Source organism: Sciscionella sediminilitoris, assembly GCF_000737195.2.
In the GTDB taxonomy this organism is placed as follows: Bacteria; Actinomycetota; Actinomycetes; order Mycobacteriales; family Pseudonocardiaceae; genus Sciscionella; species Sciscionella sediminilitoris.
In genome coordinates, this window is record NZ_JALM01000064.1 from 1 (window position 1) to 54,788 (window position 54,788).

Below are 54,788 nucleotides of genomic sequence, written 5' to 3' on the forward strand. Positions count from 1 at the left end.
GCGCGATTAGCTCAGCGGGAGAGCACTGCCTTCACACGGCAGGGGTCACTGGTTCGATCCCAGTATCGCGCACCAGCTGGTAATCGAAGCCCTGTTCCTCTTCACGAGGAGCAGGGCTTCGGTCATGTACGGGCCACCTTGCGGTCGACGATGCGGGCTGGTGACGCGATGGCCTCCGCGATCGGCCCGTGCACCGGGACACCGCTCGCCCTGCTGATGTTTCCGTTGTCGTCGAGCGATTCCCCGATACCGGTATTCGCGGAACCGTTGCCGATGCCGGTCGCGGTGGCCGGCGCGATCGTCAGTCCACTGGCGGCACACCGCATCCGCGGCAACGGGCCGCGACAGCCAGCGGCGTGTTCGCGGTGCTGATCACCGGAACGAGTCTCGTCGCCCGCGCCCGGTAACCGCTATCCGGCGGACCGGGCGCGTTCGAGGGAACGCAGCAGCGTCGCGCTCTCCTGTTCGGTCAGTGCCTGCAACGGTGCCCTCGGCACACCGGCGTCGAGCCCGGTGAGCCGCAGCCCTTCCTTGACCGAGGGCGGCAGTCCGCGACTCACGATCAGATCGAGCAGCTCCCGGATGTCGGCGAAGATGGCGGCGGCACGCTCCTCGCCACCGAGCACCGCTCGGTGGAATTCCTTGATCTGTTCGGGAATCAGGCACGGCGCTGCGGTGCACCATCCGGCCGCACCGGCGTGGAAGGCTTGCAGCGCAAGCGGATTGCTCCCGTTGAAGAACTGCAGGGTGCCCTCGCTGAGCTCACGTAGCCGGTGCATGCGCGCGATATCGCCAGTGGATTCCTTGACCATCGTGATGTTGGCAACCTCGCGCACCAGTTCCCACAACAACTCCGGCGCCATGTCGACACCGGCCGTCGCCGGGTTGTTGTACACCATGACCGGGATTTCCACGGCAGCCGCAACGGTTTCCAGGTGCTTCCGGATTTCCCGATCCGTCAGCTTCCAGTACGAGACGGGCAGCACCATGATGGCCGAGGCACCGAGAGCTTCGGCGGCCCGGGCACGGCGCACGGTTCCGTGGGTGGTGACATCGGAGACCCCGGCCACGGTCGGCAGGGCACCGCGCAGATGCGCGATCGTGGCACTCGCGACCTCGATCCATTCCGCGAAATCGAGGTAGGCCGATTCCCCCGTGCTGCCGAGCGGGGCGATCGCATCGGCCCCGCCGGAGACGAGCCGATCGAGCACTCGCCGCAGCTTCGGGTGAGCGATCGTGCCGTCCGCGGCGAACGGTGTCACGGGATAGGCGACGATACCGGAAATGGTCATACGGCTGCTCCTGGCGAAAAAGGGTCGGTGACTAGATGACATCCGGGTGTCCGCGCAGCGCGCGGCGCGCGTAGTACTGGAAATTCGCCCGGCTGCGCCGTGGTGACAGCGTCCAGTCGTGCGCTTCCCGCGCCAGCCTCGGCGGCAGCGGCTTGATCTCCCCCGCCCCCATGGCCAGCAGCTGCAGCCGCGCGCCGCGTTCGATCAGGTGCGCGAGCGAACAGGCCTCTTCGATGCTCTCGCCGACAACGAGCTGACCGTGGTGCGCCAGCAGGATCGCGCGTTTGTCGCCGAGTGCCGCGGAGATGATCTCCCCTTCCTCGTTGCCGACCGGAACACCGGGCCAGTCCGGAAGGAACGCGCAATCGTCGTAGAGCGGCGCGATGTCCATCTGGGACACTTGCAGCGGTACTTCGAGCATCGAGAGCGCCGCGGCGTGCAGTGGATGCGTGTGCACGATGCACCGCACATCCGGGCGGGCGCGGTAGATCCAGCTGTGGAACCGGTTGGCGGGATTGGCCATGCCCGATCCCTCGAGCACGGTGAGGTCCTCGTCGACCAGCAGCAGGTTCTCGCTGGTGATCTCGTCGAACCCGAGGCCGAGGCGCTGGGTCAGAAAGGTTCCCGGGGTTTCACCGCGAACCGAGATCTGCCCGGCCAGCCCCGAATCGTGACCGGCGTCGGACAACGCCCGGCAGGTCAGTGCGATCTTCTCCCGATCGGTCCACTCCTGGGACTCGAGCTCGGTCCGCATCGCGTTGTCCGCGGTCTCCATCAGCTCCTGTTTGCCCAGACCCATGCTCGTCATCGCCGGACTCCTCTCTCGCAGGGTGATCCCTACCGTAGGACACAAGTTTCCTATTGGCAACTAGTGTCTTTTGTGAGGTCAACAGGCGATGCAGTACCGTTCGGAAGCCGAGGCAGGCGGGAGGACGACACGATGACGGCGGCGATCCGCGTACACCGGCTCGAGAGCGGGATGACACTCGACCAGCTCGCCGCGGCGGCCGGGGTCACCAAGAGCTACCTGTCGAAGATCGAGCGCGGGATCAGTTCCCCCTCGATCGCGATCGCGATGCGCATCGCCGAAGCCTTACAGGTCGACGCGGCGGAGATCTTCGCCGCGCCCGAGGAGAGCACCGAGGCGATGGTGGTCGAGCGCGGCGAGGGCCGGACCACCGTGCCCGCCACGGCCGGCGCACCGGTCTATTCGGCGATCGCCGCCTCGCTTCCCGGTAAGCACATGCATCCGTTCCGGGTGCACCCCACCGAGGATGAGGACGGCCCGCTCGTCCAGCACGCGGGGCAGGAGTTCCTCTACGTCGTCACCGGCACGGTCGAGGTCACGGTGGACGGCGAGACCAGCAGGCTCGGTCCCGGGGACACCGCGTATTTCGACGCGACCCGGCGGCACCGGCTGCGTTCGCTCTCCCCCGGCGCGGAGCGTGCCTCGGTGCTGCTGGTCACCACGATCGACCGGCACCCACCGGACTAGACGGCCGCGGTTCAGGTGCGCGCGCCGAGGGTCCGGGAGATCGCCAGTGCGGCGGTGCGCACGGCGGGGGTCATCCGGCGCAGATCGAGCCGCCCGGAGAGTCCGGAAACGGAGATGGCGCCCGCGACGGTCTGGTCGGTGTTGAGAATGGGACTGGCCGCGCACACGATCCCGGCCCCGGATTCCTCGTAGTCGTTGGCGACGCCGTTGGCTCGTGCGGTACGCAGCTGCCTGGTGAGCATGGCGGGATCGGTGATGGTGCGTTCGGCGACCCGGCGCAGTCCCCGATGCAGCACCTCGTCGAGCACCTGCTGCGGGGAGAACGCGAGCATCGCCTTGCCCACTCCGGTGGCGTGCGCGGGAAGCCGGCCACCGGTGCGCGAGGGAAGCGGGGGCGCGTCGGGATTGTGGAAGATCTCGAGATAGACGACATCGGTGCCGTCGAGCACGGCGAGGTGCACGGTCTGCCGGGTGGCGGCACGCAGATCGGCCATGTACGGCAGCGCGGCCTCGCGAAGACCGAGCTTGCGCGGCACCCGCTCGCCGAGTTCGAACAGCCGCAGGCCGAGGGTGAACCGGACACCGGAACGCTCGAGCACACCGTGTTCGAGCAGGGTTCCGGCCATCCGGTGCACCGTCGACTTGGCGAGTCCGGTCCGCCGCGCGAGCTCGGAGACGCTCAGCACCCGGTCGGTGTCGAAAGCGCTCAGAATGAGCATCATGCGGTCGATGACCGCGTTCGGCGGCTCGGTCATGCGGCGATGGTACGTGCCGCCGCTACGCCGAGCCCGCCTTGACATCCGAGGACTGGGCAGCGAGCTGGATGGCGATGTCGATGATCATGTCCTCCTGGCCGCCGACATAGCCGTGCTCGCCGACCTTGCGCAGGATCTCGTGGCTGGGCACCCCGTAGCGCGCGGCGGCCCGTTCGGCGTGCAGCAGGAAGCTGGAGTACACCCCGGAATGCCCTTGCACGATGGAACTGCGATCGGCCCACGGCAACCGGGTGATGAACGGCAGCGCCACATCCGCGGCGGCGCCGAGGGTCTCGGTCAGGTTGAGCCCGGTGTCCACGCCCATCCGGTCGAACGCGGCCACCAGCACCTCGGTCGGCGAGTTTCCCGCGCCCGCGCCGAGCGCGCACAGGGTGCCGTCGATCTGGCGCGCTCCCGCCTGGTAGGCGGCCAGCGAATTGGCCACCCCGAGCGAGAGGTTCTGGTGCCCGTGCAGGCCGACCTGCGCGTCCTCGCCCAGTTCGGCGACCAGTGCTTCCACCCGGGCCCGCGCGTCGTCGGGAAGCAGCGCGCCCGCCGAGTCGACCACGTACACGCACTGGCATCCGGCATCGGCCATGATGCGCGCCTGCTTGGCGAGCTCTTCCGGGCCGATCCGGTGCGAGAGCATCAGGAAACCGACCGTCTCCATGCCGAGATCGCGTGCCGCGCCGAAGTGCTGGATCGACACATCGGCCTCGGTGCAGTGCGTGGCGATCCGCGCGACCCGAGCGCCGATATCGTGCGCCTGCTTCAGATCGGTGATGGTGCCGACCCCGGGAAGCAACAGTACCGCGATCCGCGCGCGGGTGGCCTCCTCGGCGGCGGCCCGGATCAGGGTGAGCTCATCGGTTCCGGAGAAGCCGTAGTTGAAGCTGGACCCGCCGAGCCCGTCGCCGTGGGTGACCTCGATGACCTGGACCCCGGCGCGATCGAGCACGCCGACCACATCCCGGACCTGCTGCTCGGTGAACTGGTGCGCCATGGCATGGCTGCCGTCGCGCAGGGTGGTGTCGGTGATCCGGAGATCGGTCATGCCACGCCCTCCTTGCTGATGATGTGCTCGGCGAGCAGTTCCCCGGTGCGCGCGGCCGCCGCGGTCATGATGTCCAGGTTGCCCGCCCATTCCGGCAGATAATCGCCGTTCCCGCGCACCTCGAGGAACACCGCGACCCGTGCCTTGCCGCCCCAGTCGGCGCGCGGCTCGTCGAACTGCGGGTCCGCCTTGAGCCGGTAACCGGGCACATAACGGCGCACCTCCTCGATCATCCGGTGGATCGAGTCGGTGATGGCATCGGTGTCCGCGTCCGGATCGATCGCGCAGAACACGGTGTCCCGCATGATCATCGGCGGGTCGACCGGGTTGAGCACGATGATCGCCTTGCCCTTGTCCGCCCCGCCGACGGTCTCGATACCGTTCGCGGTCGTCTCGGTGAACTCGTCGATGTTCGCGCGCGTTCCCGGACCGGCCGAGCGCGAGGCGATCGAGGCGACGATCTCGGCGTAGGAAACCGGGGTGACCCGGGAAACCGCGTGCACCATGGGAATCGTGGCCTGCCCGCCGCAGGTGATCATGTTGACGTTCGGCGCTTCGAGGTGCTGACCGAGATTGACCGGCGGGCAGGCGAACGGCCCGACCGCGGCCGGGGTGAGGTCCACGGCCCGGATTCCCGCGTCGGCGTAGCGCACGGCGTTGGCCGCGTGCGCCCGCGCCGAGGTCGACTCGAACACCAGATCAGGCAGTTCCGCCTGGGACAGCAGCCAGTCGACCCCCTCGGCCGAGGCCTCGATGCCGAGTTCCCGCGCGCGGGCGAGTCCATCGGATTCCGGGTCGACCCCGACCATCGCGGACACCTCGACCAGTTCGCTGCGCCGGAGTTTGGCGAGCAGGTCGGTGCCGATGTTGCCGGGACCGACGATCGCCGCTTTCGCCTTCGTCATACGTCCTCCTGTTTGCCGAATACCGCCGTGACACTGCCGAGCCCGGCGAACTCCGCGGTCACCGATTCGCCGGGAGCGACCGGATGCGCGGCGGTGAGCGAGCCGGGGAGCACCACGTGCCCCTCGGCCAAGGTGATGCCGAGTGGCCCGACGGTGTTCGCCAGCCACACCAAGGAATTCAGCGGTGAACCGAGCACGGCCGCGCCCGCTCCGGTGTCGATGACCTCGCCGCCCTTGCGCAGCACGCAGCCGGTCAGCCGGATGTCCACATCGGACGGATCGAGGAACCTGCTGCCCAGCACCAGGCCACCGGAGGAGGCGTTGTCCGCGATCGTGTCCGGAAGGGCGATCCGCCAGTCCTTGATCCGCGAATCGATGATCTCCAGCGCGGGAACCACATAGCGCACCGCGGCCGCCGCCTCCGCCGCGGTGACCCCGGGACCGCGCAGCGGCGCACCGAGCACGAAGCCGATCTCCGGTTCCACCTTGGGCTGCAGGTAGCGCGCCGCGTCGATCGGCAGACCCTCGAGGTGGAACATCGATTCCATCAGGTGCCCGTAGTCCGGCTGGTTCACGCCGAGCTGGCGCTGCATCGCCGCCGAACTCAGGCCGACCTTGTGCCCGCGCACCACATCGCCCTCGGCCACCCACTGGCGTACCTGTTCGAGCTGGATCCGGTACGAGTCGGTGACCTCGAGCCCGGGATATCGCTGGATGAGCGGGTCGATCGGTCCCTCGCGGTAGGCGGCGAGCAGTTCCCGCGCCACAGCCTGCCGCTGCTGTTCCTGCATGCAACACCTCGTCTCTTCGCTGGCCCCGACGCTAGGCGCGGTGCCGGAACGGGACAAGGGGCGTGTGCCACTGAGTGGGACACTTCAGCGGTCGTAGATCCGCTGGGCGTTCTCCGCGCCGATCATCCGCGCCACCCGGAGCGCGTCCGCGCGCGACCAGGAACCCTCGGTGACGAACCCGCCGAGCACCCGGCGCATCGCCCGCCGCCACAGCAAGGCACCCAGATAGTGCAGCTCCGCGGGCCCGAACGCGTCCGAGGAGAACAGCAGCTTGCCGAACGGGGCCAGTTCGAGCGATTCGGCGAGCACGGTCGCGGCGCGCGCACCGAGATGGGTCAGCGCGAGCCCGGTGTCCAGGTACACGTGCGGATAGACCTGGGCGAGAAATCCCGCGTTGCGGTGGAAGGGATAACAGTGCAGCAGCACCACATCCACCCGGTACCGCTCGATCCGCTCCAGCCAGTCGGTCAGCAACGCCGGATCACAGCGTCGCAGCCGCAGGTCCGGATCGCCGAACCCGGTGTGCAGTTGCAGCGGAAGGCCCCGCTCGACCCCGCACCACAGCAGAAAGCGCAGCAGCACCGGATCCGCGAGGCGCGCCGTGCCGCCGTTGTCCCGGGCGCGCAACCAGTTCCCGGCCGCGCGCACCACCTCGTGCCCGGCGGGTGGATCGGGGTCGAAGGCGAGCCCGTGCCGGTAGGCGATGATGCTCTTGAGTCCGGCCGCGGCGGCGCTGCGTTCGGCGAGCAGTTCCGGGAACCGGCGGGCGAAGGCCGCGGCCCCGATCCCGTCCGCGGCCAATCCTTCGGCGAAGCTCTCCAACCGCAGGATCTCCCCCGCCCGCGCTCCGCTGGCCGCGGCCATCGCGGACGGCCCGAGCACCGGAGCACCGAGGATCCCGGTGTCCACCAGGAACCGGCCGATCCCGCTCGCGGTGAGCAGTCGCCGGTTGACCTCCTCGGTACCGAGCGCGGCGCGGCGGGCGCAGTACGGCCCCGGCCCGGTGTGCGGCTCGAGCCCGAGCACCGGGGCACACCACCGGCGCACCGCGAACCCGAGCTGCGAGTCGAACCGGCTCGTGCCGACCGCGGCCGGCCGGTCGGACTCGGTGAGGAAGGACTCGAACCCGGACCGATCCGCCGGTTCCGCGAGCGCCCCGTGTACGTGGTGGTCCACCAGGCGTAGTTCCTCGATCTCCGCGAGTGCCAAAGCCTCCACACCGGCCTCCACGATGACCTCCCTTTCGCGTACCCGGCCACGGTAGCGCCGTAAACTCCCGCCGAGCAGTGATCGGCAGACGGGAGCAGGGCCAGTGACCGAACGGGAAGTGCTCACCTGGGAGCGATTCGGTGTCGCAACACGTGAGCTGGCGACGATGGTCGCCGAGGACGGGTTCCGGCCCGATCTGATACTCGCCATCGCACGCGGTGGACTGTTCGCCGCGGGAGCGCTCGGTTACGACCTCGAGGTGAAGAACCTGCACGTGATGAACGTGGAGTTCTACACCGGCGTGGACAAGCGCCTGGACATGCCGGTGATGCTGCCACCGGTGCCGAACGCGGTCGATCTGACGAGCAAGCGGGTGCTCGTGGCCGATGACGTCGCGGACACCGGGGCCACCCTGAAGCTGGTGCGCGATTTCTGCGCCGAGCACGTCCTCGAGGTGCGCTGCGCCGTGGTCTACGAGAAGCCGCGCTCCTCGGTGCAGTGCGAGTACGTCTGGCACCGCACCGATCGCTGGATCGATTTTCCCTGGTCGAGCCAGCCTCCGGTGGTCCCCCGCGACTGAGCAGGTTCTCGCGTTCGGCCCGGTTTCGGTACAGGATGGAGGCCCTGGACAACAAAGGAGTCGCGCATGGCCGAGGTACCGACGGGATTCGACTATGTGGTCATCGGGGCCGGTTCGGCGGGCTCGGCGCTCGCGGCACGGCTGAGCGAGGACGAGAACCGCAGTGTGCTGCTGCTCGAGGCCGGGCCGTCCGACAAGGTGATGGCGGTCCGCACCCCGGCGGCGTTCGCGAACCTCTTCGAGACCGACCGGGACTGGAACTACCGCACCGTTGCGCAGCCCGAGCTGGCCGGCCGCCGGATCTACTGGCCGCGCGGCAAGATGCTCGGCGGTTCCTCCTCGATGAACGCGATGATGTGGGTGCGCGGGTTCGCCGCCGACTACGAGGAGTGGGGTGAGCTGGCCGGGGCTCCGTGGTCCGCGGCCAAGGCGCTGGAGCTGTTCACCCGCATCGAGGACACCGAGGCACCCGATGGCGGGCACCAGGGCCGCGGCGGTCCGATGGCGGTCGGCAGGCAGCGCTCCCCGCGCGCGATGACCGGGCAGTACCTCGCGGCGTGCGAGAAGTTCGGGCTGCCCCGCGCGATGGCGGTCAACGGCCCGCACGAGGCCGGGTTCACCGAGACCATGGTCAGCCAGCGCGCCGGCCGCCGGTGGAGCACCGTCGACGGCTATCTGCGCCCGGCTGCCCGGCGCCCCAATCTGACCGTGCTCACCGGCGCCCACACCCTGCGCATCGCGGTCGACGGCGGCCGGGCGCGCGGGGTGGAGTACCTGCACCGGGGGCGGCACCGCACCGTGACCGCGGGCACCGAGATCATCCTGTGCGGCGGGGCGATCAACTCGCCGCAGCTGCTGATGCTCTCCGGGATCGGCCCCGCCGAACAGTTGCGCGCGCACGGTATCCCGGTCGTGGTGGACAGTGCCGAGGTCGGCGCGAACCTGCGCGATCACCTCGCCGCTCCCCTGGTGCTCGGCGCCCGCGAGGGTTCGCTGTATCCGGCGACCAAACCACCGGCACTGCTCGAATACCTGTTGCGCCACACCGGAATGCTCACCTCGAACATCGGTGAGGCCTACGGTTTCGTCAGCAGTGACCCGTTGCTCGGCGCCCCCGATCTGGAGCTGATCTTCGTCCCGGTTCCGTTCCTTGCCGAGGGCCTGGAAGCACCGCAGAGCCACGGCCTCACCACCGGACCGGTACTGCTGCGCCCGGACAGCACCGGAACGGTCACCCTCGAATCGGCCGATCCGCTGCGGGCGCCGCTGGTGGATCCGCGCTACCTCAGCGATCCGGCAGGCCACGACCTCGCGCGGCTGCGGTACGGACTGGAGCTCACCGAGGAACTCCTGGGAACCGAACCGCTCGCCGGACTCGTCGACGGCTGCCTGCAACCCGCGGGCATGGGACCGGGAGCCGAGCGCAGGGAAACCGCCCTGCGCGAGCACTCCCAGACCCTCTATCACCCCGTCGGCACCTGCCGGATGGGCCGCGACGAGAACTCCGTGGTCGACCCGCGGCTGCGGGTGCGCGGCGTACCGGGACTGCGCGTCGCCGACGCCTCGATCATGCCGAGCATCATCCGGGGGCACACCAACGCTCCCGCGATCCTCATCGGTGAACAGGCCGCCGAGTTTCTGCGCGAGGACACCTGAGAAAGCGATCCATGGCAGGCTTGGCGGGACCATCCCGCACGCGAGCTAGGACCGCCATGTACCCGCAACAGCCCGGCTATCCGTCGTATCCGCAGCAGCCGAACCGACCGAGCGGATCGACCGCGACCACCGCCGCGGTGCTCGGCATCGTCCTCGGCATCGGCTCGATCGTGGGATTCAGCGCCACGAGCATCCGCCTCGTCGGAGGAATCCCGCTGGCCATCGTCCTGCTCGCCGGCGCCGTCGGGGTGCTCACCGGACAGACCAACGGCCGCATCGTGCTGATGATCGGCGGCGCGCTCCAGGCCGTGACCTCAGTCGTTTTCGGCGTCGTGCGGGGATCCTTCGCCCAGCTGACCGCCTCTCCCGTTCCGCTGATCCTTCTCGCCATGGCGCTCGCCGGGATCGTGGTCACCGTGCTGGCCGCGCTCCCCGCCACCGCGAACCATCTGCGCGCCCGACAGCAGGAGCGCCAGGGATTCTCCGGGCAGTCCCCGCAACAGCAGTACGCACAACAGTCCTATCCGCAGCAGTCCTATCCACAGCAGCCGCACCCCCAGCAATTCCCGCCACAGCAACAGTTCCCGCCACAGCAGTTGCCCCCACAGCAAGTCCCGCCGCAGCAATTCCCACCGCAGGCACCGCCGAATCAGCCCTATCCGCCGCAGAATCCGGGTCCGCGATGATCGATACGGGTCTTGCCGGGCGGGTCGTACTCGTCACCGGTGGCGCGGCGGGAATCGGGGCCGCGATCTCGCGTGCCTTCGCCGCACAGGGCGCGCGCCTCGCGGTGCACCATCTCGGCGCGGAATCCCGTCCGCCCGAGGGAAGTCTGTGGGAGCACCGCAGCCCGGCCGAGGGGCAGGTCGCCGCACTGGCCGGGGAACTGGACGCGGCCACCTTCCCCGCCGATCTCACCGCGGCCGAGGCGCCACGGCTGCTGCTCGATGCGGTCACCGAACGGCTCGGCCCGGTGGATGTGCTGGTGAACAACGCCGCGCACTGCGAACAACCGGACGGCATCGAAACGCTCGGCCTCGACGGGCTCGCCAGGCACTACGCGGTGAACACCTTCGCGCCCGCACTGCTCACCGCCGAACTCGCCCGGCGCGCGCACCATCCGCCGCCGTGCGTGGTGAACATCTCCACCGACGCCGCCCGCGCCTTCCCCGGGCAGACCGGTTACGGCACCTCGAAGGCCGCCCTCGAAGGGTTCACCAGATCGGCGGCGCTGGACCTCGGCCCCAGCGGGATCCGGGTCAACGCGGTAGCCCCCGGTCCGGTGCAGACCGGCTGGCTCGAGGGGGAAACACTCGAACACGCGCGCTCGATCGTGCCGCTCGGCCGGGTCGGCGAACCCGAGGACATCGCCGATGCCGTGGTGTTCCTCGCTTCCCGGCAGGCGCGCTGGATCACCGGTCAGGTGCTGCAGGTGGCCGGCGGGCACGCGCTCTGATCGGTGTCCACAGTGGACGGATTCACCTGCGGTACAGCTCGACCGTGCAGGGAATCTCGTCCTCGGTGTACCGGGTGGACTCGGTCAGCGTGAAGGCCGAGAGATCCGGTTCCCAGACCGTGTCCCCCTCCGGGCTGGCGTGCACCCTGGTCAGGTGCACCAGATCGGCGATCGGCAGCGCCGCCCGGTACACGGTCGCACCGCCGATCACGAACGCCCGGCCCGGTCCGGCAGCGGCCACTGCCTGATCGAGTGAGGAAAACCATTCCACCCGCGGATCCCCGGAACCTGTGGAGAGCACCAGGTTGCGGCGACCGGGAAGCGGGCGCCCGATCGATTCGAAAGTCCTGCGTCCCATGATGATCGGGTGTCCGAGGGTGAACCGTTTGAACCGCGCGAGATCACCGGGAAGTTTCCAGGGCATGCCACCGCGGTCGCCGAGTACTCCGTTCTCGGCGACCGCGGCGACCAGTCCGATCTCAGTCAACGGCGCTCATCACGTGCTTGATGCGGGTGTAGTCCTCGAAACCGTAGCCGGAGAGGTCCTTGCCGTAACCGGAATGCTTGAACCCACCGTGCGGCATCTCGGCGGCGAGCGGAATGTGGCAGTTGATCCACACGCAGCCGAAGTCGAGGTCCCGCGAGGCACGCATCGCGGTGCCGTGGTCGCTGGTCCATACCGAGGAGGCCAGCCCGTACTGCACATCGTTGGCCATCCGGAACGCCTCGGCCTCGTCGGTGAACGACTGCACGGTGATCACCGGGCCGAACACCTCGTTCTGCACGATCTCGTCGTCCTGGCGCAGCCCGGAGACCACGGTCGGCTCGAAGAAGAATCCCTTGTCCCCGAACCGTTTCCCGCCCGCGTTGACGACCGCGTGCCCGGGCAGCCGGTCGATGAAGCCCTGCACCTTCTCCAGCTGGGCCGCCGAGTTGAGCGGACCGTAGAGCACGTCCTGTTCGTCGGGCTTGCCGGTCTTGGTCGCCTTCGCCACCTCGGTCAGCGCGCGCACGAAGTCCTCCTGCGCGCCCTCCTGCACGAGCACCCTGGTCGCGGCCGTGCAGTCCTGGCCGGCGTTGAAGTAGCCCGCCTCGGCGATCTGCTCGGCCGCGGACTTCAGGTCGGCGTTGTCGAACACGATCACCGGGGCCTTGCCGCCGAGTTCCAGGTGCACCCGCTTCAGGTCCACGGCAGCGGAACCGGCGACCTCCATACCCGCGCGCACCGAACCGGTCACCGAGACGATGCTCGGGGTCTTGTGCTCGATCAGCAGCCGTCCGGTGTCCCGGTCGCCGCAGACCACGTTGAACACCCCTGGCGGGAGGAATTCGGCGAGCACCTCGGCGGTGAGTACGGTCGAGGCGGGGGTGGTGTCCGAGGGCTTGAGCACCACGGTGTTGCCCGCGGCGATCGCCGGGGCCCACTTCCACATCGCCATGACCATCGGGTAGTTCCACGGCGTGACCTGTGCGGCGACCCCGATCGGCTCGCGGCGGATGAAGGAGGTGAAGCCCTCCATGTACTCGCCTGCCGACTTGCCCTCGAGATTGCGGGCCGCACCGGCGAAGAACCGGGTGTGGTCGATCAGCTGGAACATCTCTTCGGACTCGACCAGTGCCAGCGGCTTGCCGGTGTTCGCCGACTCCAGCTTGACGAACTCGTCCTTGCGGGCCTCGAACGCGTCGGCGATCTTGTTCAGCGCGAGCTGGCGTTCCCGCGGCGTGGTGCGCGACCAGGTCTTGAAGGCCTCGGCCGCGGCGGCGAAGGCGGCGTCCACATCCTCGGCTCCGGAAAGGGCCGCGGTACCGAGGACTTCGCCGGTCACCGGATCGATCAGCTCGCTCGTCTTGCCCGAGACCGCGTCCCGGTGCTCGCCCGCGATGAAGTTCCGGACGGTGATACTACCCATTCCGATCCACTCTCCCGCTCTTGTTACGAATTCGGCCAGGATCGTAGCGATATACTACGAAATTGTCACGCCTTCACGGCTTGAAGCTCCTCGCGCACCGCAGCGGCGAACGTGTCGATGTCCGCCTCGGTGGTGTCGAAGGTGGTCACCCAGCGCACCTCCCCGGTCTCCTCGTCCCAGGTGTAGAAGCGGAACCGCTTCTGCAGCCGCGCGGTCACATCCTTGGGCAGGATCGCGAACACCTCGTTGGCCTGGGGTTCACGGGTCAGCCGCAGCCCCGGCACATCGCGCACCGTCCCGGCGAGCCGCGCGGCCATGGCGTTCGCGTGGGTGGCGTTGCGCAGCCAGAGATCACCGGAGAGCAGGGCATCGAACTGCGCCGATACGAACCGCATCTTGCTCGCCAGCTGCATGGACATCTTCCGCAGGTACGGCAGCCCGCGCGCGGCCTCGTGGTTGAGGACCACGACCGCCTCGCCGAACATCATCCCGTTCTTGGTGCCGCCGAAGGAGAGCACATCCACCCCGGCATCGGTGGTGAACTCGGCGAAGGGCACCCCGAGGTGCGCGGCCGCGTTCGACAACCGCGCCCCGTCCATGTGCACGACCATCCCGCGGGCGTGCGCGTGCTCGCACAGCGCGGCCACCTCGGCCGGGGTGTAGCAGGTGCCCAGTTCGGTGGACTGGGTGATGGCCACGACCTTCGGCTGCGCCCGGTGCTCGTCGTCGAAGCCGTAGGCCTCGGTGTCCACCAGTTCCGGGGTCAGTTTCCCGTCCGGAGTGGACACCGTGAGCAGCTTCAGCCCGCCCATCCGTTCCGGAGCGCCGCATTCGTCCACGTGGATGTGCGCGGTGTCCGCACAGATCACCGACTGCCAGCGCTCGGTCAGCGACTGCAGGCCGACCACATTGGCCCCGGTCCCGTTGAACACGGGGAACGCCTCGGCGCCCGGGCCGAAGTGCGACTGGAACACCTGCTGCACGGCCTCGGTGTAGTCGTCCTCCCCGTAGGCGATCTGGTGCCCGCCGTTCGCGGTCGCCAGGGCGGCCATGATCTCCGGGTGCACGCCCGAGTAGTTGTCGCTGGCGAACCCGCGGTATTCCGGATCGTGCTTGCGGGCTATGGCGTCAGCCAAAGTCGTTCTCCGTTCAGTTCCGTCGCCGGTTTGTCCCACAGGCTAACGATGGCCTTCGCGACATCCGCGACATCGGTCATGCTGGCGAATTTCGCCTCCGGTTTCGCGGCCCGCATCTCGTCGGTCACCAGACCGTTCACCACGAGGATCGTGGCCGCGGCGGTCTCACTGGCCCGCCAGCCGTGCGCGACCGCGAGCATCCAGGCCTCCGAGGCCGCCTTCGCCGCGGCGTAGTGCGCGCCCTTCGAACTCGGCGAGCCCGCCGCCTTCGCCGAGACGATCACCGCACGGCCCGCCTCGCTGTCCGAGAGCGCCGCGTGGAAGGCCCGCGTGGTGCGCTGCAGGGTGCGCACCAGGCGCTGCTCGAGGAAGTCCCAGTCCGCCAGGTCCTCCTCGACGAAGCTCTTCCCGCCGCGCCAGCCGCCGACGAGGTGCACCAGGCCGTCGATGTGCCCGTGCCGGGAACGCAGTTCACCCGCCCAGGCCTCGGTCGCGGCCTCGTCGAGCAGATCCACCGCGTGGGTCTCGATCGTGCCGCCCTCGGCCCGGATGTCGTCGGCGAGCGGGTGCAACGAGGACTCCAGGACATCGCAGGCGATGACCGTGGCCCCGGCCGCGGCGAGCGCCCGGCAGGCCGGTGGACCGGCCGCCCCGCCCGCCCCGGTGACGACGATGACCTTGTTCTGCACACTCATGCCGTAATCCCAGCTGTCGATGCCACCACGGTCTTCAACTTCTTGCGCAACGCTTCATAGAAGGTGTTCAGCGGGAACTCGTCCGGCAGCACCTCGTCCACCATCTTGCGCGGTGGCCCGTCGGTCGGCAACGCCTCGATGCCCTTCGCCCACACCGAGGCCGGGTGGGCGGCGACATAACCGGACATCAGCTCGTGCGCGGCCATCCAGTGCGCCATCCGGGAGCGGTCGATCCCGTCCGAGTAGAGCTGCTCGACCTCCTCGCACAGGCCGAGCACCCCGGAGGGCAGCGCGGTCCAGTCCACCCGCAGCGTGTTGTCGGTCCAGGCGAGCACCCCGGCCTTGCGCAGGTAGGCGAACAGCAGCTGACCGCCGAGCCCGTCGTAGTTCTTCACCCGGTCCCCGGTGATCGGGAAGCGGAAGAGCCGGTCGAACAGGATCGCGTACTGCACGAGCTTGCCGTACGGATTCCCGGACCGCTCCAGTTCGATCGCCTCACGGAAGGCGTTCAGATCACAGCGCAGTTCCTCGATCGCGTACATCCAGTACGGCATCCGCTGCTTGATCATGAACGGATCGAAGGGCAGATCACCGTGGGAGTGCGTGCGGTCGTGGATGAGATCCCAGAGCACATAGGTGTTCTGGGCCAGCCGCTGATCCGCGAGCAGCCGGGCGGCGTCCGGCGGCAGGGCCAGCCGCAGGGTCTGCGCCGCGGCCGAGCCGACCGCACGGAACCGCGCGGCCTCCCGGTCGCAGAAGATCCCGCCCCAGGTGAATTTCGGTACCTCGCGCACGGCGACGGTCTCCGGGAAGAGCACGGCGGAATTCGTGTCGTACCCCTCGGTGAAATCCACGAAGGTGATGGGCACGAACATCGGATTGTCATAGCGGGCCGATTCGAGTTCGGCGAGCCAGTCCGGCCAGAACGTGCGCAGCACGACCGCTTCGACGTTCCGGTCCGGATTCCCGTTCTGGGTGTACATCGGGAAGACGACCAGGTGCTCGCGCCCGTCGATACGCTGGGTCTCCGGGCGGAACAGCACCAGCGAATCGAGGAAGTCCGGCACCCCGAACCCGTTGTCCGCCCACTTGCCGAAGTCCGCGACGACCGCCTCGAGGTAGTCCTTGTCGTACGGGAACCGCGGCGCGAGCACCAGGATCTGCTCGCTGATCACCCGCACCAGTTCGGCGGCCTCGTCCGAGGCGTTCTCGATCGAACCGTCGCCGGACTGCAGCCCGCGCAGCCGGGACACCGCGTCCTTGAGCGTGTTCCAGGCCGGCTCGGTCACGATCGACTCGCCCGTGTCCTGTTCCGGCTCGGTATGCGCTCCCCCGGCCGCCCAGGTGACCACATTGGACCAGAGCCGCTCGTGGTCGAAGTCGCCGATCGAGTCGTCACCGAACAGGTCCGAGTCCGCGAAGGCGATCACCCGGCCCTGGTCGACCCGGGCCACGGCGGCCAGCGGGGCACCGGCCGGATCCGCGCTCGCATGGGTGCGCAGCACCGGGCGGCCGGCGGACTCCGGCTGCACCCGCAGCGCCCCGGCGCGGTAGAAGCACGCCTGCCCGACCCCGGCGAGCAGATCCTCGGCGTCGTGTTCGGGTACCGGCTCGGCGAGCACCCAGGCGGCCACATCCCGGAAGTTGTGGCTGACGTCGAGGGTGTTGCGGTTCTCGATGAGGATGCCGAACCGCAGCAGGAGTTCGTTGAGATTGTTGCCGTACTTGCCCTGTTCGGATTCGCCGAGCACGACGAGTCCGCCACCGCGCCGGACGAACTGCTCGATCGCGTCCAGCTCGGTCTCGGTGAGCACCGGGGAGCCCGAGCCCGTCGTCCGCTCCCAGTCGGATTCCGAGGGATGGGCAAGCACCAGCACATCGACCCGGTCCAGGGCCTCCTGATCCAGACTCGTGTCGACATTGGCCACCACGGTGTGCCCGTGCGCGCGCAGTGCGGCCGCCGCCTTCACATAGCCCGAGTCATCGGGATGCGAGGGGTTCATCTTCGCCGCGACTTCCGGGCGGATCGTCCACGCTTCACTGTGCGATTCGTCGAACAGCACCGTCGGGAACAACCCCTCGTCCTGCGCGCCCCGCTGCCCCCGGCCGGTGACCGGTGCGGTGTCCACGAACATGCGCCACACTCCTCAGGTATCCGTAATACTTCTTGTTCCTGTCTACCATCGGCGTAAATATCGCGTCAACATGACCGTCCTGACACACAATTTTCCTGTGTCGAGGCTGTGGCGCTGGAGATCCGGAGCCCGCGAGAGGAGCCCGGCCGAAACGTGCACCGCTCACCGGAGGAGACGGCCGGGTGAATAATGCGTGCGCGGACGCGTGGTATCGCTCACGAAGAATTCCCGTAATTAACCGGACATCCCCCTGGTCACACCGGTGCACCCGGTTTGTTGAGGGCGATTCCGCGCGCTCCGGTATTGACGTACCACTATTGGCCTGCCGTTAAGATGAACACGGGGCGATTCGAAACTTTACCGCCGATACCGCAGCGGCCCGGCACCCGAGAATGGCAGGCGGGGTGTGCCTGCCATAATGCGCTATAGTCGGAGCCAACTCCACGACAATACCGTGTAAGCGGCTACCGCGACGCACATCGATCAGCAGGAGAAGAGGAGCAGTGGCACAGAAAGTTCTTGTCCAGCTCGTCGACGATCTCGACGGCACGAGCGCCACGGACATCGAGACCGTCACGTTCGCCCTCGACGGCGTGAACTACGAAATCGACCTCGGCCCGAAGAACGCGCGCAAACTCCGCGAGAATCTTGCCGACTTCGTTTCCGAGGCGCGTCGTGTCGGCGGGCGAATGAAGCGTGGCACGGCGGCCAAGACCGCGGCCGCGAAGGCTCCTGCCGCGCCCGCGAACCGGGAGCAGACCAAGGCCATCCGTGAATGGGCCCGCAGCCAGGGGCACAACCTCTCGACCCGTGGCCGCATTCCGGCGCACATCGTCGAGGAATTCGAGGCCGCGCACCAGCCCAAGCAGACCAAGAAGGGCGGCCGCGGCGGCGGCCGGAAGAAGGCGGCCACCCCGTCGTTCTCCGGCTGAGTCGAATTTCGCGGTCTTCGTAAATGTGGGCCCCGCCAACATCGTTGGCGGGGCCCACATTTGTGTGCGGTCAGTGTAAACCAGAGGTCGCCACCCCCGGTTCCTCCTCGACCGCGCTCAGCGGGGTCGCCACTTCCTCGAGCGGTTTGCGTTCGGCGGCCACCCCGAACGCGATCGCCACGATTCCCCCGATCGCCATGATCACGCCGCCACCGACATAACCCCAGAACAGTTTCGTCGGATCCGGGTGTTCCTTGTCGATGAGCAGACCGTAGATCAACGGCGCCACGGCACCGAAAATCTGCGCGATCGAGAAGAAGATGGCAATTGCCTGACCGCGCACCTCGAGCGGGAAAACCTCGCTCACCGTCAGATACGCCGAACTCGCTCCCGCGGTCGCGACGAAGAACACGACGCACCAGCAGATCACCAGCGTCGTCGCGGTGAGCAGATCGAATTCGAACAGCAGACCGGTCAGTGCGAGCAGCGCACCCGAGACGAGATAACTGGCCGAGATCAGTTGCTTACGGCCGACGATATCGAACAGGGGCCCGAGCACCAGCCCGCCGATGAAGTTCGCCGCGGCGAACGGGATCGAGTACAACGGCACCACCTTCTCGTGGATCGAGAAGAAGGTGGTCAGCACGATTCCCTGGGTGAAGAAGATCGCGTTGTACAGGAACGACTGGGTGATCATCAGAGTGGCACCGAGGATCGACCGTTTCGGATACTTCACGAAAAGCACGCGCAGCATCGTGAAATAGCCGTATCCGGAGCTCGGTTTGATGAGCAACGATTTGCTCTCGTCGACCTCGGGCAGCCGGTGCCCTTTTGCCTCGACCTCGCGCTCGATGTACGCGATCGAGGCCTCCGCCTCGTCCTGTTTGCCGTGCATCACCTGCCAGCGCGGACTCTCCGGCAGGTTCCGGCGGACGATGAGGATCACGAGCCCGAGAATCGGACCGAGAATGAACGCCGCGCGCCAGCCCCAGGATCCGACGAAGCTGTGCAGTACGAAGAAGGTGAGCAGTCCGCCGACCATGGCGCCGAACCAGTAGGAACTGTTCACCGCGATATCCACCCGGCCGCGATAGCGCGCCGGGATCAATTCGTCGATGGCCGCATTGATCGCGGTGTATTCCCCGCCGATGCCGAGCCCGGCGATAAACCGCGTCACGTACATGAACCCGATCGCCCAGGCTCCCTGGCCCATGGTCAGTGCGGAAAGGCCGGTGCCGACCAGATAGACGGCGAGAGTCACCATGAAAAGCCTGCGACGGCCGATCCGGTCGGCGAGCCTGCCGAATCCGAGCGAGCCGACCACCTGGCCGATCAGGTACACCGTGGCGATCGCCGAAACCGAGGCGGAACTGACCCCGATACCATCCTTGCCCGCGAGGCTGGGAATGACGTTCTCGACAATGCTGATTTCCAGTCCGTCGAGCACCCAGGCCACACCGAGCGCGAGCACCATCCTGGTGTGGAACGGCGACCAGGGTAATCGGTCGATCCGCGCCGGAATCAGACTCCTGATCGCATTCTCCGGCTCTCCCGGGGAATCGGACTTCTCTGTCGTGCTCACAGCGCCTCCCGGCGGTCCCAGTGGAGTTGGTGCCGGACATAGTGACACACGACGCATTCGGAATGCATTCAGGCTCGGCGAATGGGTGAGAAGAAAAAACGCCGCATCCCGGAACCGGCTCCGGGATGCGGCGTTCGCCGGGCGATCGTGCCCGAAAAATGCGGAAGGTCAATGCCCGGCGGGCTGCGCAGGCTGCCTTTCGTGCCACGGCAGTACGGATTCGACAAGCTTGCACACGGCGAGTACCAAATCATCGGAATGCCGCGGGCCGACGATCTGCAATCCGACCGGGAGCCCGGCCGAGGTGAATCCGACGGGCACGGTGGCCGCGGGCTGCTGGGTCATATTGAACGGGTAACCGAATTGCGACCAATTCGGCCACCTGGCATAGCCACCGCCCGGTGGCACCTCGGTCCCCGCCTCGAAGGGCGGGATCGCCACGGTCGGGGTGAACAGAATGTCGTAGCGCTCGTGGAAGGTGCCCATCGTGCTGCCGAGCCACACGCGCCGCTCATCGGCCTCGAGGAAACGCAAGGCGCTCAACGACTTGCCCCGCTCCCAGGCCGCGCGCAGCCCCTCGTCGAGCCGGCCGGTCCGCTCGGCGGGCAGCGCCTCGAGCCATTTCGCCAGGCCCGCGTCCAGCAGCACCTCGTAGTCCTCGATCGGATCCGTGATGTCCGGGCTGTCGTACTCGATCAGCAGTCCGGCATTGCCGACCGCGTTCACCGCGGCGGCGACGATCTCGGCGATCTCCGGATCGACGTCGACATAACCGAGGTCCGGGGAGAACGCGGCCACGATCCCGCGCACATCCCGGCGCACCGCCTCGCGATAGGAACCCGGCGGGGAGGGCATCGCGCTGGGATCGCGCGCGTCCGGAAGGGAGAGCACATCCAGGATGAGCGCGAGATCGTCCACCGACTGGGCCATCGGCCCGGCGTGCGCGAGCTGGCCGAACGGGCTCTCCGGGAACAGCGGGATCTGCCCGAAGGTCGGTTTGAGCGCGGGGATCCCGCAGAACGCCGCCGGAATCCGCGCCGATCCCCCGCTGTCGGTGCCCAGCGAGATCGGCCCCATTCCGGAGGCGACCGCGGCCGCGCTGCCACCCGAGGAACCACCCGCGGTCAGTGCCGGGTTCCACGGGTTCGTGGTCACCCCGCCGCGCGGCGAGTCGGTGACGCCCTTCCAGGCCAGTTCCGGGGTCGAGGTCTTGCCGAGCAACACCGCCCCGTTCTCCCGCAACCGGGCGGTCGGCGGGGAATCCTCGTCCCAGGGACCGTCCTCCTCGACGGTGTAGGAACCGCGCAGGGTCGGCCAGCCCTCGGTGAGGAACACATCCTTGACCGAGGCCGGAACCCCGTCGAGCAGACCGCTCACATGCCCGGAGCGCCAGCGCGCCTCGGATTCGGCGGCCTGCGCCATCGCCTGCGCGCCGTCGACGAGGCAGTAGGCGTTGAGCGTGCCGTTCGCCTCCTCGATCCGCTCGAGCGCGGCCGCGGTGACCTCGACCGGGGAGAGTTCCCCGGCCGCGAACGCGGCGAGCATTTCGGTCGCGGTCCGTGGAATCTGGCGCTGCGGCAAAGCCTGCCCCTCCTTGTCCGTGACGTTATTCAGGGTCCAGGAACGTATCCGAGACTCTTGTCGACGATATTGCGCAGTTCCGCTCCGGCGATCCAGCGCTCGAAGTTGTCGGCGAACAGTTCCGCGAGCGCATCCTCCCATCCGATGAAGTCACCGGACATATGGGGTGAGATGAGCACATTCGGCATCGTCCACAGCGGAGAGTCACCCGGCAGCGGTTCGGTGGCGAACACATCCAGTGCGGCACCGGCGATTTCCCCGTTGCCGAGCGCCTCGACGAGTTCGGGCTCGGCGACCAGTTCCCCACGCCCGACATTGATGAACCGCGCGGTCGGTTTCATCGCGGCGAACGCGCGTGCGTCGAACATGCCCCGGGTGCGATCGGTCAGCGGGGCCAGGGCGACCACGTAGTCCGCCTCCGCGAGCCGCGCGGGCAATTCCTCGTCGCTGTGCACCACACCGAAGTCCGGATCACTGTCCCGCGCGGTCCTGCCGATCCCGGAAACGCGCATGCCCGCCGCACGCAGCAACTGCGCGGTGGCCCTGCCGATCGGCCCGGTTCCCGCGATGAGCACGGTCCGCCCGGTGATCCGTTCGGTTTCCCGGTGCCGCCATTCCCCGGAACTCTGCAACCGGAAATTGCCCGGAAAATCTTTCGCAAACGCGAGAATCGTGCCGAGCACGAATTCGGCGATCGAGGACTCGAAAATGCCACGCGAATTCGTCACCGTGACATCGGATTCGACGAGTTCGGGGAACATCAATTTGTCGACCCCGGCCGCCGCGATATGAATCCAGCGCAGATCCGGACCGTCCTCGAGAGCTCCCCAGGCCTGCCGGGTCGCATCGGAGAGAAAGTCCCACAGGAAAAGGGCATCCGCCCCCTCGAGCGCCTCGGCCAGCCCGGCCGCGTCGGTGTACCGTACCTCGGCGCGCGGCTCGACCCGCTCCATGGCGGAGGGACGGCCTTTTTCGCAGAGCACGACCAGTTTCGGTGGATGATGATCTGGGGAAACCCGCACATTGACACGCTATGAGTTGATCGTATGATTGTCAACAATCCGCGGGTTCACCACCCAGGGGAGCAACCGACCGTCGATACGAACCTGGAGGTGAGCGAATGGACCTGACCGTGTGCGAGCAATTCGACGGCTTCGAGGGCCCGCTCGCGCAGCGCGGCATCGGTATTGTCGCACCGTACGATCTCGCACTCGACCGCGAACTCTGGCGCTTTGTGCCCGCCGAGGTCTCGCTGCACTTTGCCCGCACACCCTACGAGTCCGGCCAGATGGACATGGACATGGCGCAGGCGCTGCGCAATCCGACCCATCTCAAAGCCGCCACCCGTGATCTGCTGCACATCGAACCCGAGATCATCAGCTACCTGTGCACCTCGTCCACCTTCGTCAACGGCGTCGCGGGTGAACGCGAGTCCTGCGCGGTGATGCGCGAGGCGGGCGCCCCGGACGCGCTGACCACCTCGGGCGCGCTCGCCGAGGCCGTCTCGGAACTGAACCTCACCAAGATCGCCGTGGTGACCCCCTACTACGCCGATGTCACCGCGAAGCTGCACGACTACCTCGGCGAGCTCGGGGTGGAGACCGTGGCCAGCGAACACCTCGGCCTCGGCGGCGGGATCTGGCGGGTCAACTACCGCACCGTCGCCGAACACATGCTCCGGGTGGACCGGCCCGACGCCGAGGCGATCTTCGTCAGCTGCACGAACCTGCCGACCTACGACGTGATCGAGCCCCTCGAGCAGACCCTCGGGAAACCCGTGCTCACCGCGAACCAGCTCACCATGTGGGCCACCCTGCGCCGGATGCACCTGCCGACCGTCGGCCCGGGCGGATGGCTCTCCGAACTGGCCTACCCGAACCCGCAGACCTCGACTCCCGCGGCAAGCTGAGAAAGGACGATTCGAGTGACCGTCGTTGGATTCATCTACCCCGATCACGCCGCCGAAGACGACTACCCCTCGGCGGAGGCGCTGCTCGACGGCGTGCGGCTGCACGTGGCGCACACCTACGGGACCGATCTGCACGCCATTCCCGAGCTGCTCGATCTCGGCAGCCCGGACAAGCTCGCCGGTGGCGCGGAGCAGCTGGCCGGGCACCGTCCGGACGCGGTGGTCTGGGCCTGCACCTCGGGCAGTTTCGTGTTCGGCACCGAAGGAGCGCGCCAGCAGGTCGAGACGCTGCGTGAGACCACCGGGGTGCCGACGACGAGCACCTCCTTCGCGTTCACCAGCGCGGCCAAGGCACTCGGGCTGCGCAAGGTCTCGGTCGCGGCGAGCTACCCCGCGGACGTGGCCGACCGGTTCCGCCAGTTCCTCGCCGATGACGGCATCGAGATCGTCAGCTTCGCCAGCGCCGGGATCGACACCGCCGCCGAGGTCGGACAGCTCAGCGATGAGCAGGTGATCGAACTCGGACTCGCCAACGATCACCCCGATGCCGACGCGGTGCTCATCCCGGACACCGCGATGCGCACGGTGCTGCTCGTCGACGAACTGGAGCGGCGCCTCGGCAAACCGGTACTCACCGCGAACCAGGTGACCATCTGGGAAGGACTGCGGCTGGCCGGGCACACGAAACCGGCCGAGGGACTCGGCAGGCTCTTCCGTGACGGGGCGCTGGTGTAGCCATGGAACTCGACGTGGAACCGGTCGCGAGAGAGTCGACAGCCGGGATCATCGCCCGCCAGCTGCGCGCGGCGATCACCACCGGCTCGCTCGCGCCCGGTGCCCAGCTGGGCGAGGCCGAGCTCGCGAACCAGTTCCAGGTGAGCAGGGGCCCGTTGCGGGAGGCGATGCAGCGTCTCGTGCAGGAGGGGCTGCTGCGCAGCGAGCCGCACCGCGGCCTGTTCGTGGTCGACCTCGAACCCGAGGACGTCTACGACCTGTACGCGGCGCGCACCGCGATCGAGTCGGCGGCGGCGATCCGGGTGATCCGCGCCGATCCACGGCCGGTCGGTGAGCTCTGGACCGCGCATGAGCGCATGACCTCTGCCGCCGACCGGGAGGACCCCGCCGCGGTCAGCGATGCCGATCTGGAGTTCCACGAGCGCCTGGTGGCGCTTTCCGGATCGAAGCGGCTCGCCAGGATGATGCGCACTCTGATGGTGGAGACGCGGATGTGCCTGACCGCGCTGCAGCGCACCTACGCGGATGTGCGGGAGCGGGTCTCCGAGCACGGGGCGATCATCGAGGCGATCGCCGAGGGGGATGAACGGCTGGCCACCGCGCTGCTCGAACGGCACATGGAGGACGCGGTGCGCAGGCTCGCACCGGGCACCTCACTGTTCACCAGCAGGTCCGAGGGGTAGGTATTCCCCGTAGAGGCGCCAGCCGGACGCGGTCGGCTCCCAGTGCAGGAATTCGTTCTCGGGTTCCGGGTCGAACCGCTGATAGTGGTCGGCGAGGATCTCGTTCGCCGTGTTGACCTCGCGGAACACCTTCGCCACGGCGGCGAGCAGTTTCCGTGGCCCGGTGGCGATCAGCGGTGGGAACCTGGCCCGCGGCAACAACGCGCGGTGTTCGTCTCGTGTGTGCATGTGACCATCCTGCGCCGGTCACCGAACGGGCAACAGTGGCTGAATGGACAGGTATCACGAATATACTGCCACCATGTTGCACAAGATCGCGGTCCTCATCGGACGGCACACCGCCCCGTTCGAGCTCGGCGTGGTCTGCGAGGTGTTCGGGGTCGACCGCAGCGATGACGGCCTTCCCGTCTTCGACTTCGCGGTCTGCTCGCAGCACGCCGAGCCGCTGCCGTGGACCGGAGGGCTCAGCCTGAGCACCCGGCATCGGCTCGAGCACGCCGCGGACGCCGACCTGATCGCGATCCCCGGCGGTTACCTGCCCAACGAGCAGCCGACCGCCGAGCCGATCCTGGAGACCCTGCGTGCGGCCGTCGACCGGGGCGCCTACGTGCTTTCGGTGTGCACCGGGGCCTTCGTACTCGCCGAGGCCGGGATTCTCGCCGGACGCGCCGCGACGACCCACTGGCACCACCTCGAGCGGTTCCGCGCCCGCTACCCCGATATCGAGATCGAACCCGACAAGCTCTACGTGCAGGACGGTCCGGTGATCACCAGCGCGGGCACCGCGGCGGGCATCGACGCCTGCCTGCACCTGGTGCGCACCGAACTCGGGGCCAGCGTGGCGAACGGGATCGCCCGCCGCATGGTCGTCCCGCCGCACCGGGACGGCGGCCAGGCGCAGTTCGTGGACACCCCGGTGCCGCACGCGCCGACCGAGGACGACACGATCGCCGCGCTGCTCGAATGGGTTCCCGCGCACCTGAACCTGCGGCTGTCCGTCGAAGACCTCGCCACCCGCGCGCACATGTCCGAGCGCACCTTCGCCCGCCGGTTCACCAAGGCCACCGGCACCACCCCGGCGCGCTGGATCGCCGGACAGCGGGTGCTGCTCGCGCAGCGGCTGCTCGAGGACGGCGAACTGGACGTGGAACGGATCGCCACGCGCTGCGGGTTCCCGAGCGCGGAGCTGCTGCGCCACCATTTCACCCAGATCGTGGGCACCACGCCGAGCCGGTACCGCCGTCAGTTCCGCCGCGCCGGTTGAGCCATCTCCGTCCGGCCCCGGCGCAGCCCGTCCAGCACGAGGGTGATGACATCGTCGGCCTCGGCCCGCCAGCCGGGGCGGTCATGGGCCGCACCGATGCCGTGCAGCGCCATCAGCACGGCACCGGCGTCCACGTCGTCACGGACGGTGCCGTCCCGCACGGCGGCGGCCACCAGGTCGGTGACCGCCTGCTCCAGCGCTCGGCTGCCCTCGGCGAGGTCACCCGAGCGATCGGCCATGAGCGTGGCCAGGGTCCGGGCCAGACCCGTGTGGGCATCGATGTGGTCGACCATGCCGCGCAGGAAGGCCGCCAACGCCTCCGCCGCGGGCAGCGTGGCCTGTAGCCGGCGGGCGCGGTCGCACAGCCCGGCGACCTCCTCGTGGTAGACCGCCTCGGCCAACGCCTCCCGGGTGGGGAAATGGCGGTACAGCGTGCCGGTACCCACCCCGGCCAGCCGAGCGAAGTCATCGAAGCGCAGGTCGAAGAATTCTCCGGCGTCGAAGACTTCCCTGGCCTTGGCGAGCAGGGCCTCGCGCTTGCGCCGGGCGTCGGCCCGCAGCGGCTTGTCGGCGGTCATGCGTTGCCTCCCATTGACAAGTGGAGATGACCTCCATATCTTGGAACTGGAGATAATCTCCAAATCGAGCGTACCCCACGAGGTGCACCGTGAAGATCCTGATGTTCGGCCGAGGCGTGATCGCCACTGCCTACGGCTGGGCCCTGGAACGGGCCGGGCATGACGTCGAGTTCTACGTCCGGCCGGGCCGCGCGGCGGCATACGGAGACGTGGTGAACCTCGACCTGATCGATATGCGCCGCCGGGTGCGGGGAAAGCGCGTCGCCGAGAAATGGCCGGTGCGCTACCGCGAGGCGCTGGAGCCGGACCACGACTTCGACCTGATCGTGCTCAGCGTGCCGCATCACCGCCTCGCGGACGCGACGGCCTTCCTGTCCCCGCGGGTCGGCCAGGCCACGGTGCTGGTCTTCGGCAACCTCTGGACCGAACCGCTCGCCGCGATCGGCGCACTCCCGCCCGACCGGATCGCCTGGGGCTTTCCCCAGGCCGGTGGCGGTTTCGGCGCCGATGGCGTGCTCCGGGCGATGCTGCTGCCCTCGGTCATCTTCGGCACCCTCGGCCAGCCCCCGACCGAGCGGGAACTCATCGTGCGCCAGGCATTTCGCGAGACCGGGCTCCGGATCAACGAGCGACCCGACTTCCGCGGCTGGCTGTGGGTCCATTTCGTCTCGGATGCCGGTATGTTCTCCCAGGGCCTGCGGCGGGGTTCGCTGTCCGAACTGGCCGGGGCAAGGGACGACCTGCGCGAGGCGCTGCTGGCCGGCCGCGAACTGCTGCCGCTGCTCACGGCGCGCGGCATCGACCTGCGACGGCACCGGGGCGCTCTGCTGCCGTTCCGGGCACCCACCTGGCTGACGGCCCCCGCACTCGCCTGGCTGACTACTCATGTCCGGCCCGCGCGCGTGAGCCTCACGATGCACGACGACCCCGACGCCGAGGAACCGCGCGAGGTCTGCCGGGACACCCTGGCCGAAGCACGACGGCTGGGCATCCCGGTACCGCGACTGCAAGCGGCGGAACCGCACTTCGCCCGCGAGGAGACGGGGCGCGCCTGAATCCGCCCGCTGTCGACCACCCCGGAACCGGAAACTCCCGCGCGGACCGGGTTCGCGCGGGAGTTTCCGGCAGGAGATTCAGAAAACGATCACGGCTCCGCGATCGCCACGTACTTGGTCTCCAGGAATTCCTCGATGCCGACCCGGCCACCCTCGCGGCCGAGACCGGACTGCTTCACCCCGCCGAACGGGGCGGCCGGGTTGGAGACGAGCCCGGTGTTGAGCCCGACCATGCCGGTGTCCAGGCGCTCGGTGACCCGCAGCGAACGGTTCAGGTCCTGGGTGAACAGGTAGGACACCAGGCCGAACTCGGTGTCGTTGGCCGCGGCGATCGCCTCGTCCTCGGTGTCGAACACGGAGATCGGCGCGATGGGGCCGAAGATCTCCTCGCTGGCCATCCGGGATTCCGGGGCCACCTCGGTGAGCACGGTCGGCTGGTAGAAGTGCCCGGCTCCCTCGTTCGCGGCGCCCCCGGTGAGCACCTTGGCGCCGCGCGAGACGGCATCCGAGACCAGGGTACCGACCTTCTCGATCGCATCGGTGTCGATGAGCGGACCGATGGCCACCCCGTCCTCCACCCCGGGGCCGACCTTGAGCGCGCCCATCCGCTCGGCGAGCTTGCGGGCGAACTCCTCGGCGACCCCGCGCTGCACGTAGAACCGGTTGGCCGCGGTGCAGGCCTGGCCGATGTTGCGGGTCTTGGCGACCATCGCACCCTCGATCGCGGCATCGATGTCGGCGTCGTCGAACACCAGGAACGGGGCGTTGCCGCCCAGCTCCATCGAGGTGCGCAGCACCTTGTCCGCGGACTGCTGCAGCAGGATCTTGCCGACCGGGGTGGAGCCGGTGAACGAGACCTTGCGGGCCCGCCCGTCGCGCAGGATCGGCTCGCACACCGCGCCCGGGTCGCTGGTGGTGACCACGTTGAGCACGCCGTCGGGCAGCCCGGCCTCTTCGAGGATCCCGGCGAGCGCGAGCATCGAGAGCGGGGTCTGCTCGGCGGGCTTGATCACCATGGTGCAGCCCGCGGCGATGGCGGGCCCCATCTTGCGGGTGCCCATGGCCATCGGGAAGTTCCACGGGGTGATCAGCAGGCAGGGCCCGACCGGCTGGCGCAGCACGAGGAACCGCCCGGTGCCCGAGGGCGCGGTCGCGTAGCCGCCGTCGATGCGCACGGCCTCCTCGGCGAACCAGCGGAAGAACTCGGCCGCGTAGAGCACCTCGCCCCGCGCCTCGGCCAGCGGCTTGCCCATTTCCAGGGTCATCAGCAGCGCGAGGTCGTCGGCGCGGTCCACGAGCAGCTGGTATGCCCTGCGCAGGATCTCGCCGCGCTCCCGCGGTGCGGTCGCCGCCCAGGAGGGCTGCGCCGCGTGCGCCGCCTCCAGCGCGGCGAGCCCGTCCGCGGTACTCGCGTCCGCGATCGAGCACAGGGTTTTCTCGGTCGCCGGATCGGTGACGTCGAAGGTCTTGCCTTCCGTGGCACTACGCCACTTCCCGCCGATCAACAGCTGCTTCTCCACGGCGTCCACAACGGCCGTCTGGCGGTCCTGACCTGCCATCACCACTTGCCTTTCCTCAGCCTTCGCTCGAAATCAGCTCGAAACTGCGCTTTTTCGGGGTACGCCTTGACTCTATCGCCCGCGTACATGGCATGCTATGCACGATTGTCAACAATCGACAACCCGGTACCAGTATCCGATCCAGGGAGCAGAGATGGCGAGCCTTTCCCCACTACTCAAGCAAGCGACGCCGGTCGTAGTCGACCACGGGGAGGGTGTGTATCTCTACGACACGAACGGGCGGCGCAACCTCGACTTCACCTCGGGCATCGGGGTCACCGGCACCGGGCACTGCCACCCGAAGGTGGTCGCGGCGGCTCAGGAGCAGGTCGGCAAGCTGATCCACGGGCAGTACACCACGGTGATGCACCAGCCGATGCAGAAGCTCACCGAACGGCTCTCCGAGGTGCTGCCCAGCGGGCTCGACTCGATCTTCTACGCCAACTCCGGCAGCGAGGCCGTGGAGGCCGCGCTGCGGCTGGCCCGCCAGGCGACCGGCCGGCCGAACATCATCACCTTCCAGGGAGGCTTCCACGGCCGCACCGTCGCCGCCGCCTCGCTGACCACCTCCGGGGCGAAGTTCCGCGCCGGGATCTCCCCGGTGATGTCCGGGGTGCACGTGGCTCCGTTCCCGTACGCCTACCACTACGGCTGGGACGCCGAGACCACGACGGACTTCGCGCTGCGCGAGCTGGATTACCTGTTCGCCACCCAGACCCCGCCCGGCGACACCGCGGCCTTCCTGGTGGAGCCGATCCTCGGCGAGGCCGGCTACATCCCGACCAGTGAGCGGTTCCTCGCCGGGCTGCGCGAGCGCGCCGACAAGTACGGCATGCTGCTGATCTTCGACGAGATCCAGACCGGTTACGGGCGCACCGGGAAGTTCTGGGGCCACGAGCACTTCGCGGGCAAGCCGGACATCATCACCATCGCCAAGGGACTGGCCAGCGGCTTCCCGCTGTCCGCGATCGCGGCGAACTCCGAGGTCATGGGCAAGGCCTACCCGGGAACCCAGGGCGGGACCTACGGCGGGAACGCGGTCGCCTGTGCCGCGGCACTGGCCACCCTCGACGTGATCACCGAGGAAGGCCTGGTGGAGAACGCGGCGGCGCGCGGGAAGCAGCTGCTGGACGGCGTCCGGAAGCTCGCCGAGCAGTACCCGCAGATCGGCGATGTACGCGGGCACGGGCTGTTGCTCGCCTGCGAGTTCGTGGACGCCGAGAACAAGCCCGACGCGGCGACCGCGGTGGCCGTGCAGCAGGCGGCCGCGGACAACGGCCTGCTCACGCTGAACTGCTGCCCCTTCGGCAACGGCGTCCGGATGCTCCCGGCGCTCGTGGTGACCGAGGAGCAGATCGAGGAAGGCCTCGAGCTGTTCGGCCAGACCCTGGCCAAGGTGCTCGGCAGCTGAGCACCCCGACGACCGCACGCGAGGAGAGAGCGAGTCAATGAGCAAACGGATCCGCATCAGCCTGGACAAGCGCGGGGTGTCCTGCGTCGCCCGCCTGCTCGAGGACGAGGCGCCGCGCACCTGTGCCGCGGTGTGGGACGCGCTGCCCCTTTCCGGGCAGGCCTACCACGCCAAGTACGCGCGCAATGAGGTCTACACGCTGGTGCCGCCGTTCGTGCAGCAGCAGCCGGGCAAGGAGAACCCGACGATCACGCCGATCCCCGGCGATGTGTGCTACTTCGGGTTCGAGCCGTGGGAGATCGGCAACCCCGCCTACGGTTACGAGCCGGGCAGCGAGGCACACGCCGCGCAGGGCGCCACCGATCTGGCGATCTTCTACGGCCGCAACAACCTGCTGATCAACGGGGACGCGGGCTGGGTTCCCGGCAACGTGTTCGCCACCATCGAGGAAGGCCTCGAGGACATCGCGAACGCCTGCCAGGACCTGTGGCTGCGCGGGGTCGAGGGCGAGACCATGACCTACGCCCGCCTCTAGGTATCCCTTTCAGGGCAACGGGAACGGCCCGGCGCGTGCTGACGCGCCGGGCCGTTCTCTTGTGCCGCCCCGGTCTTGCTATTCTCGGTCTACGGCGGTGGGGCTCGCCGAACCAAACCGTGGCGGAATTGCGCGTCACCGACGGTCCCTGTGTGAACGGGAACCGAGGAGAACCATGCCCACACCACCCTCGCGCGGTCTGCTGTTGTGTGTCATCGCGCTCGGCGGCGGGATCGGCGCGCTCGCCAGATACGCAGCCGGAGTGCTGTTTCCCGGGACACCCGGCGGATTCCCGCTGACCACGCTGCTGGTCAACGTCCTCGGCTGCGCCCTGTTCGGCGCGCTCTCGGTGCTGCTCACCCATCGCGTGCGGCATCCGCTGGCCCGGCCGTTCTTCGGCACCGGACTGCTCGGCGGGTTCACCACCTTCTCCACCTCGGTGGTCGACGCCGAACAGCTGCTGCGCGCCGGGCAGCCAGGGCTCGCGCTGCTGACCCTGTTCGGCACGCTGCTCGCCGCCCTGCTCGCGGTGTGGCTCGGTGTCGCGGTGACCGAGCGGATACTCACCGAGCGGGCGCCCGCGGGGGCGCGATGAGCTGGGTCCTGGTCTTCCTCGGCGGAATGCTCGGAGCTCCGCTGCGTTACCTCACCGACCGATTCGTCCAGCGCCGCACCGGAAGCCGGTTCCCGCTCGGCACGATGGCGGTGAACGTGCTCGGCTCGCTGGTGCTCGGCCTGCTCACCGGCCTGGCCCCGAGCACCGAATGGCAGCTGTTCCTCGGCACCGGCTTCTGCGGCGCGCTGACCACCTACTCCACGTTCTCCTACGAGACGCTGCGGCTGGCCAAGGAGAACGCGCGCACCCTCGCCATGGCCAATGCTCTGCTCAGCGTGCTCGTCGGGCTCGGTGCCGCGGTGCTCGGCTTCGGCCTCGCCGCGCTGTGGACCTAGGGACGCAACCCGGCGAGCACGAAGTCGGCGATCTCCGTGCCGAGTTCCCGCGGGGTCTTGCTGCCGTCCGGCCGGTACCAGAGCGGCAACTGGTTCACCACGCCCATCGCGACCTGGACGACGGTGTCCGCCGGAACCACGGCGCTGAACTCACCCGACTGCTGGCCCCGCTCGATGACCGTGCGGACGTGCTCGTGGAACGCCCTGCGGTCGGCGCGGAAATTCGCGTTGTGTTCCTGATCCAGCTTGTGTGATTCGCGGAAGAAGACCAGGGCCTCCTCGGCGTTGTCCGCGGTGCTCTGCACGACCCCGACCACGATTTCGCGCACCGTCTCCGCCGCGGACAGCCCGCGTTCGGCGATCGCGGTCAGTTCCGCCTGCTGCCTGCCGATGATCGAGCCGTAGATCTCGTAGAGCAGGTCGTCCTTGGAGCTGAAATGGTGGTACAGCGCGCCTTTGGTCACCCCGGCGTCGGCCACCACTTCCTGCACGGTGGTCGCGTCGAAGCCGCGCTCGGCGAACAGCCGGACCGCGGAACGCAGGATCCGGGTGCGCATCGGGGCAGGCGGGGTGCTCGCGAGCTCGCTCATCGCCCACCCGCCGGGGAGAGTTCGCGCGCCAGCTCGCTGAGGTCCGAGCCGGTCGGCACGATGGCGATCACCGGAGTGTCCAGCCCGTTGTCCACGTATTCCCGCACCCGCTCCCTGCAGTACTCCACCGGTCCGTGCAGCACGAGCTCGTCCACGACGGAATCCGGGATCGCCAGATTCGCGCCGCGACGATCACCGGCCGCCCATTTCTCCCACATCGGCCCGAGAATATCCCCGCGCCCCAGCCATTGCTGGAATTTCGCGTAGGCCGGAACGGTCAGGTAGCTGGAGATCATCAGCCGCCCGATACCGCGCGCTGCCTCCGCATCCTCGGTCGGGCACACGAAAATCCGTGCGGCGAGCTCGGTTTCCGGACCGACGACCGCCCGTACCTTCGGCACGTCCGTTGCGGCCAGCCAGTTCGTGATGGCCCCGTCGGCCGACCCCGCGGCGAGCCGGAGCATCCCGGGACGCAGGGCGGCGAGCATGATCGGCGGGGCGACCGCGGGCGGGTTCTCGAGTGCGAACTTCTCCACCGCGAAGCTCGGATACCGTTCGCTGATCTTCTCCCCGGCGAACGCGCGGCGCAGGAAATCGAGCGTGTCCCTGGTGCGCGCCATCGGCTCGGTGAACGGGATCCCGTTCCACTTCTCCACGATCGCCGGGGAGGAGGCGCCGATCCCGAACACGAACCGCCCCGGTGCGAGATCGGCGATGGTCGCCGCGCTCATCGCCAGCAGGCCCGGTCCCCGGGTGTACACCGGAACGATCGCGGTACCCAGGCGCAGATTCGGCGCCCATTGCGCGGCGAGCGCGAGCGGGGTGAACGCGTCCGCGCCCACCGTCTCCGCGGTCCACAGATCCGTGTAGCCGAGATCGGGAAGCGATTCGATCAGTGCCCGCTGTTCGGCGAGCCGCACCCCGGTCAGCGGGATCGTCAAACCCCATCGGGACATTCTCTGCCTCCTACGCGATCTGCGGGCGCACGAGCGCGCCGCCGTCCACCACGAGCGTGTGACCGGTGAGCCAGGAGGACTGTTCGCCCGCGAGGAACAGCACGGCATTCGCGATGTCCTCGGGTTCACCGATCCGCTTGAGCGGCATCGCCTCCGCGATCCGCTCCTCGTGCTCCTTCCACAGCGCCTCGGCGAGCTTGGTGCGCACGATTCCCGGGGCGATGGCGTTCACCCGGGCCTTCGGCGCGAGTTCCGCGGCGAACTGCCGGGTCAGGTGCATGACCGCGGACTTGGTCGCGTTGTAGAAGCCGATTCCCGGTTCGGTGGCCAGGCCGCCGATCGAGGCGATGTTCACCACCGCGGCCGGTGCCCCGGAGCGTTCGGCCATCGCCGCGTGCCAGGCCGCCTTCGTCCAGGCCACGATCGACCACTGGTTCACCTCGAAGGTCTTGCGCGCGCGTTCGGCGTCGATGTCCACCATCGGCCCCATGTAGGGGTTCGTACCGGCGTTGTTCACCAGCACGTCGAGCCCGCCGTACGCTTCGACCGCGGCCTCGACGGCCTCCCGCGCCTGCTGGTCGTCGGCGGCGTGCGCGGCGCGCGGGAGTACCCGCGCCTCCGGGTGCGCCGCACGGATCTCCTCGGCGACCTGGTCGAGCCCCTCCTGCTTGCGGGAGCACAGCACGACGTTCGCGCCGCGCTCGGCGAACGCGAACGCCGTCGCCCTGCCTATCCCCCGCGAGGCGCCGGTCACCAGCGCGGTCTTGCCCGCGAATTCCCCTGTCGCCATGCTCGGTCCCTTCTGTTCGCGTTGACGTTGTGCTGCTCGCTGCCTACCGTACAACGTGAACCGACTGGTCGGTATGGGATCACGGTAAGCAGAGGAGGACGCGGGCGTGCGCATCGAGGACAAGGTCGTCGTCATCACCGGCGGAGCGGGCGGCATCGGCTCCGCGCTCGCGCGCCGGTTCGCCACCGAGGGGGCGCGCGGGATCGTGGTCGCCGACCTGGACGAGGCGGGCGCGGCGGCCACCGCGGATGCGGTGCGCGCGGCCGGGGGTGCGGCCGTGCCGACCGCGGTCGACGTCAGCCGGGAGGAGAGCGCGGCCGAACTGGTGAGCCTCGCCGAGCGGGAGTTCGGTCCCGTCGACCTGTTCTGCGCGAATGCCGGGGTGACCTCCGGGGCCGGGATCGAGGCGAGCGCGCAGGACTGGGCGCGCGCCTGGTCGGTCAACGTGCTGCCGCACGTGTACGCCGCGCACGCGGTGCTGCCCTCGATGCTCGACCGCGGGGCCGGTTACCTGCTCAACACCGCATCGGCGGCCGGACTGCTCACCGCGTACGGGGACGCGCCGTACAGCGTCAGCAAGCACGCCGCGGTGGCCTTCGGCGAATGGCTCGCGGTCACCTACGGCGATCGGGGCATCGGGGTGAGCCTGCTGTGCCCGATGGGGGTGCGCACCGGGATGCTGCTGCCCGGGATCGAGGCAGAGGACCCGGCCGCGCTCGCCGTGGCGAACAGCGGCGCGCTGCTCGAGCCCGATCAGGTCGCCGAGACCGTCCTCGAAGGGCTCGCCGAGGAACGGCTGCACATCCTCCCGCACCCGGAGGTGGCCACCATGTACGCGCACCGGGCCGCCGATCCGGACCGCTGGGCCGCGGGCATGCGCCGGTTCTACGGCGGCGGGCGCTGATCGATCAGCGCCCGGCGACCAGCGAGGCCACCTCCTCAGCGCAGCCGTAGGCCATGGTGACCCCGGAACCGCCGTGCCCGTAGCAGTGCAGCACGCCATCGGCGCCGAACTCGAGGCGCACCTCCTCCCGGGTGGGACGCAGCCCGACCCGGTCGGTGAGCACCCGCGCGGTGCCCACTGCCGGGACCTCCTCCGCGCAGCGGCGCAGAATCCGTTGTGTGACAACGGGATCGGGCTCGGTGTCGGCGGACTCGAACAGCGTGCCGCCGCAGATCACGGTGTGCTCGCGGGGAATGACGTACATCGGCTGCTCGCCGTCGATATCGTCCACGATCCATTCCTCGATCCCGCACTGTTCGAGCACGACGATCTGCCCGCGCATCGGCGTGATCCGCTCCCCCGCGACGAGCTCCTCGGCGGCCCGCCCGGTGCAGTTCACCACGAGGTCCGCCCCGGTGATTTCGTCCAGCCGGGCGACCCGCCCGCGTTCCAGGGAAACCCCGCGCCCGTGCAGCATTCCGGCCAGCCAGGGCAGGTGGATCGACATGTCCACCACGGGCACCGTCACCCGCACCCCGCCGGGCACCCGCTCGTACTCGCCGACGTGCCGCAGCCAGGACGGTTCCTCGCCCCCGCACCGTTCCACCCCGGTGCGCATCCGCACCCCGGCGCCCGGAACCCCGGCGAGCTCGCGCAGCACCGCGAGCCCGCGGGTGCCCCAGCCGAGCACCCGCTCGTACGGCTCGGCGAGATAGGGCAGCCACAGCGCGGCGGCGGCAGCGGATGTGGTCTCCTCACCGAACCTGTCGGCGAGCACCCGGACCGTGTGGCCCTGTTCGGAAAGCCGCAGTGCCGCGGTGAGCCCGATGACGCCCGCCCCGACGACGGTGATCCGCATCTACCGCACCTCCAGCGCGCGTTTGATCCAGTCCAGTTGGAACAGCAGGAAATGCTCGGCGCTCTCCTCGTCGGTCGGTGACATGTGGGTCACGCCCGGCATCGGGATCATCGCGTGCCGCCGGCCCGCCTTGAGCAGTGCCGCGGACAGCCGCAGTCCGTGCGCGGCGAACACGTTGTCATCGGCGAGACCGTGGATGATCAGCATCTCGCTGCGCAGCCCGCTCGCCTCGTCGGTGAGCGAATTCCGTTGGTACACCTGCGGATTCTCCTCCGGCGTGCCCAGATAGCGCTCGGTGTAGTGGGTGTCGTAGAGCCCCCATTCGGTGACCGGGGCGCCGACGACCGCCGCGTGGAACACATCCGGGCGGCGCAGTACCGCGAGCGCGGAAAGGTAGCCGCCGTAGGACCAGCCACGGATCGCGACCCGGCCGAGATCCAGATCGGCACAGTGCTCGGCGGCCGCGTGCAGCGCGTCGACCTGATCGGCGAGGGTGACCTCGGCGAGCTCGTGGTGGATCGCCCGCTCCCATTCCGGGCCACGACCGGGAGTTCCGCGACCGTCGGCGATCAGCACGGCGAATCCCTGGTCGGCGATCCACTGCGGCGTGGTGAACGCGTTGGCCACGGCGAGCACTCGCTGCGCGTGCGGGCCACCGTAGGGATCCAGCAGCACCGGCAGCTTCGTACCGGGCACGTGATCGCTGGGCAGCAGCAGCGCGGCACGCAGCCCGCGCTCGCCGAGCTCGAGCAGTTCCGGCTGCGGCTTCAGCGGCGGGGCGACGGCCAGCGATTCCAGTTCCAGCGCCCGGGATCCACTGTGGACGGTCGCGCGCACCCCGGCCTCGTCCAGGCCGAGCGAGGTGAGCACGAACGCGTCACCGCGGCGGGTCCCTCCGTTCACACCCTCCACAGTGGACAGCTGCTGCACGCTGTCCGCGTCCACCCGGTACACGTGGATCCTGGTCGGATCGCCCATCGATGCGGTGCACAGCACGTCCTTGCCGACATCCAGGACCGAGCGCACCTGCATCCCGTCCGGGGTCACCGCTCGGTCGTCGAGGAAGAGCCGGTAGGCCCCGTCCGCGGCGCGCACGGTGACCAGTTCACCGGAGGCGGTCCACGCGGGAACCCCGTCCACCAGGTCGACCCACACCGGATCGGTCTGTTCGTAGTGCAGTTCGGTACGGCCGGTGTGCGTGTCCACGGTGCGGAACTGCAGGCTGCGCTGATCGCGGGACTGCACGGCGAGCAGCGGCGCGCCGTGCTCGGACCAGTGCACCGCGGCGAGGTATTCGTGCGTTTCCCGATCCCACTCGACCGGGATTCGTTGCCCGTCAAGGGAAATCAGGGTCAGCGAGACTTCGGCGTTCACCGATCCCGCCGCGGGATAACCGACCGTGCGCGCCGGGGACTGCGGATTCGCCGCGTCCGCGATCGTCCACTGCGGCAACGCCGTGGCGTCCACCCGCGCGGCGAGCAGCCACCGCCCGTCCGGGGACCACCAGTAGCCGCACGAGCGCCCCATCTCCTCCGCGGCGACGAACTCGGCGAGCCCCCAGCTCACCCCGTCCTCCCCGGCCAGTTCCCGGTCCCCGGTGCCGTCCGAGCCGATCACCCGCAGCCTGCCCTCGCTGACATAGGCCACGTGCGCCCCGTCCGGGGACGGCCGCGGGTCCACGATCGCCTGCGCGGTCGGCAGTTCCCGGACCCGGCCCGCGCCGAGCTCCACCACGTAGCAGCGCCCGGAGAGCGCGGCCACCGCGATCCGGTGCTCGGCATCGCAGGAATAGCCCTGTACCCCGGAGCCCCGGGTGCGGGACCGCTCGCGCCGCGCGCGCTCCTCGGCGGGCAGTTCCTCCTCGGTGCCACCGAGCGCGGCCGGGTCGAGCAGACAGGTCTCGGTGCCGCTGGCCACATCGAAGCTGTGCAGCCGGTGCACCGGATCGGTCCCGGAGGCCGAGCGCAGGAACAGCACGCGCGAACCGTCCGGGGAGATCTGGAACGTTCGCGGGGTACCGAGGGTGAATCGTTGTGTACGGGCCTGCATGCGGGGAAACGAATCGCTCACCCCCGCAGCCTCGCAGACCACGGAACCGCCCGGTAGCGCCCCCGGGTCCACACAAGGATTCATGACCATATCGGCATGATCGCGCAACAGATCGCCGCAATGCGCAAAGAAACCCGGCTGAAACAACCGTCGGCACCGCCTAGCCTCTAGCCTATGACCATGACCGAATCCCGCGCCGCCGATTTCCTCGCCCTCGATGAGCACTACTCCGCGCACAACTACCACCCGCTCGATGTGGTCATCAGCGAAGGAGAGGGTGCCTGGGTCACCGATGTGGAGGGCAAGCGCTACCTCGATTTCCTCGCCGGCTACTCGGCGCTGAACTTCGGTCATCGCAACCCGGCGCTGACCGAGGCGGCGATCGCCCAGCTGGGCAAGGTCACGCTGACCTCGCGCGCGTTCCACCACGACCAGTTCGGGCCGTTCTGCCAGGAACTCGCCGAGCTGACCGGAACCGAGATGGTGCTGCCGATGAACTCCGGCGCCGAAGCGGTGGAGTCGGCGGTCAAACTCGCCCGCAAATGGGCCTACCAGGTCAAGAAGGTGCCCCAGGACGGCTGCGAGATCATCGTCGTCGGGGAGAACTTCCACGGCCGCACGACCACGATCATCTCCTTCTCCACCGACAACACCGCGCGCGCCGATTTCGGGCCGTTCACCCCCGGATTCCGGGTCGCGAAGTACGGGGACATCGACGAGCTCGCCGCCCAGTTCACCGAGCGCACCGCGGCCGTGCTCATCGAACCGATCCAAGGTGAGGCGGGGGTCGTCGTGCCACCGGCCGGGTACCTGGCCCGGGTCCGCGAGCTGTGCGACCGGTTCGGCGCGCTGTTGATCGCCGACGAGATCCAGTCCGGGCTGGCGCGCACCGGAACCCTGCTCGCCCTGGACCACGAAGGCGTGCGCGCGGACCTGTACACGCTGGGCAAGGCGCTCGGCGGCGGGATCCTCCCGGTCTCCGCGGTGGTCGGCAGCGCGGATGTGCTCGGCCTGCTCAAGCCGGGCGAGCACGGCTCCACCTTCGGCGGGAACCCGCTCGCCTGCGCCGTCGGCCGCGCGGTCATCGGGCTGCTGCGCACCGGCGAGTTCCAGGAGCGCTCCACCCGGCTCGGCGCGCGCCTGCACGCGCGGCTCGGTGAACTGGTCGGTTCCGGAGTCGCCGAGGTGCGCGGGCGCGGGCTCTGGGCCGGGGTGGACATCGCCCCTGGCGGGCCGAGCGGGCGGGAGGCCTCGCAGGCGCTCGCGCAGCGGGGCGTGCTGTGCAAGGAAACCCACGGCAACACGCTGCGCATCGCTCCCCCGCTGGTGATCGAGGAATCCGACCTGGACCGGGGCATCGACGCGGTCACCGAGGTGGTCGCCACGTAGTCTCGATGGCATGCGCCGGACCACGAGCCTGTCGATCACCGTTCTCGGCTTGCTCGCGGTCACCGGCGTGCTCGGGGCCGTCTTCGCCGGGCAGCACTCCCCGAGCGCACTGGACGCCTGGTTCTTCACCACCCTTGCCGGGCCGGCGGGAGCGGATCCGGGCTGGCGTTCGGTGCTGCTGACCTTCAGCATGCCCACCCTGGTCTACGGGGCCGCGCTGCTGCTCGCCGGGTATCACCTCTACCGCAGGCGGTTCCGGATCGCGGTACTCGCGGTGTGCGCTCCCCCGCTCGCGGTGCTGTGCTCGAGCGTGCTGCTCAAGCCGGTGTTCGACCGGCACTACGCGGGCAACCTGTGCTATCCGAGCGGGCACACCACGCTGCTGGTGGCCACGCTGACCGTGTTCGTGCTGGCGCACCGCAGGTTCGGCTACCCCGCGGTCCCGCTCGCCCTGATCGGCGCGTTCGGGCTGATCGCCGGGCGGTACCACTACCTCACCGACACGATCGGCGGGGCGGCGCTCGGCTGCGCGGTCGGCCTCGGGTTGTACGCGCTCAGTCTTCGTCTGCGCCCGCGTCCCTGGACAGGGCGATCAGCCGGGAAATCGCGCGCAGATACTTCTTCCGGTACCCACCGGCAAGCATCTCCTCGGTGAACAGTTCCGGGATCGGTTTGCCGGACACCGCGACCGGGATCGCCCGGTCGTAGAGCCGGTCGGCGAGTGCCACGAAGCGCAGCGCCACATCCTGGCGCCCGATCGCGTGCGTCTGGGAAAGGCACACCAGCTCGACGCCGTCCAGCAGCACCCCGTACTTGGACGGGTGCAGCGTGGCCAGGTATTCGCACAGCTCGTCGAAACCGTCCAGGGTCGCGCCCGCGGTGGCCTCCGCGCGGGCACGCAGCCGCGCGTCGTCACTGGGATCGGGGGCCTCGGGGAGCCCGCGGTGCCGATAGTCCGGCCCGTCCACCCGCACCACGTCGAACCGGCTGGCCATGGCGTGGATCTCGCGCAGGAAGTCCTCCGCGGCGAACCGGCCCTCACCGAGCTTGCCCGGCAGAGTGTTCGAGGTGGCCGCGATCGAGACCCCCGCATCGGCCAGCTCCGAGATCAGCTTGGTCACCAGCATGGTGTCACCGGGATCGTCCAGCTCGAACTCGTCGATCGCCAGCAGCCGGTGCCCGGACAGTTTCTCCACGGCGGTACGGAAGCCGAGCGCTCCGACCAGATTGGTCAGCTCCACGAAGGTGCCGTAGGCCTTCTCCCCCTCGGTGGCGTGCCAGATCGAGGCGAGCAGATGCGTCTTGCCCACCCCGAAACCGCCGTCCAGGTAGAGTCCGCGCCCCTGTGCCTTGCTCGCCCGGCCGAAGACCTTGCGCAGCTTGGATTCCCGCGGCGCGCCGAGGCTGCGCGCGAAGTCCGCGCAGGCGGTGACCGCCTCGGCCTGGCTCGGTTCCTCCGGGTTCGGGATGTAGGTGTCGAACCGGACCTTGTCGAACCGCGGCGGGGGCACCATCGAGGCGATGAGCGCCTCTGGGGCGATGGACGGGCTCCGCTCGCTGAGCCGGGCTGTGGACATATCTCCACCGTAGAGCTGCGATTTCCACCACAGCGACGCGCGTCCGGTTTACGCTTCTCCCGTGCTCACCCCACCGATCAAGCCCATGCTCGCCAGCCCGGTCAAGCGGATCCCGGACGAGCCCGGCTGGCTGTTCGAGCCGAAATGGGACGGCTACCGCTGCCTGGTGTTCCGCGAGGGCGACGAGATCTTCATGCAGTCGCGCTCGGGCAAACCGCTGCAACGCTACTTCCCGGAGATGCTCACCGCCTTCGCCGAGGCGCTTCCCGAGCGGATCGTGCTCGACGGGGAGCTCATCGTCGCGCTGAACGGGAGGCTGGATTTCGACTCGCTCTCCGAACGGGTGCATCCGGCCCGCAGCCGCATCGAACTGCTCGCCGAGACCAAACCCGCCCAGTTCGTGGCCTTCGACCTGCTCGCACTCGGGGATGCGGACGCCCGCGGCGAACCGGTGCGCCAGCGCCGCGAGGCACTGAGCACGCTGGAGTTCACCACCGAGCGGGTGCACCTCACCCCGGCCACCGAATCCGCGGCGACCGCGGGTACCTGGTTCGAGCTGTTCGAGGGCGCCGGACTGGACGGGGTGATGGGCAAACGGCTCGACTCCCCGTATCAGCCGGGCAAACGCAGCATGGTCAAGATCAAGCACTCGCGCACCGCGGACTGCGTGCTCGCCGGACTGCGCTGGCACGTGGACGGCGAACCGGGCGAGCTGGTGGGTTCGCTGCTGCTCGGCCTGCACGATTCGCACGGCGTGCTGCACCACGTCGGGGTGGTCGGCTCCTTCCCGGTCGCGCGGCGGCGCGCACTCGCCGAGGAACTCGCCCCGCTCATCTCCGGCGGCGAGGCGGACCATCCCTGGCTCGGTCCCGGGGCCGAGGACGGCCGCCGGATCCCCGGTGGGATCAACCGCTGGCGTTCCGAGGAGCAGCCCTGGGTTCCGCTGCGTCGCGAACGGGTACTCGAGGTCTCCTACGAGCACACCGAGGGCGGGGTGCCGAGCAGGTTCCGGCACAACGCCCAGTTCCTGCGCTGGCGCCCGGACCGGGAACCCGATTCGTGCACCTACGAGCAGCTCGAGGAACCGGTCAACTTCGACCTGGACGCGGTGCTCGCCGGCCGGGTGCGGGCCCGCTGAACCCGGCTCAGGGCAGGGTTTTCGCCAGGTGCACCAACTGGTAGTGCCCCGCCTGACTGCGCCGGTGTTCCACGTAGCCGTGCCGCTGGTAGAGCCGCAGGTTCCCGGTGCTGAACTCTCCGGTGAACAGGCGGATCACCGTGCAGCGGGCGGAAACCTCGCGTTCCGCGGCCCGCAGCAGGGCACTGCCGAGCCCGGCGCCCTGCCGGTCCGGGGCCACGATGAGGCGGCCGAGCTCGGCGACCCCGTCCGCGCAGCGCACCCGCACGGCCGCGACCAGCCGCGCTCCCTCGCGTGTTCCGAGAGCGAGCACGGCCGGATCGGCCAACTCCCCGGCGATCTCCGCCTGGCCCTGCACGAGCGGCGGCAGCGACCAGTCCGCGTGTGCGCGGGCCTGGTCCACGTACGCCGCCCGTTGCAGGGTCAGTACCTCGCCCGCGTCCTCCGGATGGAGCCGCACGAGGTGCGGATCTGTTGGCATGCAACGGATCCTATTCCGGAATCAGGGCCAGTGCCTCGATCTCCATCAGCAGCTCCGGCCGGACGAGCGCGGTGACCTGAACCGCGGTGGAGGCCGGTGGTTTCGCCGGGTCCACGTACTCGTCGCGGACCACGCGAACCGCGGGCAACACCCCGAGATCGGTGACGTAGAAGGTCAGCTTGGCCACGTGCTCGAAACCCGTACCGACCGCCGCGAGACAGCGGCGCAGATTCTCGAACACCTGCCGCGCCTGGCCTTCCGGATCACCCTCGCCGACGATGGCCCCGTTCTCGTCCAGCGCGATCTGACCGGAGATCGCGGCGAACCGCCCGGTCCCGGTGACCACGTGGGTGTAGCCGTTACCCGGGGCGACATTCCCGGGGTCGACATGGCTCAGCTCGCTCACCGGACTCTGTTCGCTCACGGGACTCCCATCATCTTCTTCTTGATCCATGGTGCCATGGTCAGCAGCACGATCGAGGCCACGATCGGCACCGCGCCGACGATCAGGAAGTAGCCGGTCTCGGTGTCCGCGCTGTAGAGCGGGGTGATCAGCGCGTTGATTCCCTGCCCCGCCGCGTTGTTCAGGAACCACAGGCCCATCATCTGCGAGGTGAAGGCCGCGGGCGCGAGCTTGGTGGTCGCGGAAAGCCCGACCGGGGAGATCAGCAATTCACCGAGAACCACGACGACGAAACTGGAGAACAGCCACCACGGGCTCACCTTGGCATCGGTTCCGCTGATCCATCCCGGGAAAACCAGAATCAGAAACGAGATACCGCCGATGATGCCGCCGATACCGAATTTGACCGGCGTCGAGATCTGCCGGGTACCGAGCCTGGTCCACACATAAGCGAACACCGGAGCGAGGATCACGATCGCGAGCGGGTTGATCGACTGGAAGAATTCCGGATTGATCGACCAGCCGAAGATATGCAGATCCGTTCGCTTGTCGGCGAAAACCGCACCGATATTCGCACCCTGCTCCTGGATCATCCAGAAGAACATCGACACGATGAACAGCGGGATGAACGCGACCAGTCGCGATTTCTCCACCGGCGTGGATTTCTTGCTGCGCAACATGATCGTGAAGTACGAGATCGGCGCGATGAACGCGAGACCGGAAATCGAGTAGATCACCACATCGGCGGTGAGCGCCCCGGTCACCGCGAGCACGAGCAGGTAGACGGCGACCACGAGGATCACCAGCCCGAGAATCGAGAACGCGCGCTTGCGTTCGGCGGCCCCGATCGGGTTCGGCGGCTGCTGGCCCGCGCTCTTGAGCACCTTCCGGGTGCTGACGTACCAGACGAGACCGATCGCCATTCCGATCGCGGCGGCGAGGAAGCCGAGATGGAATCCGCCGAGATCGCGCAGCGGGCCGAGCACCAGCGGCGCGATGAAACCGCCCGCGTTGACGCTCATGTAGAAGATCGAGAACCCCGCGTCCCGGCGAATGTCCTTCTCGTCGTAGAGATCGCCGACGATCTTCGAGGTGTTCGTCTTCAGCAGGCCGGTGCCGAGCACGATCAGCACCATCGAACCGTAGAGGCCACCGAGCCCGCCGCCCGGCAGGGACAGCACGATGTGACCGCACATGATCAGCACGGCACCGAGCGCGACCGAACGCTGCGCGCCGAGCAGCCGGTCGGCTATCCAGCCGCCGGGAATCCCGGCCATGTACACGAGCGCGCCGTAGACCGACATCAGCGCGGTGGCCAGGCCCTGGTCGATCCCGAGACCGCCCTCGGTGACCTGGTAGTACATGTAGTAGATCAGGAGCGCTTTCATCCCGTAGTACGAGAAGCGTTCCCAGAATTCGGTGGCGAACAAGGTCGACAGCGCGAATGGGTGGCCGAAAAAGCCGTACTGCTGAGGCTTTTCCTCCTCGGTAGGCGCCGTAGTTGTCACGCGGCTCGCTCCCTTGCGATGTGATTCCTCGTGGGAAAACGGTTCCGAAAACACGACCGGGTGACGGTCGCGCAGGGGGACCCTAACCGCAGCCGGAAATCGGCGGTCATCCTGGGTAATCGATTTGGCCCCGAGGTCTACCCTCTACGCATGGAACTGCTCGACGCGCACGGCACGGCTCTCGAGACATTCGACCGGGTCACGCACCGTATCGGCGAATGGGATTCCCCGACCCCGTGCTCGGAATGGTCCGTTCGGGATGTGCTCAATCACCTGACCGAGGAACAACTGTGGGTGCCGCACCTGTTGCACGGAGAAACAATGGATCAGGTCGGTGATCGGTATTCCGGGGATGTTCTCGGTAACCGTCCGGTCGCGCGCTGGGAGTCCGCGGCCGCGGCCGCCCGCGCCGCCTGGCTCGAACCCGGCGCCACCGAACGCGAGGTGCACCTGTCCTTCGGCACCAGCCCGGCGCAGCTCTACCTGGAGCAGATGACCTTCGACCTGGCGGTGCACGCCTGGGACATCGGCGTCGCGATCGGGGTCGATCCGCGGATCCCCGCCGAACTCGCGCGCCTGATCGACCGGTACACCCGGCCCAAGATCAGTGCCTGGCGCGGGGCGATCTTCGCCGAGGAGGTCCCGGTGGACGCGAACGCGAGCGCGGTCGCCCGGCTGATCGCGCTGAGTGGACGTGATCCGCACTGGCGACGCTGAGCACACGATTTCGCCTATAATGAGCGCACCGATTCTCATTTGATTCCGCGAAGGGGTGCCTCGTACTTGCGTGACGACGAGTCGTCAGGCTGCCATACCAACGCTCACGGGTGGTTCATCCCGTGAGTGACATTCTTGCCAGCTCGCTGCAGCTGATCGGCGTGCTCGCGGTGACCGCGATCGCCGCGGTGTTCGTTTCCGCGGAATACTCCCTGACCACGCTCGAGGGTGTGCAGGTCGACGCGCACGAGAAGGCCGTCGGCGACCGGCGCGCCAAACGGGTGCGCCAGGCCCAGCACACGCTTTCCTTCCAGCTCTCCGGTGCCCAGCTGGGTATCACGCTGACCGGACTGGTCACCGGGACCATGGCGGAACCCGCGGTGGCCGGGCTGCTGCGGCCGCTGTTCACCGCGATGTCCATCCCGCTCGGGGTGGCCACGCCGATAGCCGCGGTGCTCTCGGTGCTGCTCGCCACGGCCCTGTCGGTGATCTTCGGCGAGCTGGTGCCGAAGAACCTCGCCATCGCGCGCGCCCTTCCCGTCGCGCGCGCCGTCGCCGGAATGCAGTGGTGGTTCTCCTGGATCCTGCGCTGGTTCATCCGCGGGCTCAACGGCGCCGCGAACTGGATCGTGCGCCGGCTCGGGGTGGAACCGGCCGAGGAGCTGCGGTCCGCGCGCAACCCGGCCGAACTGGGCTCGGTGGTGCGCTCCTCGGCCGCGCAGGGCACCCTCGACCAGGGCACCGCGGCGCTGCTGGACCGCTCCCTGCGGTTCGGCGAGCGCACCGCGGACGAGCTGATGACCCCGCGCATGCGGGTGGAGTCGCTGAAACTCGACGCGACCGTGGACGACCTCATCGCGGCCACCCGGCGCACCGGGTTCTCCCGGTTCCCGGTGCACGAGGTGGACATGGACGATGTGCGCGGCGCGGTGCACGTGAAGCAGGCCTTCTCGGTGCCCGCCCGGCAGCGCGCGAGCACCCCGCTCTCCGCGCTGGTGCGCCCGGTGCCCACGGTGCCGAGCTCGCTGGAGGGGGACGCGCTGCTGGACCGGCTGCGCGATTCCGGGCTGCAGCTGGCCCTCGTCGTGGACGAATGGGGCGGTTCGGCGGGCATCGTCACCCTGGAGGACCTTGTCGAGGAGATCGTCGGCGATGTGCGCGATGAGCACGACCGCGGCGAGGTGAACCCGGTCCGCCCGCTCGGGCGCGAGTCCTGGATGGTCTCCGGGCTGCTGCGGGACGACGAGGTCGCCGAGGCCACCGGATTCCGGATGCCCGAGGGCGAGTACGAGACTCTGGCCGGGATGGTCGTGGACCGGTTCGGCCGGATCCCTTCGGTCGGCGAGGAAGTGCGCATCGACGGCTGGCGGATCACGGTGATGCGGATGGACCGGTTGCGGGTCGCCGAGCTGCGGGTGGCGAGGGAACGCTGATGAATCCCTGGCTCGCCATCGGCATCACCATCCTGCTGCTCATCGGCAACGCGTTCTTCGTCGGTGCCGAGTTCGCGGTGCTCACCGCGCGCCGGGACCGCCTTGAGGCGCTGGCCGCCTCGAACGCGCGCGCCCGGACCGCACTGCGTGCCGGGGAGAAACTGCCGCTGCTGATCGCCGGGGCGCAGCTCGGGGTCACGGTCTGCACCCTGCTGCTCGGCGCGCTGTCCGAACCGGCCTTCGCCACCCTGCTCGAGGCGCCGATGGACGCGCTGGGCGCACCGGCCGCGCTGCGCCACGCTCTCGGGTTCGCGCTCGGGCTCGTGGTGGTGACGATCCTGCACACGATGCTCGGCGAGATGGTGCCCAAGAACCTGGCGATCGCCGGGCCCGAGCGCGCGGCGATGTGGCTCGTCCCCGTGCACTACGGGTTCTGCAGGCTCACCAAACCGCTGCTCGACCTGTTCACCGCGATCTCCACGGCGGTGCTCAAACTGCTCAAGGTCACCCCGAAGGACGAGCTCGACGCCGCGTACACACCCGCCGAGCTCGCCTCGCTGATCGGGGAATCGCGCCGGGAGGGGCTGCTGGACCAGTCCGAGCACCGCAGGCTGGCCAAGACGCTGCGCGGGGCGACCAGCCGCACCGTCGCCGATGTGCTCGTCCCGCTGGCGGACACGACCACGCTGCCCAGCGAACCGACCATCGGCGATGTGGCGGACGCGGTCGCCGCGACCGGGTTCTCCCGCTACCCGGTCCGCGATGCGAGCGGTCGGCTCACCGGGTACCTGCACATCAAGGATGTGCTCGACAGCGCGGGTGAACCGCGGGAGACCCCGGTGCCGCGCGGGCGGGTGCGCGGGCTTCCCGAGCTGCCCTCGGATGCCCGGGTGGACGACGCGATCTCCGCGCTGCGCCGGGCCCAGTCGCATCTCGGTGCCGCGGTGGGCGGGGACGGCGCGGTGCTCGGCGTGGTCGCGCTCGAGGACCTGGTCGAGGAGTACGTGGGCACCGTCCGGGACGGCACCCACGTCAGCAGCGGCTAGGTTCCGGCCGGGTTTCCGATGCCCGGGCGCGCAGCAGGAACCAGGAGGCGAAGGCGCACAGCACGAGCAGCGCACCGCCGAGGGTGAAGGCGACCGCCTGGCCGTGCACGAAGGCGTCCCGGGCGCCGCTGAGCAGTCCGGTGCCGGGGAGCCGTCCCGCCTCGGCGACCGCGCCGCCGAGCGAATCCCGCACGGTCTCGGCATCCGCGCCGCGCGGCACCGGAACCTGGGCCCGGTACACCGCCGTGACCACGGTGCCCAGCAGCGCGATCCCGAACGCCCCGCCGAGTTCGAAGGCGGACTCGGAGATCGCGCCCGCCGCACCCGCTTTCTCCTTCGGCACGCTGATCACGATCTCGTCGGTGGTCACCGTCATCGCGAAGCCGAGCCCGAGCCCGAACACCGCGAGGAACACGGCGAGCAGCGGGTACGGCGTGGTGGCGTCCACGGTCATCAGCGCGAGCATGCCCGCCCCGCTGGCGCCGAGGCCGAGCGCGACCACCGTGCGCGGGGCACTGGCCCGGGCGAGCCGGCCGGCGAGCAGCGCGGCCGGGATCGCGGCGACCGCCGCGGGCAACAGCCGCAGCCCGGCCTGCAGCGGGCTGAGGCCGAGCACCAGTTCGAAGTACTGCGTGAGATAGAACAGCACCCCGATATCGGCGAGGGCGGCGAGCAGATTCGCCACCACGGCACCGGAGAACCGCGCGTTCGCGAACAGGCCGACATCGATCAGTGGATGGGCCGAGCGCCGCTGGCCGCGCACGAAAAACCACAGCGCGGCGAGCCCGATCACCGCGGCGAGCCAGGCGACCGGCTGGCCGAGGCCATAGGCGGTGAGCTCCTTGATCCCGTACACCACGCCGAACATCCCGATCATGGACAGCACCACGCCGGTCATGTTCCACGGCGCCGGGTGCGGATCACGCGATTCCGGGAGCACGAAGAACCCGAGGACCACGAGCAGGATCACGAACGGCACCTTGATCAGGAACACCGAACCCCACCAGAAATGGTCCAGCAGCACCCCGCCGAGCAACGGGCCGACCGCCCCGCCGACCGAGAGCATCATCGACCACAGCCCGATCGCGAAGGTCCGCTCCCGTTCGGTGGTGAAGATGTTGCGGATCAGCGAAAGCGTGGACGGCATCAGGGTGGCCGCGGCGATCCCGATCAGGGCGCGCGCGAGGATCAGCACCAGCGGATCGGGTGCGAACGCGGAGGGGATGGACAGCAGGCCGAAACAGCTCGCCCCGATCAGCAGCAGCCGCTTGCGCCCGATCCGGTCCCCGAGCAGGCCCATCGCGACCAGGGTCGCGGCGAGCGTGAACGAGTAGGCGTCCCCGATCCACAGCGCCTCGGTCGCGCTCGGCCGGAGCTGTTCGGTGATCATCGGCATGGCCAGGCTGAGCACCGTGACCTCGATCGAGATCAGCGCGGTGCCCAGCAGCAGCACCGCGAGCGCCAGCCAGCGAAGCGGTCCTGCCGACAGTGCTTCCCGTGTACGTGGCGAGGGTCCGCTCCTTTCCCGATTGAACCGATCGTCCCCGCGCGGCACCCTATCCGCGCAGTCCGCGTGGCACGACCGAATTTCGGCGTCCGGCCCCGGGATCAGCGAACGAACAGGGCGACGCACTCCACGTGGTGGGTCATCGGGAAGGCGTCGAAGGCGCGCAGCTCGCGCAGCTCGTAGCCGTGCCCCGCGAGCAGCGCGGTGTCCCTGCCCAGGGCGGCGGGATCACAGGCCACGTAGACGATCCGGTCCGGACGCGCGGCCGCGATCCCGCGCAGCGCCCGCTCCCCCGCCCCGTTGCGCGGCGGATCGAGCACGACCACATCGGGTGCGGGCAGCCGGTCGATGGTCCGCTCGACATCGCCGTGCCGGAAAGTCACCGCGGGCAGGCAGGCACGCCCGTGCTCCACCGCGGAACCCGCGGACTCGACCACGATCACCTCGGCCCCCGCCGCGGACAGGGGCGCGGCGAACAGGCCCGCTCCGCCGTAGAGATCCCAGACGCGATCGGCGGGACCCACCGCGGCGTACTCGGTGACCGCGGCGCTGAACGTCGCGGCCGCCGCCGGGTGCACCTGCCAGAAATCCGTTGCGGCGAGCCGGAAAACCTGCCCGCCGACGTGCTGTTCGGCGATCCCGTCGCCGCTGACCCGCCTGCTGCGCCCGCGCCGCCCGGACCGGGCGGGCGCAGTCTCGGTCACGGTGACCGCTGCACGCGAATCGACCGCTACCGCGACCTCTCCGCGCGGGGAAAACCGTTGTCCCACAACGGGTTCCACGCATTCGGACACGGTGATCGGGCAATCCTCGACCGGGATCACGGTGTGCGAGCGGTGCGCGCGGAACCCCGGCCTGCCCTCGGGGTCCACGGCGTAGCGCACCCGGGTGCGCCAGCGCGGGCCACCCGGCAGCTCCTCCACCTCGACCGAGCGCCGCACCCCGCCGAGCCTGGCCAGCTGCTCGGCGACCACCTCGGCCTTCAGTTCCCGTTGCCGCGCAAGCGAAACGTGCTGGAAATCGCAACCGCCGCAGCTTCCGGCGAGCGGGCACGGCGGGGTCACCCGGTCCGGCGCCGCCTCGAGCACGGCGACCGCATCGGCCCGGAAGAAGGACTTTCCCCGGTCCTCGGTCACCTCGGCGAGCACCCGTTCCCCGGGAAGCGCGTGCCGGACGAAGCACACCCGCCCGTCGACCCGGGCCACGAAATGCCCGCCGTGCGCGACCGATTCGATCGTGGCCTCGACCCGGTCCCCCAGCGCGTAACGATTCACTCTTTCGCCTGCGGGGTGTTGATACCGCGCCGCACATCCCCGGGCGCGTGCACGGTCCTGGTGCGCTGCTTGGCCCGTTCCCAAGCCCGTTTGGAAGAGGCGAGCTGCCAGGGAACCGAGGTCACCATGACCCCTGGCTGGAACAGCAGCCGTCCCTTGAGCCGCAGCGCGGACTGGTTGTGCAGCAGCTGCTCCCACCAGCGCCCGACCACGTACTCGGGGATGAACACGGTGACCACATCGCGCGGGTTGTCGCTGCGCACCCGGCGCACGTACTCCAGGACCGGCCGGGTGATCTCCCGGTAGGGCGATTCGACGACCTTGAGTGGCACCCCGAGGTCGAGTTCCTCCCAGCGGCGCAGCAGATCCTTGGTCCCCGCCTCGTCCACGTTGACCGTCACCGCCTCCAGGTCGTCCGGCCGGGTCGCCTTCGCGTAGGCCACCGCGCGCATCGTGGGCCGGTGCGCGGTGGACACCAGCACGATGGCGTGGTTGCGCGAGGGAAGCACCGTGGCCTGTTCGGTGCTCAGCAGCTCCTCGGTGACCCGGTCGTAGTGCCTGCGGATCGCGGTCATCAGCATGAAGATCACCACCATGGCCGCGATCGCGATCCACGCGCCCGCGGTGAACTTCGTGATGATCACGACCACGAGCACCGCGCCGGTCATGAACAGGCCGAAACCGTTGATCGCCTGCGAGCGGCGCATCCTGCGGCGCACCGCGGGATCGGTCTCCTCGCCGAGCAAGCGGTTCCAGTGCCGCACCATCCCGGTCTGGGACAGGGTGAACGAGACGAACACGCCGACCGTGTAGAGCGGGATCAGCCGGGTGGACTCCGCGCCGAACGCGATGACCAGGATCGCCGCGAAGGCCGCGAGACCGAGGATGCCGTTGGAGAAGGAGAGCCGGTCTCCCCTGGTGTGCAGCTGGCGCGGCAGATACCGGTCCTGGGCGAGGATCGAGCCGAGCACCGGGAACCCGTTGAACGCCGTGTTCGCGGCGAGTACCAGGACCAGCGCGGTGACGATGGTCACGAACCAATAGCCGGGCGGGAAGGCCGAGAACACCGCCTGGGAGATCTGCGCGACCAGGGTCTGCTGCTGGTAGCCGGGCGGGGCGTTCACGAACTGGGTCGCCGGGTTCTCGGCGAGCTTGGCCCCGCTCTGCATGGCCAGGTAGATGATGCCGAGGAACATGGCCACCGCGATGATCCCGAGCATCAGCAGGGTGCTCGCCGCATTGCGCGATTTCGGCTTGCGGAAGGCGGGCACCCCGTTGCTGATCGCCTCCACCCCGGTCAGCGCGGCACAGCCCTGGGTGAACGAACGCAGCACCAGGAACACGAAGGCCAGCCCCATCATGTGCTGGTCCTCGGCCTTGAGCTCGAGTCCCGCGCTCACCGCGCGCACCGGGATCCCCAGCACGAGCGATTTGAACAGCCCGATCACGATCGTGGCGGCGATCCCGAAGATGAACAGGTAGGTGGGGATCGCGAAGGCGGTACCCGATTCGCGCAGTCCGCGCAGATTGATCGCGGTGAGCACGACGATCGCCCCGACCGCGAACAGCACCTTGTGCTGGCCGACGAAGGGGACGACGGCACCGATGTTCGCCGCGGCCGAGGAGATGGACACGGCCACGGTGAGCACGTAGTCCACCAGCAGCGCGCTCGCCACGACCAGCCCGGCCTGCTTGCCGAGGTTCGTGGTGGCCACCTCGTAGTCGCCGCCGCCCGAGGGGTAGGCGTGCACGTTCTGCCGGTAGCTGGCCACCACCGTGAGCAGCACGATCGCCACGATGATCCCGAGCCACGGGCCGAGCGTGAACGCGGCGACCCCGGCCACCGAGAGGGTGATGAAGATTTCCTCCGGCGCGTAGGCCACGGAGGACAGCGCGTCCGAAGCGAACACCGGAAGGGCGATGCGCTTGGGCAACAGCGTGTGCGAGAGCCGGTCGCTGCGGAAGGGTCGGCCGACGACAAGTCGCTTTGCCGCGGTGGCGAGTTTCGACACGGTCGACAAGGGTATGCGCCCCAGATGACGGGGCACCACCAGGCTGTCCCTTATCGTCCCCGCGCGGGGCGCCGGGGTACGGTGCGCGAGGACAGGGTTAAACAGGAGGATCCGGCGTGCACGTGGTGATCATGGGTTGCGGACGGGTGGGTTCGTCGCTGGCCGCGGCCTGCGAACGGCTCGGCCACACGGTCGCCATCATCGACAAGGACAAGCAGGCTTTTCGCAGGCTGCCCCACGAATGGTCGGGCGAACAGGTGATCGGCAAGGGCTTCGACCGGGACGTGCTCGTGGCCGCCGGAATCGAGCGGGCCGAGGCCTTCGCCGCGGTGTCCAGCGGGGACAACTCGAACATCATCTCCGCGCGCGTGGCGCGGGAGACCTTCGGCGTGGAGCACGTCGTCGCGCGCATCTACGACCACCGCCGCGCCGCCGTGTACGAACGGCTCGGCATCGCCACGGTCGCCACCGTCCCGTGGTCCACCGACCGGCTGCTGCGCACCCTGCTCCCGGACGGCCTCGCCTCCGCGTGGCGGGATCCGACCGGTTCGGTCGCCGTGCTCCAGCTGCCCGTGCACGAGGAGTGGACCGGTCAACCGGTCCGGGCACTCGAACAGGCGACCGGAGCGCGGGTTGCCTTCCTGATGCGCTTCGGCACCGGGGTGCTGCCGGACGCCAAGACCGTGCTGCAGTCCGGTGATCTCGTCTACGTCGCCGCGCTGTCCGGAACGGTCAACGAGGTCGGTGCCGTCGCGGCGAACCCACCCGAGGAGACGAACTGATGCGGATCGCGATCGCGGGGGCCGGTGCCGTAGGACGGTCCATCGCCGCCGAACTCACCGAATCCGGGCACGAGGTCATGCTCATCGAGCGGGACGCCACCCATTTCGCGCCCGAGGTCGTCGAACAGGCCGAATGGGTGCTCGCCGACGCCTGCGAATTCTCCTCGCTCGAAGAGGCCGACCTGCAGTCCTGCGATGTGGTGATCGCCGCGACCGGGGACGACAAGGTCAACCTCGTCTACTCGCTGCTGGCCAAGACCGAGTTCGCGGTGCGCCGGGTCGTCGCCCGGGTCAACGATCCGCGCAACGAATGGCTGTTCACCGAGGCCTGGGGCATCGACGTGGCCGTATCCACCCCGCGCATGCTCGCCGCCATGGTCGAGGAAGCGGTCAGCATCGGCGGAATGGTACAGCTGCTGTCCCTGCGTCAGGGCAAGGCCAACCTGACCGAGGTCACCCTGCCCGAGCAGACCCCGCTCGCCGGGAAACCCGTCCGCACCCTCGAACTGCCGAGGGACGCCGCGCTGGTGGCCATCCTGCGCGGCGAGCGGGTCATCGTGCCGGTCGCCGAGGATTCCCTGGAGCCGGGTGACGAGCTGTTGTTCGTCGCCGCCCCCGGGGTCGAGGCGGCCATCCGCGCGGCCACCGGAGCCTAGACAGCGCCGCGTTCGGCCCGGCGCACGAGCAGTACGACGAGCACGGCGGCGGGCAGCAGCAGCGGCAGGCTCATGCCGAGCCGCGCCGCGGCCAGCCAGCCGACCCGGTCGGTGAGGTAGAGATACCCCCACACCACGAACTGCGCGCCGAACACGAGCGCGAGCAGGCCGGTGGCATAGGCGTACTGACGGCGCGCGAACCGGTTCGCGCGCCAGCCCGTGCCGCGACCGTTGAGCAGCGTCCAGAGCACGCCGATCAGCGGCCAGCCGAGCAGGATCGAGCCGAACCCCAGCACCGCGAGCGAACCACTGGTCAGAATGTTGACCGTGAAGTATCCCTTCGCGCTCCCGGTCAGGTAGGCGAGCAGCGCGGCGATGCCCACCGCGACCACGCTGAACACGACCGGCTGCAGCGGTTCGCCGCGCAGGATCCGCACCGCGGCGACGATCAGCACGGCCCCGACCGCGGCACAGACGGCGGGCAGCAGCGCGGTGAGCGCGTTCACCACGACGAAGACCACGATGGGAACGGCGGTGTAAAGGAGGCTGGTCACCCCGCCCATCCGGTCGTAGACGGCCTTCACCCGGCCGTCGGGGAGCTCGAATCGCCCTGGCCGCATGACGCCGCCTCTGCCGGTACAGGCGGAGCCGACTGCCCGCCTTGTCCGGATAACGCCCGGATGCGCGGATCGGTTGCGCTAGGTTGCGCTATTCCTCGGTTCCCGGGGTGAGCGGTTTCGACGGCGCGGATTCCGTCGCGGACCCGGCCGGTTCCGGCTGTTCCGGCTGTTCCGGTTCGGCGATCTCCTTCATCCGCTTGTCCGCCCGGTGCAC

Annotated in this window: 56 protein-coding genes, 1 tRNA gene and 1 pseudogene (1 of these 58 running past the window's edge); 25 read left to right on the top strand and 33 right to left on the bottom strand. The window is 69.1% G+C overall.

Annotation, left to right across the window (positions count from 1 at the left end; translation table 11 throughout):
- Window positions 1-75, top strand: a tRNA-Val gene (locus AD72_RS23100).
- A 47-nt stretch (window positions 76-122) separates the two neighbouring features.
- On the opposite strand, the gene AD72_RS23105 is transcribed toward AD72_RS23100, so the two are convergent.
- The 3 genes from AD72_RS23105 to AD72_RS23115 form a co-directional block, all read right to left on the bottom strand.
- Window positions 123-326 carry a hypothetical protein gene (locus tag AD72_RS23105; protein WP_031468661.1) on the bottom strand — a complete coding sequence of 68 codons (204 nt, stop codon included), beginning with the start codon at window positions 324-326 and terminating at the stop codon, window positions 123-125.
- 84 nt (window positions 327-410) lie between these two features.
- Window positions 411-1,292: a dihydrodipicolinate synthase family protein gene (locus tag AD72_RS23110; RefSeq protein WP_031468662.1), complete on the bottom strand. Its 882-nt coding sequence runs from the start codon at window positions 1,290-1,292 to the stop codon at window positions 411-413.
- A 31-nt stretch (window positions 1,293-1,323) separates the two neighbouring features.
- A complete protein-coding gene (locus AD72_RS23115) occupies window positions 1,324-2,100 on the bottom strand; it encodes an aldolase (RefSeq protein ID WP_031468663.1) in 777 nt (258 codons plus the stop codon).
- A 132-nt stretch (window positions 2,101-2,232) separates the two neighbouring features.
- Here AD72_RS23115 and AD72_RS23120 point away from each other — a divergent pair, with 132 nt between their 5' ends.
- Window positions 2,233-2,787, top strand: a complete 555-nt coding sequence (locus tag AD72_RS23120) for a helix-turn-helix domain-containing protein (protein WP_031468664.1) — start codon at window positions 2,233-2,235, stop codon at window positions 2,785-2,787.
- An 11-nt stretch (window positions 2,788-2,798) separates the two neighbouring features.
- Here the strand turns inward: AD72_RS23120 and AD72_RS23125 are convergent, their stop codons facing one another.
- The 5 genes from AD72_RS23125 to AD72_RS23145 form a co-directional block, all read right to left on the bottom strand.
- Complete coding sequence (locus AD72_RS23125) at window positions 2,799-3,542, bottom strand: IclR family transcriptional regulator (RefSeq protein WP_031468665.1); 744 nt, start codon at window positions 3,540-3,542, stop codon at window positions 2,799-2,801.
- 22 nt (window positions 3,543-3,564) lie between these two features.
- Entirely contained in the window at window positions 3,565-4,596 is a 1,032-nt protein-coding gene (gene dmpG, locus AD72_RS23130) for a 4-hydroxy-2-oxovalerate aldolase (protein ID WP_031468666.1), read from the bottom strand.
- Window positions 4,593-5,501 carry an acetaldehyde dehydrogenase (acetylating) gene (locus AD72_RS23135; protein ID WP_031468667.1) on the bottom strand — a complete coding sequence of 303 codons (909 nt, stop codon included), beginning with the start codon at window positions 5,499-5,501 and terminating at the stop codon, window positions 4,593-4,595. The genes dmpG and AD72_RS23135 overlap by 4 nt, the downstream gene beginning before the upstream one ends.
- Complete coding sequence (locus AD72_RS23140; RefSeq protein WP_031468668.1) at window positions 5,498-6,292, bottom strand: 2-keto-4-pentenoate hydratase; 795 nt, start codon at window positions 6,290-6,292, stop codon at window positions 5,498-5,500. The genes AD72_RS23135 and AD72_RS23140 overlap by 4 nt, the downstream gene beginning before the upstream one ends.
- Before the next feature lie 84 nt (window positions 6,293-6,376).
- Entirely contained in the window at window positions 6,377-7,522 is a 1,146-nt protein-coding gene (locus AD72_RS23145) for an amidohydrolase family protein (protein WP_231644939.1), read from the bottom strand.
- A gap of 82 nt (window positions 7,523-7,604) precedes the next feature.
- On the opposite strand from AD72_RS23145, the gene AD72_RS23150 reads away from it, so the two are divergent.
- The 4 genes from AD72_RS23150 (at window position 7,605) to AD72_RS23165 (ending at window position 11,193) form a co-directional block, all read left to right on the top strand.
- On the top strand, window positions 7,605-8,081 hold the full coding sequence (locus AD72_RS23150; protein ID WP_020495037.1) for a phosphoribosyltransferase: 477 nt from the start codon (window positions 7,605-7,607) through the stop codon (window positions 8,079-8,081).
- A 66-nt stretch (window positions 8,082-8,147) separates the two neighbouring features.
- Complete coding sequence (locus tag AD72_RS23155) at window positions 8,148-9,737, top strand: GMC family oxidoreductase (RefSeq protein WP_031468670.1); 1,590 nt, start codon at window positions 8,148-8,150, stop codon at window positions 9,735-9,737.
- A 56-nt stretch (window positions 9,738-9,793) separates the two neighbouring features.
- Complete coding sequence (locus AD72_RS23160) at window positions 9,794-10,423, top strand: hypothetical protein (RefSeq protein ID WP_031468671.1); 630 nt, start codon at window positions 9,794-9,796, stop codon at window positions 10,421-10,423.
- Entirely contained in the window at window positions 10,420-11,193 is a 774-nt protein-coding gene (locus AD72_RS23165; RefSeq protein WP_031468672.1) for an SDR family NAD(P)-dependent oxidoreductase, read from the top strand. The genes AD72_RS23160 and AD72_RS23165 overlap by 4 nt, the downstream gene beginning before the upstream one ends.
- Window positions 11,194-11,215: 22 nt before the next feature.
- Here the strand turns inward: AD72_RS23165 and AD72_RS23170 are convergent, their stop codons facing one another.
- The 5 genes from AD72_RS23170 to AD72_RS23190 form a co-directional block, all read right to left on the bottom strand.
- The gene (locus AD72_RS23170) at window positions 11,216-11,680 is read right to left on the bottom strand and encodes a dihydrofolate reductase (RefSeq protein ID WP_031468673.1); all 465 of its coding nucleotides are present in this window, start codon (window positions 11,678-11,680) and stop codon (window positions 11,216-11,218) included.
- Window positions 11,673-13,103 (bottom strand): gamma-aminobutyraldehyde dehydrogenase, encoded by a 1,431-nt coding sequence (locus tag AD72_RS23175; RefSeq protein ID WP_031468674.1) that lies wholly within the window; start codon window positions 13,101-13,103, stop codon window positions 11,673-11,675. The genes AD72_RS23170 and AD72_RS23175 overlap by 8 nt, the downstream gene beginning before the upstream one ends.
- A 65-nt stretch (window positions 13,104-13,168) precedes the next feature.
- Window positions 13,169-14,239, bottom strand: coding sequence for a threonine aldolase family protein (locus AD72_RS23180; protein WP_031468675.1), 1,071 nt, complete (start codon window positions 14,237-14,239; stop codon window positions 13,169-13,171).
- A complete protein-coding gene (locus tag AD72_RS23185) occupies window positions 14,224-14,934 on the bottom strand; it encodes an SDR family NAD(P)-dependent oxidoreductase (protein WP_031468676.1) in 711 nt (236 codons plus the stop codon). Before AD72_RS23185 ends, AD72_RS23180 begins: the two co-directional genes overlap by 16 nt.
- Window positions 14,931-17,069 (bottom strand): DUF6421 family protein, encoded by a 2,139-nt coding sequence (locus AD72_RS23190; protein WP_051898919.1) that lies wholly within the window; start codon window positions 17,067-17,069, stop codon window positions 14,931-14,933. Before AD72_RS23190 ends, AD72_RS23185 begins: the two co-directional genes overlap by 4 nt.
- A 503-nt stretch (window positions 17,070-17,572) precedes the next feature.
- Here AD72_RS23190 and AD72_RS23195 point away from each other — a divergent pair.
- Window positions 17,573-17,914 (top strand): annotated as a pseudogene (locus tag AD72_RS23195) (histone-like nucleoid-structuring protein Lsr2); the annotation flags it as partial.
- A gap of 157 nt (window positions 17,915-18,071) precedes the next feature.
- Here AD72_RS23195 and AD72_RS23200 read toward each other — a convergent pair.
- From AD72_RS23200 to AD72_RS23210, 3 genes are all read right to left on the bottom strand, one after another.
- Complete coding sequence (locus AD72_RS23200) at window positions 18,072-19,583, bottom strand: MFS transporter (RefSeq protein ID WP_051898920.1); 1,512 nt, start codon at window positions 19,581-19,583, stop codon at window positions 18,072-18,074.
- A 168-nt stretch (window positions 19,584-19,751) separates the two neighbouring features.
- A complete protein-coding gene (locus AD72_RS23205; protein WP_031468680.1) occupies window positions 19,752-21,164 on the bottom strand; it encodes an amidase in 1,413 nt (470 codons plus the stop codon).
- 29 nt (window positions 21,165-21,193) lie between these two features.
- Window positions 21,194-22,186, bottom strand: coding sequence for a D-2-hydroxyacid dehydrogenase (locus AD72_RS23210; RefSeq protein WP_425480783.1), 993 nt, complete (start codon window positions 22,184-22,186; stop codon window positions 21,194-21,196).
- A 98-nt stretch (window positions 22,187-22,284) separates the two neighbouring features.
- Here AD72_RS23210 and AD72_RS23215 point away from each other — a divergent pair, with 98 nt between their 5' ends.
- From AD72_RS23215 to AD72_RS23225, 3 genes are read left to right on the top strand one after another with little or no spacing between them, the layout of a single operon-like run.
- Window positions 22,285-23,073, top strand: a complete 789-nt coding sequence (locus tag AD72_RS23215; protein WP_037347093.1) for a maleate cis-trans isomerase family protein — start codon at window positions 22,285-22,287, stop codon at window positions 23,071-23,073.
- Window positions 23,074-23,088: 15 nt separating this feature from the next.
- On the top strand, window positions 23,089-23,808 hold the full coding sequence (locus tag AD72_RS23220) for a maleate cis-trans isomerase family protein (RefSeq protein WP_031468683.1): 720 nt from the start codon (window positions 23,089-23,091) through the stop codon (window positions 23,806-23,808).
- A gap of 2 nt (window positions 23,809-23,810) precedes the next feature.
- Window positions 23,811-24,491 (top strand): GntR family transcriptional regulator, encoded by a 681-nt coding sequence (locus AD72_RS23225; protein WP_031468684.1) that lies wholly within the window; start codon window positions 23,811-23,813, stop codon window positions 24,489-24,491.
- Here the strand turns inward: AD72_RS23225 and AD72_RS23230 are convergent.
- Complete coding sequence (locus AD72_RS23230) at window positions 24,462-24,719, bottom strand: hypothetical protein (protein ID WP_031468685.1); 258 nt, start codon at window positions 24,717-24,719, stop codon at window positions 24,462-24,464. The genes AD72_RS23225 and AD72_RS23230 overlap by 30 nt on opposite strands.
- A gap of 73 nt (window positions 24,720-24,792) precedes the next feature.
- On the opposite strand from AD72_RS23230, the gene AD72_RS23235 reads away from it, so the two are divergent.
- Window positions 24,793-25,755 (top strand): GlxA family transcriptional regulator, encoded by a 963-nt coding sequence (locus AD72_RS23235; protein ID WP_031468686.1) that lies wholly within the window; start codon window positions 24,793-24,795, stop codon window positions 25,753-25,755.
- On the opposite strand, the gene AD72_RS23240 is transcribed toward AD72_RS23235, so the two are convergent.
- Complete coding sequence (locus AD72_RS23240; RefSeq protein ID WP_031468687.1) at window positions 25,734-26,333, bottom strand: TetR/AcrR family transcriptional regulator; 600 nt, start codon at window positions 26,331-26,333, stop codon at window positions 25,734-25,736. The genes AD72_RS23235 and AD72_RS23240 overlap by 22 nt on opposite strands.
- A gap of 89 nt (window positions 26,334-26,422) precedes the next feature.
- Between AD72_RS23240 and AD72_RS23245 the strand changes: the two genes are divergently transcribed.
- Entirely contained in the window at window positions 26,423-27,388 is a 966-nt protein-coding gene (locus AD72_RS23245) for a ketopantoate reductase family protein (RefSeq protein WP_031468688.1), read from the top strand.
- Between the two features lie 89 nt (window positions 27,389-27,477).
- Here AD72_RS23245 and AD72_RS23250 read toward each other — a convergent pair whose 3' ends face one another.
- Window positions 27,478-28,947, bottom strand: coding sequence for an NAD-dependent succinate-semialdehyde dehydrogenase (locus AD72_RS23250; RefSeq protein WP_031468689.1), 1,470 nt, complete (start codon window positions 28,945-28,947; stop codon window positions 27,478-27,480).
- A gap of 154 nt (window positions 28,948-29,101) precedes the next feature.
- Here AD72_RS23250 and AD72_RS23255 point away from each other — a divergent pair, with 154 nt between their 5' ends.
- The 4 genes from AD72_RS23255 to crcB all read left to right on the top strand — a co-directional run bounded on the left by AD72_RS23255 (window position 29,102) and on the right by crcB (window position 31,844).
- Complete coding sequence (locus tag AD72_RS23255) at window positions 29,102-30,358, top strand: aspartate aminotransferase family protein (protein WP_031468690.1); 1,257 nt, start codon at window positions 29,102-29,104, stop codon at window positions 30,356-30,358.
- Between the two features lie 37 nt (window positions 30,359-30,395).
- On the top strand, window positions 30,396-30,893 hold the full coding sequence (locus AD72_RS23260) for a DUF3830 family protein (protein WP_031468691.1): 498 nt from the start codon (window positions 30,396-30,398) through the stop codon (window positions 30,891-30,893).
- 175 nt (window positions 30,894-31,068) lie between these two features.
- A complete protein-coding gene (locus AD72_RS23265) occupies window positions 31,069-31,488 on the top strand; it encodes a fluoride efflux transporter FluC (RefSeq protein ID WP_031468692.1) in 420 nt (139 codons plus the stop codon).
- Window positions 31,485-31,844, top strand: a complete 360-nt coding sequence (gene crcB, locus AD72_RS23270) for a fluoride efflux transporter CrcB (RefSeq protein ID WP_031468693.1) — start codon at window positions 31,485-31,487, stop codon at window positions 31,842-31,844. Before AD72_RS23265 ends, crcB begins: the two co-directional genes overlap by 4 nt.
- Here crcB and AD72_RS23275 read toward each other — a convergent pair.
- From AD72_RS23275 to AD72_RS23285, 3 genes are read right to left on the bottom strand one after another with little or no spacing between them, the layout of a single operon-like run.
- On the bottom strand, window positions 31,841-32,434 hold the full coding sequence (locus AD72_RS23275) for a TetR/AcrR family transcriptional regulator (RefSeq protein ID WP_031468694.1): 594 nt from the start codon (window positions 32,432-32,434) through the stop codon (window positions 31,841-31,843). The two genes, crcB and AD72_RS23275, sit on opposite strands and share 4 nt — an antisense overlap.
- Window positions 32,431-33,390, bottom strand: coding sequence for an LLM class F420-dependent oxidoreductase (locus tag AD72_RS23280; protein WP_031468695.1), 960 nt, complete (start codon window positions 33,388-33,390; stop codon window positions 32,431-32,433). Before AD72_RS23280 ends, AD72_RS23275 begins: the two co-directional genes overlap by 4 nt.
- Window positions 33,391-33,400: 10 nt before the next feature.
- The gene (locus AD72_RS23285) at window positions 33,401-34,180 is read right to left on the bottom strand and encodes an SDR family oxidoreductase (RefSeq protein WP_031468696.1); all 780 of its coding nucleotides are present in this window, start codon (window positions 34,178-34,180) and stop codon (window positions 33,401-33,403) included.
- A gap of 106 nt (window positions 34,181-34,286) precedes the next feature.
- Between AD72_RS23285 and AD72_RS23290 the strand changes: the two genes are divergently transcribed.
- Window positions 34,287-35,084: an SDR family oxidoreductase gene (locus AD72_RS23290; RefSeq protein WP_031468697.1), complete on the top strand. Its 798-nt coding sequence runs from the start codon at window positions 34,287-34,289 to the stop codon at window positions 35,082-35,084.
- 4 nt (window positions 35,085-35,088) lie between these two features.
- Here AD72_RS23290 and AD72_RS23295 read toward each other — a convergent pair whose 3' ends face one another.
- On the bottom strand, window positions 35,089-35,982 hold the full coding sequence (locus AD72_RS23295) for an FAD-dependent oxidoreductase (protein WP_031468698.1): 894 nt from the start codon (window positions 35,980-35,982) through the stop codon (window positions 35,089-35,091).
- Window positions 35,983-38,031 (bottom strand): S9 family peptidase, encoded by a 2,049-nt coding sequence (locus AD72_RS23300; RefSeq protein ID WP_031468699.1) that lies wholly within the window; start codon window positions 38,029-38,031, stop codon window positions 35,983-35,985.
- Between the two features lie 174 nt (window positions 38,032-38,205).
- Between AD72_RS23300 and rocD the strand changes: the two genes are divergently transcribed.
- Window positions 38,206-39,420, top strand: coding sequence for an ornithine--oxo-acid transaminase (gene rocD / locus AD72_RS23305; RefSeq protein WP_031468700.1), 1,215 nt, complete (start codon window positions 38,206-38,208; stop codon window positions 39,418-39,420).
- A 10-nt stretch (window positions 39,421-39,430) separates the two neighbouring features.
- Complete coding sequence (locus AD72_RS23310; protein WP_031468701.1) at window positions 39,431-40,075, top strand: phosphatase PAP2 family protein; 645 nt, start codon at window positions 39,431-39,433, stop codon at window positions 40,073-40,075.
- On the opposite strand, the gene zapE is transcribed toward AD72_RS23310, so the two are convergent.
- Window positions 39,975-40,997, bottom strand: coding sequence for a cell division protein ZapE (gene zapE, locus AD72_RS23315; protein ID WP_031468702.1), 1,023 nt, complete (start codon window positions 40,995-40,997; stop codon window positions 39,975-39,977). The genes AD72_RS23310 and zapE overlap by 101 nt on opposite strands.
- Window positions 40,998-41,058: 61 nt before the next feature.
- On the opposite strand from zapE, the gene AD72_RS23320 reads away from it, so the two are divergent.
- Complete coding sequence (locus AD72_RS23320) at window positions 41,059-42,135, top strand: ATP-dependent DNA ligase (RefSeq protein ID WP_255357178.1); 1,077 nt, start codon at window positions 41,059-41,061, stop codon at window positions 42,133-42,135.
- Window positions 42,136-42,142: 7 nt separating this feature from the next.
- Here AD72_RS23320 and AD72_RS23325 read toward each other — a convergent pair whose 3' ends face one another.
- The 3 genes from AD72_RS23325 to AD72_RS23335 are packed head-to-tail and all read right to left on the bottom strand — an operon-like array spanning window position 42,143 to window position 44,527.
- The gene (locus AD72_RS23325) at window positions 42,143-42,616 is read right to left on the bottom strand and encodes a GNAT family N-acetyltransferase (RefSeq protein WP_031468704.1); all 474 of its coding nucleotides are present in this window, start codon (window positions 42,614-42,616) and stop codon (window positions 42,143-42,145) included.
- A 10-nt stretch (window positions 42,617-42,626) separates the two neighbouring features.
- Window positions 42,627-43,040 (bottom strand): RidA family protein, encoded by a 414-nt coding sequence (locus AD72_RS23330; RefSeq protein WP_082469113.1) that lies wholly within the window; start codon window positions 43,038-43,040, stop codon window positions 42,627-42,629.
- A complete protein-coding gene (locus tag AD72_RS23335; protein ID WP_031468706.1) occupies window positions 43,037-44,527 on the bottom strand; it encodes a peptide MFS transporter in 1,491 nt (496 codons plus the stop codon). The genes AD72_RS23330 and AD72_RS23335 overlap by 4 nt, the downstream gene beginning before the upstream one ends.
- A 150-nt stretch (window positions 44,528-44,677) precedes the next feature.
- Here AD72_RS23335 and AD72_RS23340 point away from each other — a divergent pair, with 150 nt between their 5' ends.
- From AD72_RS23340 to AD72_RS23350, 3 genes are all read left to right on the top strand, one after another.
- A complete protein-coding gene (locus AD72_RS23340) occupies window positions 44,678-45,244 on the top strand; it encodes a TIGR03086 family metal-binding protein (protein WP_031468707.1) in 567 nt (188 codons plus the stop codon).
- A gap of 122 nt (window positions 45,245-45,366) precedes the next feature.
- Complete coding sequence (locus tag AD72_RS23345) at window positions 45,367-46,677, top strand: hemolysin family protein (protein ID WP_031468708.1); 1,311 nt, start codon at window positions 45,367-45,369, stop codon at window positions 46,675-46,677.
- Window positions 46,677-47,723 (top strand): hemolysin family protein, encoded by a 1,047-nt coding sequence (locus AD72_RS23350; RefSeq protein ID WP_031468709.1) that lies wholly within the window; start codon window positions 46,677-46,679, stop codon window positions 47,721-47,723. Before AD72_RS23345 ends, AD72_RS23350 begins: the two co-directional genes overlap by 1 nt.
- Here AD72_RS23350 and AD72_RS23355 read toward each other — a convergent pair.
- The 3 genes from AD72_RS23355 to AD72_RS23365 form a co-directional block, all read right to left on the bottom strand.
- Complete coding sequence (locus tag AD72_RS23355; protein WP_037347097.1) at window positions 47,710-49,176, bottom strand: MFS transporter; 1,467 nt, start codon at window positions 49,174-49,176, stop codon at window positions 47,710-47,712. The genes AD72_RS23350 and AD72_RS23355 overlap by 14 nt on opposite strands.
- Before the next feature lie 155 nt (window positions 49,177-49,331).
- Complete coding sequence (locus tag AD72_RS23360) at window positions 49,332-50,504, bottom strand: class I SAM-dependent RNA methyltransferase (RefSeq protein ID WP_031468711.1); 1,173 nt, start codon at window positions 50,502-50,504, stop codon at window positions 49,332-49,334.
- On the bottom strand, window positions 50,501-52,516 hold the full coding sequence (locus AD72_RS23365) for an APC family permease (protein WP_031468712.1): 2,016 nt from the start codon (window positions 52,514-52,516) through the stop codon (window positions 50,501-50,503). Before AD72_RS23365 ends, AD72_RS23360 begins: the two co-directional genes overlap by 4 nt.
- Window positions 52,517-52,632: 116 nt before the next feature.
- On the opposite strand from AD72_RS23365, the gene AD72_RS23370 reads away from it, so the two are divergent.
- Both AD72_RS23370 and AD72_RS23375 read left to right on the top strand, forming a co-directional pair.
- Window positions 52,633-53,298 (top strand): potassium channel family protein, encoded by a 666-nt coding sequence (locus tag AD72_RS23370; protein ID WP_031468713.1) that lies wholly within the window; start codon window positions 52,633-52,635, stop codon window positions 53,296-53,298.
- A complete protein-coding gene (locus AD72_RS23375) occupies window positions 53,298-53,954 on the top strand; it encodes a potassium channel family protein (protein WP_031468714.1) in 657 nt (218 codons plus the stop codon). The genes AD72_RS23370 and AD72_RS23375 overlap by 1 nt, the downstream gene beginning before the upstream one ends.
- On the opposite strand, the gene AD72_RS23380 is transcribed toward AD72_RS23375, so the two are convergent.
- Window positions 53,951-54,574, bottom strand: coding sequence for a DUF3159 domain-containing protein (locus tag AD72_RS23380; RefSeq protein ID WP_082469114.1), 624 nt, complete (start codon window positions 54,572-54,574; stop codon window positions 53,951-53,953). The genes AD72_RS23375 and AD72_RS23380 overlap by 4 nt on opposite strands.
- Window positions 54,575-54,662: 88 nt before the next feature.
- Window positions 54,663-54,788, bottom strand: partial view of a DUF3159 domain-containing protein gene (locus AD72_RS23385; RefSeq protein WP_037347100.1) — the 3' end only. Its footprint extends 636 nt past the window's final position; only the last 126 of its 762 coding nucleotides appear in the window; its start codon lies off the right edge, out of view; it ends in the stop codon at window positions 54,663-54,665.

What these genes read in the sequence shown, in the direction of transcription:
- AD72_RS23105 (WP_031468661.1), bottom strand. Translation starts at nt 326, where the DNA reads ATGCGGTGTGCCGCCAGTGGACTGACGATCGCGCCGGCCACCGCGACC.
- AD72_RS23110 (WP_031468662.1), bottom strand. Translation starts at nt 1,292, where the DNA reads ATGACCATTTCCGGTATCGTCGCCTATCCCGTGACACCGTTCGCCGCG.
- AD72_RS23115 (WP_031468663.1), bottom strand. Translation starts at nt 2,100, where the DNA reads ATGACGAGCATGGGTCTGGGCAAACAGGAGCTGATGGAGACCGCGGAC.
- AD72_RS23120 (WP_031468664.1), top strand. Translation starts at nt 2,233, where the DNA reads ATGACGGCGGCGATCCGCGTACACCGGCTCGAGAGCGGGATGACACTC.
- AD72_RS23125 (WP_031468665.1), bottom strand. Translation starts at nt 3,542, where the DNA reads ATGACCGAGCCGCCGAACGCGGTCATCGACCGCATGATGCTCATTCTG.
- dmpG (WP_031468666.1), bottom strand. Translation starts at nt 4,596, where the DNA reads ATGACCGATCTCCGGATCACCGACACCACCCTGCGCGACGGCAGCCAT.
- AD72_RS23135 (WP_031468667.1), bottom strand. Translation starts at nt 5,501, where the DNA reads ATGACGAAGGCGAAAGCGGCGATCGTCGGTCCCGGCAACATCGGCACC.
- AD72_RS23140 (WP_031468668.1), bottom strand. Translation starts at nt 6,292, where the DNA reads ATGCAGGAACAGCAGCGGCAGGCTGTGGCGCGGGAACTGCTCGCCGCC.
- AD72_RS23155 (WP_031468670.1), top strand. Translation starts at nt 8,148, where the DNA reads ATGGCCGAGGTACCGACGGGATTCGACTATGTGGTCATCGGGGCCGGT.
- AD72_RS23160 (WP_031468671.1), top strand. Translation starts at nt 9,794, where the DNA reads ATGTACCCGCAACAGCCCGGCTATCCGTCGTATCCGCAGCAGCCGAAC.
- AD72_RS23165 (WP_031468672.1), top strand. Translation starts at nt 10,420, where the DNA reads ATGATCGATACGGGTCTTGCCGGGCGGGTCGTACTCGTCACCGGTGGC.
- AD72_RS23175 (WP_031468674.1), bottom strand. Translation starts at nt 13,103, where the DNA reads ATGGGTAGTATCACCGTCCGGAACTTCATCGCGGGCGAGCACCGGGAC.
- AD72_RS23185 (WP_031468676.1), bottom strand. Translation starts at nt 14,934, where the DNA reads ATGAGTGTGCAGAACAAGGTCATCGTCGTCACCGGGGCGGGCGGGGCG.
- AD72_RS23190 (WP_051898919.1), bottom strand. Translation starts at nt 17,069, where the DNA reads ATGTTCGTGGACACCGCACCGGTCACCGGCCGGGGGCAGCGGGGCGCG.
- AD72_RS23215 (WP_037347093.1), top strand. Translation starts at nt 22,285, where the DNA reads ATGGACCTGACCGTGTGCGAGCAATTCGACGGCTTCGAGGGCCCGCTC.
- AD72_RS23225 (WP_031468684.1), top strand. Translation starts at nt 23,811, where the DNA reads ATGGAACTCGACGTGGAACCGGTCGCGAGAGAGTCGACAGCCGGGATC.
- AD72_RS23230 (WP_031468685.1), bottom strand. Translation starts at nt 24,719, where the DNA reads ATGCACACACGAGACGAACACCGCGCGTTGTTGCCGCGGGCCAGGTTC.
- AD72_RS23235 (WP_031468686.1), top strand. Translation starts at nt 24,793, where the DNA reads ATGTTGCACAAGATCGCGGTCCTCATCGGACGGCACACCGCCCCGTTC.
- AD72_RS23240 (WP_031468687.1), bottom strand. Translation starts at nt 26,333, where the DNA reads ATGACCGCCGACAAGCCGCTGCGGGCCGACGCCCGGCGCAAGCGCGAG.
- AD72_RS23250 (WP_031468689.1), bottom strand. Translation starts at nt 28,947, where the DNA reads ATGGCAGGTCAGGACCGCCAGACGGCCGTTGTGGACGCCGTGGAGAAG.
- AD72_RS23255 (WP_031468690.1), top strand. Translation starts at nt 29,102, where the DNA reads ATGGCGAGCCTTTCCCCACTACTCAAGCAAGCGACGCCGGTCGTAGTC.
- AD72_RS23260 (WP_031468691.1), top strand. Translation starts at nt 30,396, where the DNA reads ATGAGCAAACGGATCCGCATCAGCCTGGACAAGCGCGGGGTGTCCTGC.
- AD72_RS23265 (WP_031468692.1), top strand. Translation starts at nt 31,069, where the DNA reads ATGCCCACACCACCCTCGCGCGGTCTGCTGTTGTGTGTCATCGCGCTC.
- crcB (WP_031468693.1), top strand. Translation starts at nt 31,485, where the DNA reads ATGAGCTGGGTCCTGGTCTTCCTCGGCGGAATGCTCGGAGCTCCGCTG.
- AD72_RS23275 (WP_031468694.1), bottom strand. Translation starts at nt 32,434, where the DNA reads ATGAGCGAGCTCGCGAGCACCCCGCCTGCCCCGATGCGCACCCGGATC.
- AD72_RS23280 (WP_031468695.1), bottom strand. Translation starts at nt 33,390, where the DNA reads ATGTCCCGATGGGGTTTGACGATCCCGCTGACCGGGGTGCGGCTCGCC.
- AD72_RS23285 (WP_031468696.1), bottom strand. Translation starts at nt 34,180, where the DNA reads ATGGCGACAGGGGAATTCGCGGGCAAGACCGCGCTGGTGACCGGCGCC.
- AD72_RS23295 (WP_031468698.1), bottom strand. Translation starts at nt 35,982, where the DNA reads ATGCGGATCACCGTCGTCGGGGCGGGCGTCATCGGGCTCACCGCGGCA.
- AD72_RS23300 (WP_031468699.1), bottom strand. Translation starts at nt 38,031, where the DNA reads ATGCAGGCCCGTACACAACGATTCACCCTCGGTACCCCGCGAACGTTC.
- rocD (WP_031468700.1), top strand. Translation starts at nt 38,206, where the DNA reads ATGACCATGACCGAATCCCGCGCCGCCGATTTCCTCGCCCTCGATGAG.
- AD72_RS23310 (WP_031468701.1), top strand. Translation starts at nt 39,431, where the DNA reads ATGCGCCGGACCACGAGCCTGTCGATCACCGTTCTCGGCTTGCTCGCG.
- zapE (WP_031468702.1), bottom strand. Translation starts at nt 40,997, where the DNA reads ATGTCCACAGCCCGGCTCAGCGAGCGGAGCCCGTCCATCGCCCCAGAG.
- AD72_RS23325 (WP_031468704.1), bottom strand. Translation starts at nt 42,616, where the DNA reads ATGCCAACAGATCCGCACCTCGTGCGGCTCCATCCGGAGGACGCGGGC.
- AD72_RS23340 (WP_031468707.1), top strand. Translation starts at nt 44,678, where the DNA reads ATGGAACTGCTCGACGCGCACGGCACGGCTCTCGAGACATTCGACCGG.
- AD72_RS23350 (WP_031468709.1), top strand. Translation starts at nt 46,677, where the DNA reads ATGAATCCCTGGCTCGCCATCGGCATCACCATCCTGCTGCTCATCGGC.
- AD72_RS23375 (WP_031468714.1), top strand. Translation starts at nt 53,298, where the DNA reads ATGCGGATCGCGATCGCGGGGGCCGGTGCCGTAGGACGGTCCATCGCC.
- AD72_RS23380 (WP_082469114.1), bottom strand. Translation starts at nt 54,574, where the DNA reads ATGCGGCCAGGGCGATTCGAGCTCCCCGACGGCCGGGTGAAGGCCGTC.